Genomic DNA, 45,431 nt, shown 5'->3' with positions numbered 1-45,431 from the left:
ATAAACTGCTGCGGCAGGCCTTTGCCGTGGCCACAACCAACCGGCCTTATTCGGCCGAATACGCTTGACTTCAGGCACAGTTCATTGCGAGGAGCGTGGCGACGAAGCAATCTCGATATGCGACTGAAATCAGACCGCGAATGAACGCCAATAAACGCAAATGATCGGGAGAGGAATCAATGTGGGAGCGGACTGCAGTCCGCGATTTACCCGGCAATGATACCGTCGTTACAAAGGGTACCCGGATCCAGATGACACACTACGTAAAGCAACCCAGTATCAACGAAGGACCCAGATATGCGAATCATGAATTCATTGAAAATTACACTGGTCAGTCTACTGCTTGTACTGCCGCTGGCGGGTCAGGCGCAGGAGCGGCTGCGCATGGCGACGACGACCAGCACCGAAAACTCGGGCCTGCTGGCCGAGCTGAACCCGGTCTTCGAGGCGCAGTACGATGCCGTCGTCGACGTGATCGCCGTCGGCACCGGCAAGGCATTAAAGCTGGGTGAAAACGGTGACGTCGACATCGTCTTCGTACATGCACCGCAGGCGGAGCAAAAATTCGTTGAGGCCGGCTACGGCGTCGACCGGACCGCGGTCATGCACAATGACTTTGTAATCATCGGCCCCGCTGAGGATCCGGCCGGCGTGAAACAGACCGATACGGCCGCAGAAGCACTGGCGACAATCCGTGAAACACGGGCAACATTTGTTTCGCGCGGCGATGATTCCGGCACCCACAAAAAGGAAATGCAGTTGTGGGACAAGGTCGGTATCGAACCGGCCGGCGACTGGTATCTGGCCATCGGCCAGGGCATGGGCGCCGTATTGCAGGTGGCAGAGGATCGTCAGGCCTACGCGCTGACGGACCGCGGCACCTATATCGCCTACAAGGACAAGATCGAGCTCGAGATTGCTTCGGAAGGCGACAAGGCGCTATACAACCCGTATCACATCATCGCTGTGAACCCGGTAAAGCATTCGCATGTGAAGTACGATCTGGCTACGGACTACATCGATTTCGTCACCAGCGAGGAAGGCCAGAGAATCATTAAAGACTACCGCATGCAGGGCCAGCAGCTCTTTTACCCGGATGCCATGCCGGGTATTTAGAGGCTATTCGGCCTTCCCGCATAAGCGGGAATCCAGTAAATAGGATATTACCCATACCAGTTTACTGGTATGGGTATACTTTAGTCTGAATGTATGCAGATACAGGGGCGTCGCCTGGAACTGAACCCCGCAGATCGCTCCATCCCCTGCCGAGGCACCTACAAATCGTGATAAATAATCCAGGAGATGATTAGTCCAACCAGCACGAATAAAAGGCTGTACATGATGAAATCGGTTATAAGCAACCGGTAAGCTGGCCGGGTATATATATTCATTGGCCCTGGAAGTTGCTCGCTCCTTGAGAGCCGGATAAAAGGCATAATATTTTCTGAAACGCCAGAAGGGCAACATAACCATGTTGGCCAGGCTTGGCGCTTCAACCGTCTGCCAGACATCAGGCTCCTTTTGCTTGAGTTCATCATAGAATGAAGTCAATTTCTTGTATAGCTATGGGAATAAATCGTGTCGGAAATGCAAAGAGTATCATTAGTATGACGAGCTGCTCGTGTACCTTGTCTGGATCTTAAAATGCACTCATGGCTTAGTCCCCAAAGATTGTCACTATGGCATGATGATTCGAGCATGAGTCAGTCGGCAGTAGTAATCAAGCTTACTGTATTCTAGCAGGGTTTTAGACTTTGCCTTACTTACTGGCGTACCCGGTCACCATGCCGGCGATCTCCGCGCCGACCGGTGTGGCCGTGCGCTTGGCGCAGAATAGCAATATGACCCGGATCGGCTTTGCCCGTGACAACAGCCACGTGATTTACAGCGATAGCCAACAATTGCTGGAGTAGAACGCAGTATGAAGATTGAACGCCTGATCGAAATGGCCAACGACATCGGCATCTACTTAATCAAGCTAGAGGCCAATCACGGCGAAGCCATGGAGGATGTTATGGCCACATGGCCAAGTTCTGGGAAAAGCGCATCTAGCGCCAGATCGTCCAGTATCTCAATGAGCAGGGCAGGGAGAATTACAGCTCATCGTGAAGGAGTCCGTGCAGAAGTTGAAAGTAGATATTGAGAGGGCTGCTTAGGAAAACAAATCTTAACCTTATTGTGTTGGTGATGTCGGTATTCTTTACAGCTCTAATACGTGTTTCATTAATCGGTTTATCGGCTTTTTCCGAGAAAATTGCCATATTTCGTCGACGTATCCACTTTGATGATGTCGGTGATTTTTACAATTTTAGTATATAGAGACAGGAAGGATTGGTGATTGACGAGGAATTTTCTATCCAACTGCATGTTTTTATTAAGTTAATATTGCCTGGCATATAATATGCTTTGATTTAGGGTCGTGACGCTGCTCATCCTCTGCTCACAGTCCGAAGCACAATGGAAGCGTTGATACGATCTTGTAAATCAACACAATCAGGAGATAGTGTATGAATATCATTAAATCGAAACGGCTATATCTAGGCGCGGCTGCAGTCGCTTCTACCGTTATGGCCTGGTCGCCTGTCTCGGCGATGCCTACCGTTCAGTATCTGGGCGCAGATTGTCAGGCAGCAAGTTGTGTCGACATGGCTGCCGGCGGCTATAACGTCAGTGGCGGTGGTGTGGTCGATCCGGCGACGTCAGTAGCCGGCCAATATAAGACACCAGGCGAAGATACTGGTAATTCTGGCAACGTACTTTCCTATAACGTGACCAGTTCATTGAACAGTCCAGCTGGTGCTACTACACCTATAACTGTTACAGATCTGGCTGGTTCCTTTGACGTATACTGGGGCTCTATCGACGACTTTAACTTCATTGATTTCTATAACGCTGATAGCGGCTCTCTTTTTACATACAGTGGAACTGATGCATTTAACGCCACGGGTAGTCCAGGATCAGCTGCAAATTTCGATACTGATGGTTATTTCAGATTTTCGAGCAATGACTCGTTCAGTTTTGATAGGGTTGTGCTGAGTAGCGAAAATGGCGTGGCTTTCGAGGCTGCTACGGCCTCTGTTCCAGAGCCTACTTCTCTCGCGCTGCTCGGCCTTGGGCTGGTCGGTCTGGGCATGTCGCGTCGTCGTAAGTCGGCTGCGTAATGTCTTAATTGCTATGTACTAAAAGCCTGCCTTTGGGCAGGCTTTTTTATTTCGCGTATTAAATGTTGCTAATATAATTATCCTTTGTTGTTTCTCTTCGCTCTCTAGACGCTATATGGCGGAGTGAGGCCCTATAGCTTTAGTAGTAACTATTTTGTTGCCTTCTATTATGTAATATTTGTTCTAATCGTATCTCCCAACGTGGATTCAATTTTCAAGCGCCTCTCATTATGGCCGCAGTGAAAGGCTTAGATGCTACTGCGGCTCGCCTCTTATTCCGAGCTGATGAGTTACACTTAGAATTTAATTCCACGCTTTTTTATAATCTTCACATAAGGCAACATCTTTGTATTCTTCAGTGCGATTTTTTCTGAAAATGCTACAACGTTAATCAGGATGTTAGTGTTAATGATCCGGATAAATTATCAGTTCGCAAATTTCAACCCTATATCTGATAACTCCGGATAATAACTTGATGACGCAGTGCCGGTGCGCGATAGTACAGTCGAGAGGTTTTTTTCCGGTTGCGTTTGTTCTAGGTGTCCTCCGCTATGCATTCCTTGCGAATCTCGGTTTCTGGATTAAAGTTGGCATGGTGGATGATTTGCTTCTGCCATTTCGGTTTTGTTGTCACTCATGAATATAAGCAATAAAAAAGGCCGGCCATATTTCCATGGCCGGCCTTGCAGTCACTTTAGCGTGATTGCTTCCCGCTTCGTTTCACTCGCGGTCGCAATGACGCCAGTCCTTTAGCCAAGCCGAATAGTAACCGCCTTTTCCTCGGTGTAGTTGTCGAGGACGGCTTCGCCCATCTCGCGGCCCCAGCCGGACTGCTTGTAGCCGCCGAACGGCAGGGCCGAGTTGAAGATGTTGTAGCAGTTGATCCAGACGGAACCGGACTGCAGGCGCGAGGCCAGCTTGTGGGCCTTGCTCACGTCGCTGGTCCATATGCCGGCGGCGAGGCCGTAGATGGAGTTGTTGGCCTGTCTGACCAGATCGTCGTCCAGGTCCTTAAACGGCATTGCTGCCACGACCGGACCGAAGATTTCCTCTTCAACGACGCGCATGCCGGGTTTGGCGTCGGCCAGGATGGTGGGCTCGATGAAATAGCCCTGACTGTCCTTCGGCCTGGTGCCGGCAGACAGGGTCCTGGCGCCTTCCTGGTCGCCGATGTCGAGGTATTCGCTGACGCGCTGGTACTGATCCTTCGATACCACCGGTCCCATCTGCGTGTTCGGGTCGAGACCCGGACCGAGCTTGATGTTTTTGGCATGCTCGGCCACACCCTCGATAACCTTGTCGTAGATCTTTTCCTGAACGAACAAACGCGAGCCCGCGGCGCAGCACTGGCCGTGGTTGAAGAAGATGGCATTGGCGGCGCCGGCGATGGCGCTATCGAGGTCGGCGTCGGCGAGGACAATGTTCGGCGACTTGCCGCCCAGTTCCAGCGACACCTTCTTCAGGTCATTGGCCGAGGCCTGGACGATCTTGCGACCGACCTCGGTCGAGCCGGTGAAGGCCACCTTGTCGATGCCGCCATGATTGGCCAGATGGGCGCCGGCGGTATGGCCGTAGCCGGTGATGATGTTAACGACACCGTCCGGTATACCGGCTTCCTGCAGGATCTCGCCCAGCTTGATGGCCGATAACGGAGTCTCCTCGGCAACCTTGAGCACCACCGTGCAGCCCATGGTCAGGGCCGGGGCCAGCTTCCAGGTTGCCATCAGCAACGGGAAGTTCCAGGGAATGATCTGGCCGACCACGCCAACCGGTTCCTTGCGCGTGTAGACGTGATACTGCGCGTCCGGATCGTAAAGTACGTTCAGCGGAATGGTGTAGCCATGACGCTTGGTGCACCAGCCGGACATGTAATGGAACATGTCGGCGGCCAATGGTACGTCGGCGGCCCGCGCGATGGTGATCGGTTTGCCGTTGTCGAGCGATTCCAGCTCGGCCAGTATGTCGAGGTTTTCCAGAATTAAATCGCCGACCTTGTGCAACAGCTTGCCGCGATCGGCCGGTGACATGTTCGGCCAGGGGCCGGATTCGAATGCCTTACGGGCCGCCTTGACGGCCTTGTCGACGTCGGGGCTGTCACCTTCGGCAGCCTTGCCAATTACATCGGTGGTTGCCGGATCAATGACGTCGAAGGTCTTGCCAGACTCGGCCTTGACCCACTTGCCATCGATCAGCATTTGCTTGGGTGATTTCAGAAACTCATTAGCAGCCTGACTCAAAGAGGGGATGCTTTCTGCCACTGCGCTCATACAGATATCCTCCGAAAAATGGTTTAACTTCGCAGTTTGTAGGTGTCACGACTATCTTCGTGAACAATGCCTTCGGGCAGAGGCATCGACGGCGCTAGCCGTCCGGCAGGTGCTGATAGTCAGCTGTAGATTTTATGGTCCTGCCATAACCCGGCGCCGCTGATAGGGCGGCGCCGAGCCGGTTGTTGCGGATCCGGTGCAACGAACTGTTGGTCATCAACGGTTGCTGCGTATCCTTTGCCGGCTCAGGGCCGGGTACTGTCGGTGGGGCAGCATCCAGCCGTAGGTATTCTGTTGTGCCGGTTGTCCACTGATTTCGGCATGCCACGCTCAGTAGACAACCCAATATGTAGAATGTTGCGAGTTCAGGGTGCCAGCTCGCAATCAGCTCTGCAGGATGATTGATCGCTGGCGGTGCCGTGTAAACAGGCATGCAAAAACATAATCACGACTTACACACGACAATACGGGGAATGGCGCCAGGTTTCAAACCGGCCCGGCCGGTTGCTTGCTAGAATGGGGCCATGATCGGAAATCGGAGCGATAAGAGCGGACTGGCGGCACTGCCGCGCCGGCTGCTGGTGGGGCTGGTGTACGGTTATCGCTACCTGGTGTCGCCGATCCTCGGGCCACGTTGCCGCTATCTGCCGACCTGCTCGGAATACGCCGCCGAGGCACTGGAAAAGCATGGTGTGTTCCGCGGCGGCTGGCTGACGCTGAAGCGGGTCGGTCGCTGCCATCCGCTGACCTGGCTCGGTGGCGGCAGCGGTTACGACCCGGTGCCGCCGAAAAAGGATACGGAGTAACCGGCGACGTCAGTGCCTGACCCACTGGGCGTCGGACAGCAGACACATGCCACCGGACATTTTCAGAAGCGGCCGGATGGCCGCCACGGCTTTTTCCGCGGTTTCCTCCGAGCAGGCCACCAGGATATAGGCGTTGGTGAATATATCCGCCAGGGCGTCGCTTTCGCGCAGCCCTCTTTCACCCTTGCCGCGTACCTGGTCGAGCACGGTGTAGCCCTCGATGCCGCAGTTTTCCAGCTCCTTCAGCAGACGGTTCAGGTAGCTCCGGTCGATAACGATTTCGAGACGTTTGACGGAATACATGGGCAATCACCAAAGTGTTTTCACGAGCATATGATACAGCGGTATGCCGAACGTGATGTTGAACGGGAACGTGATGGCCAGTGACATCGGCACGTAAAGGCTCGGGTTGGCGTCGGGAATCGCCAGCCGCATGGCGGCTGGCACCGCAATATAGGAGGCGCTGGCCGCCAGCACCATCAGCATCAGCGCGTCGCCCTCGGACAGGCCGATCAGCGCGGCGAGGACCACGGCCAGCAAGGCGTTGAACAGCGGCAGCAGTATCGAGAAGCCGCCGAGAAACCAGCCGCCGCGCAGCAGGTCCGACAGCCGCCGTGCCGCAACCAGGCCCATGTCGAGCAGGAACAGGCAGAGCACGCCGGTAAACAGTTCGACGGTGAACGGTTTCAGTGCGGTCATGCCCTTGTCGCCGGTGAGTGCGCCGATCACCATGCTGCCCAGGATCAGAAACACCGACCCGTTGAAGAACGCATCGCGGAACAGTTCGCCCCAGTCGGAAGTGTTGCCTTCATCACCGGTACTGTCGCGGTAGCGACGATACAGCATGACGCCGATGATGATCGCCGGTGACTCCATCAGTGCCATGGCGGCGACCAGATAGCCGCTGTAGTCGACGCCGACCTTGTCCAGGTAGGCGCTGGCCGTAATGAAGGTGACCGCGCTGATGGAGCCGTAGGTGGCGGCAATTGCGGCGGCATCCGCCACGCCGAGTCGCCGGCGCAGCAGCCAGTAGGCGTAAAAGGGCACGATCGCCGACAGCACGATGGCCGTCAGCAGCGTGACGATCACCTCAACACTCAGACCGCTCTGGTTGAGCGCATGTCCGCCCTTGAAACCGATGGCGAACAGCAGGTAGAGCGACAGCGCCTTGGTAATGGCGTTGGGGATTTCCAGATCCGAACGGCAGAGTACGGCGGCCATGCCGAGGAAAAAGAACAATACCGGTGGATTGAGCAGGTTTGAGAGAAACAGGTCCAGTTGCATGTGCGTTACGGGGGCAGTGTTGAGACGGTTTTATTTTTTTTCCAGTTTCGCGGCCTTGTCCAGTACCTTCTGTTCCAGGCCCTTACGATAATCCGTGATGCGCTGGCGCAGGTCGTCGTCGGACGTACCGAGGATCTGGGCAGCGAGCAGACCGGCGTTGGTGGCGTTGTCGATCGCCACGGTGGCGACCGGGATACCGGCCGGCATCTGCACAATAGACAGCAGCGAGTCCTGACCGCTCAGCGCGGTGACGTTCACCGGTACGCCGATGACCGGCAGCGGCGTCATCGATGCGGCCATTCCCGGCAAGTGGGCGGCGCCACCGGCGCCGGCGATGATCACACGCAGACCGCGCTGTTCAGCGCTGCCGGCGTAGTCGTATAAGCGCTTGGGCGTACGGTGTGCCGAAACGATCGTCAGTTCATAAGGCACGCCGAGTTCATCAAGTATGTCGGCGGCTTTCTGCATGACCGGCAGGTCCGAATCGCTGCCCATGATGATGCCGACGCGTGGTGTGGTATCGCCTGTCATAACGCGCGTTCCCCGCGGATTTTCAGAAGTTCACGAACCTGCTCAGCCTTGGCACTGGCCGCCTCGATTGTGTCATCAATCACGGTCACATGCCCCATTTTCCGCAGCGGTCGCGATTCGGCCTTGCCGTAGATGTGCACGGCAACGCCGTCGATGGCCAGGGCGTCGTCAAGGCCCTCGACAATGGTGCGGCCGCTGCTGCCGGCGGCGCCGAGCAGATTGATCATCACCGCCGGTTTCAGCTGTTCGGTGGAACCCAGCGGCAGGCCGGTGATGGCGCGGATCTGCTGCTCGAACTGATCGGTGACGCAGGCCTCGATCGTATAGTGGCCGGAGTTGTGCGTGCGCGGTGCGATCTCGTTGACCAGCAGGCGACCGTCTTTGGCGAGAAACAGCTCGACGCCGAAGACGCCGACACCGTCGATCGCCTCGATGGTTTTTACGGCGAGATCCTGGGCTGCCTGCGCCTGTTCCGGCGTGATCCGTGCCGGCGCGACAAGCTTGTCGAGAATGTTGGCCTCGAGATCGAACACCATCTCGACCACCGGGTAGACCCGGGTCGCGCCGTCGAGGCCGCGTGCCACCATGACCGCCAGTTCCAGTTCGCAGTCGATGTATTCTTCCAGCAGGCTGGGTACCGGCAGGATGCGCTCCGGCTCGCTGTCATCGTGAAAGATTTCCACGCCGCGGCCGTCGTAGCCGCCGCGCTGCGCCTTTTGTACCAGCGGGTAGCCGAACTCGGCCAGTGCCGCCGGCGTCGGCTCTTCCAGCTCGACGAATTTGCCGGTGGCGATGCCCTGGTCGGCGAGCAGTTGCTTCTGGCTCAGCTTGTTCTGGATGGTGGCGAGCAGGTGCGGCGACGGCAGGATGCTGAAGCCCTCGTCGAGCAGTTCTTCCAGCGCGTGCGAGTCGATCGTCTCGATGTCGAAAGTGGTGACGTTCGACAGCTCGGCCAGCTCGCGCAGCTTGGCCGGATCGAAGAAGTCGCCGACGATCTGGTGGCCGGCGACCTGCCCGGCGGGTGAGTTCGGGGTCGGGTCGAGGACGATGGCGGCGAAGCCGAGCTGGGTCGCCTTGCGCACCATCATGCGGCCGAGCTGGCCGCCGCCGATAATACCGATGCGGGCCAGCGGGAACGGCAGCGCCCGGTCTGACAGGTTATGGCTCATTGCGGGTCGGGTCTCTGGAAAAACGGGCAATTATAGCCGAGTTGGACGCTGGCTGCCGAGCCCGGCGTTGGTCGATCCGGGGCCCGCGGGCTAGAAGCGCAGGCCGGTCGTGACCATGAGGCCGGCGGTGCCGAACAGGACCACGTCGGATTCGACCGGGCCGATGCGCGCGCCGAGGCTCGGCAGGATCACCGGTGCCGTGCCGGTACTGTTGAAAGGGATATCGTCCTGGTGCTCGCCGTCGTAACCGTGCAGGAAGCCGCCGGTCAGCTTGGCGCGCAGTTCGAAATGCTCATGCGGCTGCCAGAGCGGAAACTCGCGGCCGACGAAGACGTACCAGCTGGGCTGGTCGTAGGAGTTCTTGAACCAGGCGCCGCCCACCAGCCAGCGTTCCGGGTTGTGAAACTCGACATTGATCAGGTTCTGATCGTTGTTGTGGTCGGGATCCGGGTCGAAGTGCTTGGTGTACAGGCTGGTCTGTACGACGACGTGATCCAGCTCCAGCGGCGTGAAGGCACTGCTGCTGGTCGGCAACAGCATGGTTGCCAGTATTACAAGCAAGATAATACTCGACCCGCGGGCGTTACCCGTGCGCAAAATGCGATTCATGAAAAATCCGGCTGTGGAAATGGCTTGACTGAAACGCCTGTACCAAAACGGGGGCGTATCAGATGGGGAGGTATTTGCTGATTTGCACTTTTTTAGGAGTGCATATTGTCACACAGGTTCAGTGTTGATTGAAGCGCATTCACGCTCGTCGAGCAGTAGTGTCAACAAATTCACAATATTTTCCTGCTCGTAATAGGTTTCGGCAGCGGTCGCGACCGCCGGTCGCCGGACAACACCACCGTAGCCGATGAAGTCGATGCCCGTGCCGGCGACTTCGAGATCGGTGACACCATCGCCGACGAAAACGGCGCGTTCATCGGCACCCAGCAGCTGCCGGCAGAGCACGGCCTTGCCGTTCTGCTGGCACAGCGGTGAATCCCGATCGAAACCGGCGTAGCTGCCGTCGCTGTTGAGCAGCAGGCTGACACCGTGGATGTGGCTGACGGGGATACCGAGTGGTGCGGCCAGCAGCATGAGCGCCTGCAGCAGGCCGCCGCTTACGATGTGCACCTGCTTGCCGGCCTGTTGCAGGGTGCGAACCAGTTGTTCGGCGCCGGCGGTGAGTTGCTGTCGGTACTGCCCGGCCAGCCACTCGACCGCGTCCCGGTCCGGCTGCAGCAACTCGAGGCGCTGCCTGTAGGCGTCGGCAAAGTTGACGTCACCGTTCATCGCCGCGCGCGTGATCGGTATCAACTCAGCGCCCTGGCCGCTGCGTTCGGCCAGCGTGTCGAAGCCCTCGATACGGCAGAGCGTGCTGTCGCAGTCGAAGAACACCCGCTCGTACGGCGCGCCTAGCATTTACGCGCTGGAGACGAGGGCTTCCGGTTCATTGTCTTCATAGGCTGATACCGGCGGGCAGGTGCAGATGAGTTCACGATCGCCGTGCATGTTATCGATGCGCATCACCGTCGGCCAGTACTTGTTGTCGTGCTGGCTAGCGAGCGGGAAGAACGCGGTCTCGCGCGAATAGCTGAACGGCCAGTCGTCTTCCAGCAGCAGTTCGTGCGTATGCGGCGCGTTCTTCAGGACATTGTTGTCGCGGTCGGCGTCGCCGCGCTCGACTGCGGCAATCTCGGCGCGGATCCGGATCATGGCCGTGCAGAAGCGATCGATTTCCGCCTGGCTCTCGCTTTCGGTCGGTTCGATCATCATCGTGCCCGCCACCGGGAAGGAGATCGTCGGCGCGTGGAAGCCATAGTCGATCAGACGCTTGGCAACGTCCTCGACGGTGATGCCGGTGCTGTCCTTGAGCGGCCGCAGGTCGATGATGCACTCATGCGCAACAAGACCGTTGAGCCCCGTGTACAGCACCGGGTAGTGCGACTCGAGCTGGCGGGCGATGTAGTTGGCGTTGAGGATCGCGATCTGGCTGGCGCGGGTCAGGCCGTCACCGCCCATGAGCGCGATGTAGGTCCAGGTGATCGGCAGGATGCCGGCCGAACCCCAGGGTGCGGCCGCCACCGTGCCGACGGTCTGCGCCGTGCCCGCTGCCGGGTTGACGCCCGGGACGACCGGGTGGTCCGGTAACCAGGACGCCAGGTGCGGCGCCACGCCGATCGGTCCGGCGCCGGGCCCGCCGCCGCCGTGCGGAATGCAAAACGTCTTGTGCAGGTTCAGGTGGCAGACGTCGACGCCGATCGCTGCCGGCCGGCAGATGCCGACCATGGCGTTCATGTTGGCGCCGTCGAGATAGACCTGGCCGCCGTGGGCATGGATGATTTCGCAGATCTCGACGATCGATTCCTCGAACACGCCGTGCGTCGACGGGTAGGTCACCATCAATGCGGCGAGGTCGTCGGCGTGCTGTTCAGCCTTGGCCTTCAGGTTGGCGACGTCGATGTTGCCGCGCTCGTCGCAGGCGACCACGACGACCTGCATGCCGGCCATCTGCGCGCTGGCCGGGTTGGTGCCGTGCGCTGACGCCGGGATCAGGCAGATATTGCGCTGCTGCTGGCCGCGCGCCTCGTGGTAGCGGGCGATGGTCAGCAGGCCGGCGTACTCGCCCTGGGCGCCGGAGTTCGGCTGGAACGAGAACGCAGCAAAGCCGGTGATCTCGCACAGTGCATCTTCCAGTTCCTCGATCAGCTGCTGGTAGCCCTGCGCCTGGTCCAGCGGCACGAACGGGTGAATACCGCTGAACAGCTGGTAGGTCACTGGCAGCATCTCGATCGTGGCGTTCAGTTTCATGGTGCAGGAACCGAGCGGGATCATCGATCGGTCCAGCGCGATGTCGCGGCTCGCCAGCCAGCGCAGGTAGCGCAGCATCTCGGTTTCCGAGTGGTAGCGGTTGAACACCGGGTGCGTGAGGATGGCATCACTGCGCCGCTGTGTCTGTGCGAGGCAGTCGGCGATCGCCGTATCCATGGCCATGATGTCGAAATCGAGGCCGCGCTGGCGCGGTGCGAAGATCGACCACAGCTGATCGAGATAGCTGCGGCGCGAGGTTTCGTCGAAGGCGACACTCACATGATCGGCATCGTGGACGCGCAGGTTGAAACCGGCGGCGCGCGCTTTCGCCGCCAGCCGCCGGGCGACACCGGGCGTGTGGATCGTCACGGTATCGAAGAACGTGTCGCTGACGATGCGGTAGCCGAGCTGCTCGATGCCGCGGGCGAACAGCAGCGCCATGCGGTGCACGCGCTCGGCGATGATGCCCAGACCCTTGGGCCCGTGGTAGACGGCGTACATGCTGGCGATGACCGCCAGCAGGACCTGCGAGGTGCAGATGTTGCTGGTCGCTTTCTCGCGGCGGATGTGCTGCTCGCGCGTCTGCAGCGCCATGCGCAGCGCCGGTCGGCCGCGGGCGTCGCGCGACACGCCGATGATGCGGCCGGGGATCTGCCGCTTGTAGGTGTCATGGGTGGCGAAGAAGGCGGCGTGCGGACCGCCGTAGGCCAGCGGTACGCCGAAGCGCTGGGTGCTGCCGACGGCGATGTCGGCGCCGAGATCGCCCGGGCTTTTCAGCAGTACCAGTGCCAGCGGATCGCAGGCCGCCGTCACCAGCGCGCCGGCCGCATGGGCGCGTTCGCTAACGGCGGCCAGGTCGATGATGCGTCCGGACGAGCCGGGATACTGCACCAGTACGCCGAAGCAGTCCTGCAGGTCGGCGGCGTCCGGTGATTCGGCAAGATCATGGGTTACGATATCGATGCCCAGCGGCCGCGCGCGGGTCTGCAGCACCGCCAGCGTCTGCGGGTGGCAGTCGCTGTCGACAAGGAAGCGGCTACCCGCCTTGGCGTTGACGCGCCGGCTCAGCATCATCGCCTCAGCGGCGGCGGTGGCCTCGTCCAGCAATGAAGCGTTGGCTACGGCCAAACCGGTGAGATCGATGATCATCTGCTGGAAGTTAAGCAGCGCCTGCAGCCGGCCCTGGCTGATCTCGGCCTGGTAGGGCGTGTAGGCGGTGTACCAGCCGGGATTCTCCAGCACGTTGCGCTTGATCACGTTCGGCATGATGGTGTCGTGGTAGCCCATGCCGATCATGCTGGTGAGCGCACGGTTGCCCGAGCGCATGCGCCGCAGGTAGTCCTCGATGACGCGCTCGCTGCGCGCCGTCTTCAGGTCCAGCGGCCGTTTCAGCCGAATGTGATCGGGTACGGCCGCATCGATCAGTGCATCGACCGAGTCGTAACCGAGTGTCGCCAGCATGGCGTCAATCTGTTCGCGATTCGGGCCGATGTGCCGGCGAATGAAATCGCCGGGCATCTCCAGTTCGCTCAGTGACAGTGTTTGCGGTTGTTCCGTCATGGTCGTGGTGGTGTTAACCTTGGTTACTGATGAAGTCTTGGTAGGCGGCTTCATCCATGAGTTGATCGAGTTCTTCCGCGCGATTCGGCTTGAGCCGCAGGAACCAGCCGTCACCCAGCGGATCCTGGTTGATGAGCTCGGGGCTGTCGGCGAGGTTCTCGTTGATCGCGATCACCGTGCCGCTGATCGGCATCTTGATATCGCTGGCGGCTTTTACCGATTCGACCACGGCGGCCTCTTCGCCGGCGCCGACCTCGCGGCCGATTTCGGGCAGTTCAGCGAAAACCACGTCACCGAGCTCGCCCTGGGCAAAATCGGTGATGCCGATGACGGCTTCGCCGTTGTCTTCAATGCGAACCCATTCGTGGTCGCGGCTGAATTTCATTTGAGTCATCGTTCCGCTCCTGCGGTGGCTTGTCATGAATGGCTGTGTTGATAGCGATGCGGTATGAACGGTGGCCGCGTCAGCGCGATGGCCACGCGCCGGCCGCGTATCTCGGCGAACACCGGCGTGTTGCTATCGAGTGCCTGTGTTTCGATGAAACCCAGGCCGATGGGCCGTTCCAGCGTCGGGCTGTGGCCGCCGCTGCTGACGTGGCCGATGACCGTGCCGTGTTCATCGACCAGCGGCGTACCGGCGCGTACCGGCGCGCGGCCTTCGGGCAGCAGGCCGCGCCGGCGGCGTGCCGGTCCCTGCTTGAGTTCGCGCAGGATGCGTTCGCTGCCGGGAAAACCACCGGCGCGGGCACCGTCGGCGCGGCGGGTTTGGGCAATCGTCCAGCCGAGGCCGGCCTCGACCGGAGAAATGGTCGGGCCCAGTTCCTGGCCGTGCAGGCTGAGGCCGGCTTCCAGGCGCAGGCTGTCGCGCGCACCGAGACCGGCCGGCTGCACCGTGCTGTCGGCCAGCAGGCGTCGCGCCAGCTTGTCGGCGGCGGCGATCGGCACGCTGATCTCGAAGCCGTCCTCGCCGGTATAGCCGGCACGGGTGACCAGGCAATCGATATGGGCCAGTGGCAGGTGGGCGGCCTGCATGAAGACGAGTTCATCGACGCCGGGATTGAGATCACGCAGTACCTGTGCGGCGGTCGGTCCCTGCAGAGCCAGCAGGGCGAAGTGTTCGTCCACGCTGATCCGGCACTGCTCGCCGATGCGTTCGTCCAGCCACTGTTCATCCGTGGCGCGGTTGGCGGCGTTGGCGATGAGTTCGAAGTCGCTGCCGGCGCGGCGGATGATGACGTCGTCGATGACACCGCCGGCGTCATTGGTCAGCACGCTATAGCGCAGGCGATCGGGCGCGAGCGCGTCCAGATCGGCCGGGCAGACCGATTCCAGCGCGAGCATGGCGTCCGTACCCTGAATGCGGAAGCGGCCCATGTGCGAGACGTCGAACAGTGACGCCTGGCTGCGCGTATGATGGTGTTCAGTGAGAATGCCGGCCGGATAGTTCAGCGGCATGGTAAAGCCGGCAAAAGACACCAGCCTGGCACCCAGCTCGACGTGCAGATCGTAAAGCGCCGTGCGGGCGGGCTGTGACTGTGTCTTCGCGGCTGACTGGTTTGCTTGCATGGTCTTCACCCTCTGCAGCGACAGCGCGATCGAATTTTTACATGACTTATATTAATCGTGATTACGATCGGACGCCAGAGTACGAGGCTGAAAATTATGACTGGCAAGTATGAAACATGTTCACACTCGCCGGTTTGCCGCAGCGTTCAGTAAGCGGGACGGCGGTAGCCGCTGGCAACGCCGTGTTTCGACAGGACGAACTGCCACAGCTGCAGTTCGCGTGTTCGGAACGCCGCGGCGCAGCTGCTCAGGTAATACTTCCACATGCGGTAAAAGCGTTCGCCGTACTGTTCGCTGAACTGCGGCCAGGCGGCGTGGAAGTTGCGATACCAGGCCATCAGCGTGCGGTCGTAGTCGGGGCCGAAGTTGTGCAGATCCTCGAGTACGAAGCGCCGTTCGATGGCGCGGGTGATAAAGCGCAGTGCCGGGATCTGGCCGTTGGGGAAAATGTAGCGCGCGATCCACGGATCGGTTTTCAGGGTCGGCGTGTATTTACCGATCGTGTGCAGCAGGAACAGGCCGTCGTCGCTCAGGCAGCGGCGGGCGACGTCCATGTATTCGCCGTAATTCTTGTAGCCGACGTGTTCGAACATGCCCAGCGAAACGATATGGTCGAAGGTATCGTTGCAGTCGCGGTAATCCTGCAGCCGGATTTCCACCGGCAGGCCGCGGCACTCGGCGCGCGCCAGTTCCGCCTGCTCTTTCGAGATCGTCAGGCCGGTGACGTGGACGTCGTAATGTTCGGCGGCATAGCGGGCAAAACTGCCCCAGCCGCAGCCGATGTCGAGCACGCGCTGGCCGGGCTTGAGGTCCAGCTTGCGGCAGACGAGTTCGAGCTTGTGTTCCTGGGCCTCGTCGAGCGTGTGGGCGTACGGCCAGTAACCGCAGGTGTAGACCATGCGCTGGTCGAGCATGGCACGGAAGAAATCGTTACCGATGTCGTAATGTGCCTCGCCGACCTGGAAGGCGCGCGACGCTGCCTGCAGGTTGAACAGCAGCGCCCGCAGCTTGACCATCATGGCGCTCAGGGTGGGGTAGTGATTGTCGGCGTTGATGGACAGCAGGCGGTAGAGGCATTCATCCAGGCGCTCGGCATCCCACCAGCCATCCATATAGGCCTCGCCGAAGGCAAGACTGCCGCCCAGCAGCGAACGGCGAAAAAAACGCCGGTCGTAAACCTGAATGTCGCCGGGCTGATCGCCGTTAATGGTGATGCCCGCTTTGCGCGCCAGCGCCTGCACGGGTCGGGTCCAGAGGCCGGCGCCGACGGTTGTCCGCGACGCGTCGCGGGCAGTTTCCAATTTACTTGTACTTTCAGACATCTATGAATTAGACCGAATCTAGGGCTTATTCTCAAGTGTTTGTTGCCGGCTACGGGCCCGCTGACGGGCGTGAAAACGACTGGCTGAAGCCGGCTGTATAGTCTAGCTTTAAAGTGGGTGGCAGTTTAAGCCACCCGCGACAGTTTCTCGAAACGCCGGACTTCCTGGCAACCGTGTGGAGGAACCCATGTTCGATTACGATCAAGAAGTTGTGAAGTATTTGTTACAGGACAGTATCGAATTCCAGCGTCTTTACGACCGCCATCACCGGCTCAAGCAGCAGGTCGAGGAGGCGCACCGTGGTGATATGACGATAGACGATTTTGCCCTGGAAAGGCTGAAGAAAGAGAAACTGCAACTGAAAGACAGAATGGCCGATCTGATCGCGAATTATCGGCGCAATAATGTGTCCGCTTCAGCCTGAGGTGACGAATCCCCGCATAATAATAGAGACATTAGGATCCTTGGCGATTTATTGACGTCGCGACGTTGCACGCGCGATCGTCAGCAGAGCAGCCCCGTTCAGGCGCGTCCCGAGCGGGGTTTTTTTATGGCTTGGTGCGTCGATTCAGCTTTCCCGGGCAGCGGCTTTGCTATATAAAGCATTGCCGTTCTTTCAGTCGCGGAGATTAAGAAAGCACATGTCCAGTCTGCCGCAATTTGCCGCAGCCGGTCCGGCCGCGGCTATGTCGGATAGCATTGCCACGGCGCTGGTGGGGCCGGGTTATGTCAGCGTCGATGCGGCACTGCCGGCGGCCTTGACCGATGCCTTGTTCGTGCATTTCAAGTCACTGGCCGATGCCGAACTGCGGCGTGCCGGTATCGGCCAGCTGCGCGATCATCGGGTCAATGGTTTTGTGCGCAGCGATTCCATCGCCTGGCTGAACGGCGATCACGCGGCGACGCGCGACTATCTTGACTGGATGGAGCAGCTGCGACTGGCATTGAACCGGCGCCTGTTTCTCGGCCTGTTCGATTTTGAATGTCACTACGCGCGCTATTCAGAAGGCACGTTTTACCGCAAGCACTACGATGCTTTTCGCGGGCGCAGCAATCGCGTTGTCAGCAGCGTGTTCTATCTGAATCCGGCCTGGGCACCGGCTGACGGTGGCGAGCTGCTGATCTACGATGCGGCTGATCAATTGCTCGAGCGAGTCGTGCCGCAGTACGGGCGTATGGTGCTGTTTCTCAGCGAGCGCTTCCCGCACGAGGTGTTACCGGTGCATAAACCGCGCTACAGCATCGCCGGCTGGTTTCGCATCAACAACAGCATCAACAATCGCATCGATCCGCCGCGCTGACGGGTTAGCGTTTCGGCGTCTTTGCGCCGTCGTCGGCATGCGGCAGTATGCCCGCTTCACCGGTCATTTCATTGGCCGGACTGCCGCCGGTCATTTGCAGGGCGACGATGATCTGGCGTCCCTCGCGACGCAATTTCGGCAGCGCCAGGGCAAAGCCCACGGCGCCGATCACGCAGACCGCGCCGCCGATGCGCACGGTTAGCGGCGCGCCGATGCGTTCGGCCAGCATACCGGCCAGCAACGCCCCCAGCGGCGCCATGCCCATGAACATCATCGAGTACACTGCCATGACGCGGCCGCGCAGGTGGTCCGGCACCATGCTCTGGATCAGCGTGTTCGAGGCCGACATCTCGATCATCATGGCGAAGCCGGTCACGACCATGATGCCTACCGACAGCCAGAAGTGGCTGGATAGCGAAAACAGCACCAGGCCGAGACCGAAACCACCGGCCGCGCAGGCGACCCAGCGGCCGAGGCCGTAAATGCCGCTGCGTGCCGCCAGCGTCAGGGCGCCAATCAGCGCGCCGAGCCCCGATGCCCCCATGAGCAGGCCGAGCGCGTCGGCACCGCCATGCAGGATGCGATCGGCGAAGATCGGCATCAGCACGGCGTAGGGCATGCCCATGAGACTGACCAGGCCGAGCAACAGCAGCAGGCCGCGCACCGGCCGCGTCTGCCAGGCATAGCGAAAGCCCTCGATGATGCTTTGCAGCTTCGACATCGACTGCGGCGCCGGCCGCTGGATCGACACGCGGATCATGAGCAGGCCGGCAAGCACGGCGACAAAGCTGATCGCGTTGATGGCAAATACCCAGCCCTCACCGACGGCGACGACCAGTACACCGGCCAGCGCCGGGCCGATCAGGCGCGCGCCGTTGACTATCGACGAGTTCAGCGAGATGGCGTTGAACAGGTCCTGCTTGCCGACCAGGTCAACCAGAAACGACTGCCGCGTGGGAATATCGAAGGCATTGACCAGACCGAGCAGGCTGGCGAGCACGAATACGTGCCAGACCTGCACCATGCCACTCAGCGTCAGCACGGCCAGGGTCGCCGCCAGCAGCATGGCCAGTGCCTGGGCAAAGATGAGAATGCGGTGGCGGTTGTGCTGATCGGCAAACGCGCCGCCGATGGGTGCCAGCAGAAACACGGGAATCTGGCTGGCGAAGCCGATCAGTCCCAGCAATGCCGCGGAGTCGGTCAGCCGGTAGATCAGCCACGACTGCGCCACCGTCTGCATCCAGGTACCGACCAGCGAGATCAGCTGGCCGGCCGCATAGAGCCGGTAATTCCGGTGCTTCAGGGCGCGGAACATCAACGCCAGCCGCCGGCCGGTCGCGTCGACAGGCGCGCTCACGAGGCGTGCCGGTTGTTCGGCCGGCGTTGCTGCAGACGGTAGTCCGGTGGCTTCATTCAGACGTTGTCGTCACCCGACTGCACGCATTCCATCCACTCCTCGATGCTGATCGTGCCGCCGCTTTTTTCCACCGCCGCCTGTTCGTCGGGCTTGAGTACATCCTGTACGGCGTCGGTTCGTTTCCACTCGGCGATCGGTGTTTCGCAGGCGGACTGCGGTACGTAACGTGAATCCTGTACCTTCTGGTAGCGGTGAATGTAGCGCGGGCAGTTCTGCCACAGTTCACTGATAGTGACGCGCACGATCAGCTCGGCTTCGTGCCAGTGATCGATCAGCGGGTCATCCTTGCTGACTGTGGCCGTGCCCTGCACGCGGATGCGGTGCGGCTTTTCAAAATCGATAAACAGCATGCCGACCTGGTCATTGGCGGCGATGTTGCCCATGGAAAAGTACATGCCGTTGCCGTCGTAGCTCGGAAAGGCGAGCGTGTGAACGTCGACGACCTTCACGAAGCCCGGCGCGCCGCCCTTGTAGGAGACGGTTGGCCGGCCTTTCTGGTCCACCGTCGACAGGAAGAACATATCGCGCTGTTCGATGAACACCCGGACGTCGTCACTGACTTCGGTCACGACCGCCAGTTCCTCGATGCGGTCGGCCATGTTGCGGGTGTCGAAACTGTCCTGGAAGGCGCGGTGTTGATCGCCGTAGAGTCTGCTCATGCTCGGATTCCGGTAATTAAGAAGTGCAGGGCAAGATTAGGGAGAACGCCATGGCCGGTCAACCGGCTGGCATGCACGTGTCCCTGCTGGCAGTCTTACAGGCCAACCTTGTGCGGAGACTAGCGATGACAATATCCAGGGATACACGGCTGGTGTGCGGCATTATCCTGCTGACGATCCCCACGATCATGTACGGCGGCTGGACGTTGCTCGGCATACTGACCGAGGGCAGCGTCGGCGCGGCGCCGGCATCACTGACACTCAATGACACCCAGCGGGCGTTGTGGCGCGCCGGTCACGCGCACGCCGGGGTCTGGGTCATTCTGGCGCTGCTGATCCAGATCCTGCTCGATCCGGCGCAACTGCAGCCGCGCATGAAATGGTTGGCACGGGTCACTGCGCCGCTGGGCGCGGTTGCCATGCCGGCCGGCCTGTTTGGCCTGGCTTTTTCACCGGCGTTCGCCGGCCTCATCTATCTCGGCGTGGCCAGTCTGATGGTGTCGGCGCTGCTCACCGGTCTCGGCCTGCTGCGCAGCTGTTACGCGGCTGCAGACACCACAGCCTGATGTGGCGTTTAAAAGGCGAGACGCACACCAATGATCAACAGCATGGCCGCCAGTGCCGGGCGCACGATCTTTTCCGGCAAGCGCGTTGCCAGGTGGCTGCCGAGATAGATGCCCGGCAGTGAGCCAAGCAGCAGGCTGAGCAGCATGCTGTAGTCGACCGTGCCGATGGCGGCGTGACCGATACCGGCGACGGCGGTCAGGGGCACCGCGTGGGCCAGGTCGGTGCCGATGATCCGAATCGACGTCATGCGCGGGTAGAGAAAGAACAGCGCCGCGGTGCCGATGGCACCGGCGCCGACTGACGACAGCGTCACCAGCACACCGAGCAGCACGCCGGTCAGAATCGTGATGTGCGGCAGGTAGCGCTGGTGCAGCTGGCGCAGCAGATCGAAGCGGTCGTCGTCTTCGGCGAAGCGGTGTACGCGTTCCTTGAACAGCATGGCCAGCGCAGTAAGGATCAGGGCCACGCTCAGGGTGGTCGTTATCAGGCTACCGTAATGGATGCCGCGTGCTTCCAGCCACTTGAGCACGAACACCATGGCGATGGATGTCGGTACGCTGCCGGCGGTAAGCAGGCCGACAATGCGCCAGTCCACCGTGCCCTTGCTGTTGTGCACGAAGATGCCGCCAGCCTTGGTGATGGCGGCATAAAGCAGATCGGTGCCGACAGCCACGGCCGGCTGGACGCCGAAGCCGAGCACCAGGATCGGCGTCATCAGTGAGCCGCCACCGATGCCGGTCATGCCGACGATAAAGCCGACGGCAAAGCCGGCGAGGCTGTAAGCCAGTTCCAGATCCATTCCTTACGCGTACTCGCTAGACAAAAAAACGCCCGGCCTGAACCGGGCGCTTGTAATGTAATGACAGGCATCTATACTGAAAAGGAATTATAAGGTATATGTTTATGCTAATTCCGTATATAAAACCGCTGCCATGAAACTCCAGCAGCTACGCTACATCTGGGAAGTCGCCCGCCACGATCTGAACGTCTCGGCCACCGCCGAGAAGCTGTTTACCTCGCAGCCGGGCATCAGCAAGCAGATTCGCATGCTCGAGGACGAACTCGGCGTGCAGATCTTCCAGCGCAGCGGCAAGCACCTGACGGAAGTCACCCCGGCGGGCGAAGCCATTATCGACAAGTGCAGCGAGATTCTTGCCGGCGTCGACAGCATCAAGCAGATCGCACTGGAACACAGCGATCAGAAGGCCGGCAGCCTGTCGATTGCCACCACCCACACCCAGGCGCGCTATGTGCTGCCGCCGGTGATCAAGGATTTCATGGAGCGTTATCCGGCGGTGTCCCTGCATATGCATCAGGGCACACCAATGCAGATCTCCGAACTGGCCTCGAAAGGTACGGTCGACTTCGCCATTGCTACCGAGGCGCTGGAGCTGTTCGATAACCTGGTGATGATGCCGTGTTACCGCTGGAACCGCAGTGTCATCGTGCCACAGGGGCATCCGTTGCTGGCGGTCAAACCGTTGACCCTTCAGGCACTGGCCGAGTATCCGATCGTTACCTATGTGTTTGGCTTCACCGGCCGCTCGCAACTCGACGCCGCTTTCAGTTCCGCCGGTCTCAAGCCGCAGGTCACCTTTACCGCCGCCGACGCCGACGTCATCAAGACTTATGTGAAACTGGAGCTGGGGGTGGGTATTGTCGCCAGCATGGCCTACGATCCGGATCGGGACACGGGCCTGGAAGCGATTCCGGCGGACCACCTGTTCGAGGCCAGTACCACCAAGATCGGTTTTCGCCGCGGCACCTTTTTGCGCAGCTACATGTACGACTTCATCGAATCATTCGCGCCGCACCTGAAGCGTTCGCTGGTGGAAACCGCCCAGCGCAGCCGCTCAAAGGAAGAGGTGGATCGCCTGTTTGCCGACTTGGTGTTGCCGACGCACTAGCGCAGCGCTTGGCGCGCTGCGCGTATCTCGTCGCTCGTGAAGCTTATCTCGTGGGTGAGATCAGGTTTGACAGGTTAACCCTGACGGCAAGTCTCGTTGACGAACGAGATACGAGATACGCTCAAATATAATCCATGCTGTCGTTGCGCATGATTTCCGCGGCTTCGGAGCGGGCGTTGACCTCGGTCTGCAGGACTTCCTTCATGAAGCGCAGGAACACGGTGTAGACGCGTGGTTCGCGACCTTCTTCTTCAACGATGAAAAACGGTGCGCGCTCGATCTGGTAACGATTGGCCAGCTGCATACCTTCACTGTCCGGATCGCGTTCATCGGCCACCACCACGTGATCGATACGGTCCAGATAACCCTCGTCACGCAGCCGTGTCTCGACTTCCTCGCACTTGCGGCACGGCGAACCGTCGGCGAGGATCTTTTTCACCATCGTTATCTTGGTAACACCGGTCATTCTTTAACTCCAGCTCCTGATTGGTTACCGTTCAGGATCCGCTTTTGACATTGCTGGAATGCAGGCCGCATTCCTTCATTGTGGCCTCTTCCCACCACCAGCGGCCTTCACGCTCGTGCTGGTTGGGTAGTACCGGGCGCGTGCAGGGTTCGCAGCCGATGCTGATGAAACCCTTGTTGTGCAGTTCGTTGAACGGCACGTCGTTGCTGCGGATGTAATCCCAGACCTGGGCCGAACTCCAGTTCGACAGCGGGTTGAATTTCACCAGCGGGTTGTCGGCACTGCCAAACGCCCTGTCGTCCTGTACTACCGGCACCGCGGTCCGCGTGCCCGGGCTCTGGTCCTTGCGCTGGCCGGTTACCCAAGCGTCCAGGGTGGACAGCTTGCGCTTTAGCGGCATGACCTTGCGAATACCGCAGCACTCCTGGTGGCCGTCGCGGTAAAAGCTGAACAGGCCCTTTTCCCGTATCAGGGCCTCAGTCTCGGCTGCGTCCGGGAACATGATGTCGATGTTGATGTTGTAGTGCTGGCGCACCTGCTCGATGAAGCGATAGGTCTCAGCGTGCAGCCGGCCGGTATCAAGCGAGAACACCCGCACATCGGGGCGAATCTTCACCGCCATATCGATCAGCACGACATCCTCGGCGCCGCTGAAGGAAATGGCGATGTTGTCAAAGCTGTCCAGCGCGAGCTTGAGTATGTCCTGCGGTGAGCGCTGGTCATATTCCTCTGCCAATGCGGCAGCATCAAAGGGTTTGTTGGTCATTTTGGCAGTCTCAGCACGGAGTAGGGTATTGAAGGGGCGCAAGTTTAACAGAGCACCGTTATTCCAATAAATACTAACTTTTTATAGTTATATTTGAATAAGTTATAAAAAGACCGACGGGCGGGCTCAAACGGCGGTCTGCTCCAGGTAGGCGCCGTTGATATAGGTACCGTGGGAGGACATGTCGGTGAATCTCAGTGAGGTGCCGTCAACCGGCTCAATGATCAGGTGCTTGCGCGATACGTCACGCCAGGTGGGATCGAGCACGACCGTGCTCGTCGAGTCACGGCCGATGACCATGCGGCTGTTACCCAGCCGGTGACTCCGGCCCTTGTCGTCGGTGAATTCAAAGCCCTCGCCGCGATTGCTGAGTTTGCACTTGTGCCGCGACAGCATGATATCCATCTCCTGGCCGTCGGTGAGCTGGACGTTCATGGCCTCGCCTTTCGGCAGGCGTTCGTAATCGCCGTTATCCTCGGCGGCGTCAGCGGCGACCATCGTGCCTTCCAGAATGACGGTATCCTTCAGCAGTTCGCTTTCGACGTCCTTGTCATTGCCGTTGGTCTGGTAGCGCTTCTTTTCCGAGTACAGGTGCTTGATGATGTCCTGGCGGGCGGCCAGGTACTGCATGTACTTGACCAGCGCGACCCGGCGGTAGGCGTCGAATTCCTCACCCAACTCGTTGAGGCCATTGATGATTTCACGCCAGGCGTGATCCTGGGAAAAGATCAGCGGATCGAGCTCGCGCAACGAGCGGTTGATGCTTTTCGGATCCTCGATCGAGCGTGACAGGATGTCGACGAAACGCTTTTCGACTTCCTTGATGGTGCGCGCCTCGGCACGCAGTTCCTGCATGGAACACTGTACCAGGCGCTGGATCTTGTTGGACGGTACCGCCATGCGGCCGCCGAGGGCGAATTCGAAATCGGCAATACCGAGGAAATGGAACTGCTGTTCACCTACCTGCAGTTCCAGTGTCGGTAAGGGTCGTGAGAATATCTTATTCAGCATGCCTGCTCTGCCTGGCTACAGGAACAACTACCCATCAATAGGTCCGAGTCGATTGCCGCCGTCTCCCACCCTGACAGTTTGTCGTCCCCCAACGCGTCATCCATGACGGACTGGCGGCGGCGGGCGGTCGTCGCCAGCCGATGTTCAGTAAGCGACATTATCGGCTGGCGGCCGAATTGGCAAGCCTGACGCGGCAGTCACCGGTCGGTTTGCGCCGTTTCAGCCACTCGCGGCGCTCATTCTGTGAGCAAGTCGCCAGTTCGGCGACGCTGGCGAAAAAGCGATCGAGGTCGTGGTCGAGGGCCGCCTGCAGGCGCAGAAAGTCCGGTACCAGTTCGCGATAGGTCGCCACCGCCGCGAGACTGGCGTTGTTGATGTCCGCGGCGAACCAGGCATCGAAACGGCTTTGGTCGGGCCATTTAGCGGCGCTCAGACGCTTGTAGTCACGCCGCAGTCTGGCAATTTCCGCCTGCTTGCGGGCGCGCTTGGTCGCATCCGACCGATCACTGGTGTAGATGCGTTCCAGCCGCGTGCGGGTCGTCATGATCAGCTCGATAACGCGTTCTTCCTGTGCGCGCTGCTGTTCGTAGCGGTCCAGTTGGTCATGTCGCCCGCTGGCGCTCAGCCAGCGGCGGGTACCGGTAATGCCGATGCTGTCGGCGAACGCCTCGTTGAACTCGGTATCGCCCTTGATAAAAAGTTGCTGGTGCGCGAGTTCGTGAAAGATGACTTGCGCCAGCCGCGCGTCGCTTTCCTTCAGCATGGTATTGAGCACTGGGTCGTCGAACCAGCCGAGGGTGGAATACGCCGTCACGCCGCCGACGAACACGTCGTCGCCGTTATCGGACTGTGTCTGCGCGAAGCGGCGGGCCTCGGCCGCACTGTAGTAGCCGCGGTATTGCAGGCAGCCGACCAGCAGGAAACACCACTCACGCGGTTCGAGCGACAGTGGCGGCGTGGCGATCACGTTCCAGACGACGAAGTCGCGTTCGAGATCGGCATAGCTGCGATAGCTGGCGTTGTCCGGCAGGCCGAGTTCAGTGCTGGCGAAGCGGCGGATGGCCAGTGCGGTCTGCAGGCGTTCGCGCAGCGGCGCCGGCGTATCGGGGTCCGCGAGCAGGGTGGTGATCGGCTGGCGCCGCTGCATGACATCCAGGTGGCCGCTGATGGCCTGGCCATAATAGCTGATACTGCCACAACCGCTCAGCAGGGCGGCCATGAAGATCAAGCCGCTCAGCGGGCGCCAATGGTGATTTGATCGAGTGCGCTGGACAGACACGGTTATTCTCAAGACAATCGTTGCCATTCATTGGAGCATGCCGTCGCAATCGGAGCCAGCTATGTATACCACGCTGATCAGTGTGAATGACCTGCAACAGCAGTACACCAATCCGGACTGGGTGGTCGTCGACTGCCGTTTCGACCTGTCGGACCCGGAACAGGGCCGGCGCGATTACCTTGAGGCGCATATCCCGGGTGCGCAGTATGCCCATCTCGATCATGATCTCAGCGCCCAGGCGGGTTCCGGTGGTGGTCGTCATCCGTTGCCGGATGGCGAAGCGCTAACCGCGCTGTTTTCGCGTCTCGGTATCGACGCTGACTGCCAGGTCGTTGCCTATGACGCCGCCGGCGGCGGTTTTGCCGCACGCCTGTGGTGGCTGTTGCGTTACATGGGGCACACGGCGGTGGCCGTGCTCGACGGCGGCTGGCCGGCGTGGCTGGCCGCCGGTGGTGATACCCGCAGCGGCGAGGAAACGCGCAGCGCGCGCGATTTCCGCGGTGAACCGAACGACGCCCTGCGTATCCTGATCGACGCCGTCGGCAAGGTGCCGCTGTTGGTCGACTCGCGCGACCCGGCGCGCTATCGCGGCGAGTTCGAGCCGCTGGATCCGGCCGCCGGCCATATTCCCGGCGCCTACAACCGTTTCTGGAAACACAACCTGGGTGCGGGCGATCATTTCCGCCCGGCCGCCGAGCTGGCGCGGGAGTTCGCCGACCTGTTCAGCGGCCAGGAACCGGAAGCGGCGGTATTCTATTGCGGTTCCGGCGTAACCGCCTGTCACAATGTCCTCGCCGCCGTGCATGCCGGCCTGCCGCAGCCGCGACTGTATGCCGGCTCATGGAGTGAGTGGTGCGCCGATTCCGCGCGGCCGGTAGCGACCGGCAGCGACATTGACCGGGTCGACAGCGACGACGTCTGAATAGCCCGGTCTGGTTCCACCCTCTGTGGCAATCGGTAATAATGCCGGGCAGGTATATCGCCCCCAGGTAATGTCCGCCATGTCCCCGATCAGGCAGCTCTGCAGCAGGCGCTTTATCGTCGGCTATCGCCGGGCGCTGGTGTGCATGCTGGCCCTGCTCGCCGTACCGGCCTGGATTACTGCCGGCGCCGATACACAAGCGCCGCCGGCACGCGATGTCGTGCTGGTGCTGGACAACTCCGGCAGCATGCGGGACAACGATCCACAATCACTGGTGCCGGCAACGGTGCAGCAGTTTGTCGCTGAACTCGACGCCGACGACCGTGTGGCGTTGCTGGTATTCGATCAGGACGTCGAGCTGGTGCAGGATTTCGTGCGCATCGAGGCGGGCCGCGAGCAATTGCTGACGGCACTGCCGGCGATCGATTACAGCGGCCAGTACACCGACAGCCCGGCGGCGATCGAACGCGCTCTTTACATGCTGAAAAACCAGGGCCGGGCCGATGCCCGCCGTTTGATCGTGTTCATGACCGACGGCATCGTCGATACCGGCGATGTGGCGCGTGATGCCGCCAGCCGCGACTGGCTGCTGGATGATCTCGCGGCGGATGCGGCGCGCGCCGATATCCGCATCTTTGCCGTCGCCTTCACCAACGACGCCGATTTTCAGTTGATCCAGTCACTGGCCAGCAAGACCGAGGGTGACTATTTTCGCGCCCTGACGGCCGCCGATCTGGGCGCCGTCTTCAAGCGTATCAACGACAGTCTTGCCGCTGCGCCGGCTGCCGAGGCACAACCGGCACCTGCACCGGAACCGATGATCATCGAAGTGCCGGTCGAAGTACCGGCGCAGGCGCCGGACTACAGCGCCGAGGAACGTCAGCGCACGCTGATCCTGAGTATTGCCGCGACGGTACTGTGCCTGACCCTGTTCGCCATACTGGTCGTGCTGGTGCGGCGCAGTCGCGCTGATGTCAGGCCGGCGAGCGGTAATAACGCGCGTGCGCTTTTATATGACAGCCAGGGTCTGACCGGTCAGCCGGTGTATGAACTCGGTGCCCGGCCAACCATGCTCGGCCGGGTCGATGGCGGTGACGGTCTGGATTACATCGTCGTGCCGGAAACCACGGTGGGTCGTCGGCACGCGTTAATTGAATACAAGGATTACGCTTTCTGGATTGTCGACCAGAACAGCATCAATGGCACCTACGTCAATGACAGGCTGGTCACTTCCGAAATGCGGCTGAAACACGGCGATCGCATTCGTCTGCACAAGATCGAGTTCGAATTCGCCATGCCGGACATGGATGACTCGGGCATGACGGTAGTCTCGAATACGGTATATGAACGCAACGGCATGCAGACGCAGGCAAGCGCTGACGGCGCCGCGGCGTCACACTTCGACGGGGCTGATCTGTTCGATGTCAGCGGCGGTTCCGAAGTCAATAATGATGATTCAACGCCATCGGCCGGCCGCATTACCCTGACCGAGGGCGATTACAATGACGCCGCCGAGGTCACACTGCTGCGGCCGTCGACGGCCGACGCGGATGATGGCGCTGACGATGATGACGCGACCCTGGCGCCGGGCATGGACGGGACCGATGACGATACGAATGGTGAAACGGGCAATCGGGGTGATGCTTATCGCCGGCACTGAACAGGCATGGTCGGCGCCAGGCCGCGACGCCCGGCCATTGTCTCCGGCCGTTATCGGGGTTGCCGACGATGACTAACGCAACCCGCGCGCGTCTGCTGGGCGTGCTCGCCGATGGTCATTTTCATTCCGGCCAGACGCTGGCTGACGAGGCGGGTATCAGTCGCACCGCGGTCTGGAAGCATGTGCGCGGCCTGCGCCAGCGCGGTCTCGATGTTTTCGCCGTCAGCGGTCATGGTTACCGGCTGGCCGAACCGCTGGATCTGCTCGACAGCCAGGCCATCATCGCCGGGCTCGATGACCGCGCCAGCGGCCATGTCAGCAACGTGACGGTCAGCCACGAAATCGACTCGACCAACCGCTTCCTGCTCGATATAACCCCGGCCGACAGTGCCCATGGCCATGTCTGCCTGGCGGAATACCAGTCCGCCGGCCGCGGTCGTCATGGCCAGCAGTGGCACTCGCCGATTGCGGCCGGCCTGTATCTGTCGATTGGCTGGCGCGTCGATGGCATGGCCGAACCGCTGACCGGGCTGTCGCTGGCCGCCGGCGTGGCGGCAACGCGGGCGCTGGCCGCTTGTGGCGTGCACGGCGTGGAATTGAAGTGGCCGAACGACCTGATCAGTGCCGGGTACAAGCTGGGTGGCATCCTGCTGCAGGTGCGTGGCGAGATCACCGGCCCGTGTCTGTGGGTGCTGGGTATCGGCCTCAACGTGCGCCTGCCGGCGGCCGTGATCGAGGACATCGACCAGCCGGTGATCGACTTGGCCCATCTGGCGGGTTCGGCCGCGGCGCTGCCGTCGCGCAGTCGCTTGGCCGCGGCATTGATCAACGAACTGATCGCCTGCCTGCAGGATTACCCGCGCACCGGTTTCAAGCCCTATAGTGGTGACTGGCAGCGCCACGACGCCATGAGCGGACGCCGGGTGACGCTGACGACCGGCAATCGGCAAATTTCCGGGCAGATGGTTGGCGTCGATAGCAGCGGTGCACTGTTGCTGGCGATCGACGGTCAGGTCCAGCGTTTCGCCGCCGGCGAACTGAGTCTGCGAGCGGCGTCATGACCCTGCTGATCGACATCGGCAACAGCCGCATCAAGGCGGCGCAGCTGCTTGCCGGCCGTCTCGAGCCGCTGGTCACGACCCCTTACGATCGTGCCGGCATCGCTGACTGGTGCGCCGACAATCTCGCCGGCCTGAAGCCCCCGGCGGCGATCTGGGTGGCGAACGTCGCCGGACAGACGGTGGCCGCCGATCTGCAGCGCTGGTGCGAGGATCACTGGCAGGTCAGTCCGCGTTTTGTTGCCAGCGAACGAGCGGCAGGCGGGGTGCGTAACGGTTATATCGAAGTCAGCGAACTGGGCGTGGACCGCTGGCTCGGCCTGGTGGCGGCGCGTCAGCGCTACACTGAGGCGGTCTGTGTCATCGGCGCGGGCACGGCGCTGACCGTTGACGCAGTGGCTGCTGCCGGCGAACATCTGGGCGGAGTGATCCTGCCGGGCGCCGGACTGATGCAACAGGCGCTGCGCCAGGCGACGCACGCCGTGCAAGTCGATACCGTGTTGCCGCAGACGCTGGCGCTGGGCCGTTCGACCGATGCCGGTGTTGCGGCCGGCAGCGGCTACGCCATCGTCGGCCTCATTGAACACGTGGTTGGCCAGTTGCGGGTTGCCCATGGCGGCGACTGGACGCTGCTGATGACCGGCGGCGCGGCAGCGGCGATTGCGCCACTATGCCCGTTGTCGGTACGTGTTGAAACGCACCTGGTGCTGGAAGGGCTTGCCTGGTACGCCCGCGAGCGAGCGTGAACTTTATGCTGAAATGGATTTGCCTGTTACTGCTGGTCATCAACATCGGCTTTTTCGGCTGGACGCTGGACCAGCGTACCCGGGAAACGGCCGGCGCGCGTAGCAACGCGCTGGACATAGACGCTGACGTGCCACGCCTGACACTTATCGACGAACTGGATCAGGCGCCAGTGCGGCGATTGGAAACGCCGGCGACGACACCGACACCCGCTGCAGCAGAAACCGCAGAAACCGCAGAAACCGATGCCGCCGAGCCGGAGCTGGAAACCTCGCTGCCCGGTATCAGCGCCACGTTGCCGGAGTCCCTGATCGTGCCGATGCGGCTGGCCGCCGATGCCTGTTTCAGCTTCGGTCCGTTTGCCGAATCGCGGCGCGCCGAGCGTCTGCTGGACTGGCTGCATGAGCGCGACAGCCGTGCCGCGTTGCGCCGCGAAAGTGTCACCGATGACGCGGCGACGCGCGGCAAGCAGCTGTCCTGGGTCTATCTGGAGCCGCGCGACGATGCCGAGGCGACGCTGCGCGAACTGCGTGCCAGCGGTGTCAGCGATGTCCGCGTGATCGAAACCGGCGATCTGGAAAATGCGATCTCGCTGGGGCTGTTCTCGAGTCAGGCATCGGTCAACCGGCGCCTGCGCGAACTTCAGGATCGCGGTTACCGTCCGGTGGTGGTGCCGTATAGCGAGGATAGCGCCGTCGCCTGGGTTGATGCACGCATCAGCCGTTCCGAGACCATCGATGAACTGATCCGCGATTTTCCCACCGGTCTGAATTATCTACCGGTACAATGCGATAAAATTGCCCTGCCGGAAGCGAATCCATAAAATGCATCAATTGGGCGATCTGCCGGTTGCCAGCGCCCGGCGCACAGCGCGGATAATGCCTGTCAGGGCCCCGATAGTTAAACGGTATAACGATTGATTTGTAATCATTAGTTGGGGGTTCGATTCCCTCTCGGGGCACCATTTCATAGCCATAACAACAACAGCGTATAATCATGATTCCAGCGTCTTCCAGTTCCCGGTTTGTTGCGCGTTGCGGCTTGCTTGCCACCATCATGCTGCTCGGTTGCCTGGTATCGCCAGCCCTGCTGGCCACGACTACGGCGGAGGTGCAGTCGCTGATCCGCGAAGATCGGCTCGACGCGGCACTGGACGCGGTGCAAAAGGGCCTGGCCGAGGATGCCGATAACGTCGAGATGCGTTTTCTCAAGGGCCTGGTCCTGACGCGTCAGGACCGGCTGGATGAGGCCGCCAGGGTCTTTCAGTCACTGATCGACGATCATCCGAAGCTGCCGGAACCGTATAACAACCTGGCGGTGGTCTATGCCGCCCAGGGCGAATACGACAAGGCCCGCGAGACCCTGCTGCGGGCCATCAATACGCATCCGAGTTACGCCACCGCCTACGAGAATATTGGCGACATCTACGCCAAAATGGCCAGCGATGCCTACAACCAGGCGCTGGAACTCGATAACGGCAACAGTGCCGCGCGCGAGAAGCTGGCCCTGGTCAGCGATCTGTTCCCCACTGAAGGTGACCGCTCGGTATCCACCCCGGTCACTGACGAACGACCGGTAAAGACTGCAGAAAAAACGCAGCAGCAGACACGTGCGGATGAACCGGCGCCGGCCCGGCCAACCGTGGAGAAGCCGGGGCCGGTGATGAGCCAGCCGGAGCCGGACGCGGCTGCAGAGGCACCAGCTCCGGAGGAGCCGGCGGCCGAGGACGGTTCGCAGGAGGCCAGCAACGAGACGGTAGCGCTACAGGCGATCGAGCAGGCGGTGCGCGACTGGGCCGCGGCTTGGGCGGCGCAGGATGTGGCCGCCTACCTGGATGCCTATGCGGATGATTTCCGGCCACCGGATGACATGACGCGCGAGCAGTGGCGCGCGCAACGACGCGAGCGGCTCAGTTCACCCGCATTCATTGAGGTCGACATCGATGATTTGCGCGTCAGTATGCTGGATGACGAGCAGGCGAAGGCGCGTTTCCGGCAGACCTATCGCTCCGACACTTATGGTGACGAAGTCATGAAAACGCTGCTGTTGAAGCGGGTCGGCGAACGCTGGTTGATTGCCGAGGAGCACAGCGAGTAATGAGCCCGCGCCGAGTCACGCAATGGCTGGTCATGCTGTTCATGTGGCTGCTGACCAGCTCGGCCTATCCGGGTGATCTGCTGTCCAATACCATGGCGGCGAATAGCCTTGAGACCAGTACCGAGGCGGTACTCATCAAGGCGCTGAGCCAGATTCGCGCCAACCAGATCGATGCAGCCATCGATGACCTGGCCTACCTGGTCAAGATACGCCCAGACTTCAAACTGGCGCAGCTGATCTACGCGGATCTGTTGATGGCCCGGGCGCGGCCGATTACCGACTTTGGCCAGCCGGGCTTCGTCGCCGGCGAGCGTCTGGAAAACCTGCGCGCCGAGGCCCGGGCGCGCTGGCAGCACTTCGAGTTGCCACCCGCTAGCGGCAAGTTGCCGGCGTCGCTGGTGAAGATGAGCCCGAGCCAGTCGCACGTGCTGGTTGTCGATCTCAAGTCATCACGTTTGTATGTTTACGCCAATGATGCCGAACAGCCGCGCCTCGTCGACAGCTTCTATGTCAGCATTGGCAAGAACGGCTTCGGCAAACAGGTCGAGGGCGATATGAAGACCCCGGTCGGGGTGTATTTCGTCACCGGTTTCATCGCGCCGGATGAACTGCCAGACCTGTATGGCGACGGCGCGTTTCCGATCGACTACCCGAATCCCTGGGACCGGCGTCAGGGCCGTACCGGTTATGGCATCTGGTTGCACGGCACACCGAGCAATACCTACAGCCGGCCGCCGCGCGACAGCGACGGCTGCGTGATCCTGAGCAATCAGGATTTCCAGCGGCTGGATCCTTACCTGGACAACGGTAGCACGCCGGTGGTCCTGGCCGACGGCATCGACTGGCTGACCCCGGAAGAACTGCTTGCCCAGCGGCGCGAGTTCCGTGACCTGCTCGAGCAGTGGCGCCAGGACTGGGAAAGCCGCGATGCGCAGGCCTACCTGCGGCATTACTCGCGCGACTACCAGGGACTGGGCATGGATTACGATAGCTGGGTGGCGCACAAGAGCCGCGTCAACCCGAGCAAGCGTTATATCGATGTGGCACTGTCGGATACCAGCATCTACCGCTATCCCGGTGATGCCGATATTCTCGTGGTCACCTTCACCCAGGATTACGACAGCGACAATCTCCAGCGTGAGTTCCGCAAGCGCCAGTTCTGGCACAAGGATGGCGATGGCCGGTGGCGCATCATCTACGAGGGCAACCTGTCGTCCTGATTTAGCCGGTTGCGTGTTGCCGCGTTATTCCGGGTCCGGGCCGCTGTGACGCTTCGGTTTGATACCGCAGCCGAGTTCGTAGATGAAGTAACGTACCAGTTCCAGTAATTCGGCAAAGTTGTTGACCACTGCTTCCGGCCGGTGCGGGTGGCGCACTGTGTTCGGAAATATCTTGTCGATCCAGACCTGCTCCCACTGTGCACCGTTGTAGAAGATCGGCGTCACGCCGGCGCGATCCGCGGCGACCACGTCGGTGGTGCTGTCGCCGATGTACCAGCAGCCGTGGTCCGGTTCGACGCCGAGATTTTCCAGCGCTTTCAGGATCAGGTCCGGTGCCGGCTTGCGATGCTCGACATCGTCGCCACAGGCCATGGTGTCGAACAGACCATGCCAGCCTTCGGCATCCACCACGCTCAATTCGTGCAGCATGTATTCGCGTCTGCGGTTGGAGATGACGCCGAGCTGCATGTGCATGCCGCGCAGGCGTTCGAGTATCGGCCGCAGGCCCGGCTCGAATGGTTTGACGTTGCCGAAATGGTTGCGGTAGCACTGGTCGAAAATGCGGTGGGCGGTGGCCTTGGCTTCCTGGTCGGGACCGAACAGGACTTCGAAAATGTCGGTGCGCGAGATTTTGCGATCCGACTTGATCTTCGGGTGTAGCTGCGCGTTTTCGCGGATATACTTGACCAGCTTGGCGTCTTCGACCGTTTTTGAATCTTCCGGCTTGACAAGCCGCTCGACCAGACCGCGTTCCAGCAGTTCGGGGATCACGTCATCGACGGCGTGATACATCGCGTCCATGGTGTCGGCCAGGGTGGCGTGCCAGTCGAACAGCAGGACCCGCGGGCAGGCGTGCGGGCGCTGTACCAGGCTCATGTGATCCATACGTTCTAGTCGGTTACCATTTGAACGTTGGCGGCCGGCAAGTTGTCGCGCAGCCAGCGCACGAGATCGATCCAGATATCGTTGATTTCACCGTCCGAGGGCATGATGCCGGCGTAGGGCAGTTCGATCGTGACCAGCGGCTTGTCGAGATGGATGCCGGCGTAGCGGCCCAGTGATCCGGGATAGGTGCCCAGCAGTTCCAGGTACAGGCGGCCCAGGTGCTGCGGGCCATCACGCGGACCGTCGTAGTCGACGATACCGTAGGGCGCATGAACGGAGACGATGGCGTCCGGCTGGAAGCGCTCGATCTCCGCCGCCAGCCAGCGTGTTTCCGGTTCACTGAGCGGTCCGCTGCCGGGATAACGGCGCGGGTTACGGCCGGTCTTTTCGATCCAGTAGTCTTCCAGTGCCACCTGCCAGTCCTGCTGCATCGGAAAGTTGCGGTTCAGGTCGACGCCGTTGGCGTTCATGCGCTGCGATTCGTCGCGCAGCAGACCGTCCGGGTTGACCAGTGGCGCTATACGCCAGTGAAACAGCCCGGAGTGATGCTTGTTGAGGATGTTCATCCACTTGAACACGACGCTGACCGAGGAATACTCGTCGCCGTGAATGCCGCCGACCAGCAGAACCCGGCCCAGCGGCCGACGCTGTTCCAGGGGCGGATAGGTCTTGATCAGGATCGGCAGGCCATTGACCGAGACGCCGCCGGAGGCGGCCATGTTCTGGCGCTGGCATTCGCGCACGCTGACGCTGCCGAGCTTGTTGCCAATGCGCGTGCAGAGTTTCGCCGCACTCATGATGGCCAGCGGCGCTGCATCACCGTCACCGCGGGTCAGCGTGGTCGATTCGCTCGCGCTATCCGTATCGGTTGCAAGCACCGTGATTGGCAGAGCGACAAACAGCGCCAGCAGGAGAAAGGTCCTGGTCATCGACACGGAATCAATCGGCACAGAGATAGTGGCTTAGCAAACCCATGAACACGGCCGCCCCCAGCCAGTGGTTATTCAGGAACGCGGCGAAACAGCGATCCGGTTCGCGGTCCTTGATCAGGTATTGGTGATAGACGGCAAAACCCGCGGCGGCGGTGACGCCAACGTAGTACATGCCGCCCAGTTCGATTTTAATGCCAATGATAATGAGAACGGCGAGGAATAGACACTGGATAATGCCGATGATCAGGCGGTCCTCGTTACCGAACAGAATGGCCGTCGATTTGATACCAATGCGGATGTCATCGTCGCGGTCGACCATGGCGTACATGGTGTCGTAGGCGACGGTCCACAGCACGTTGGCGATCAACAGCAACCAGGTGACCGGTGGCAGTACCTCGGCCTGGGCGGCGAAGGCCATCGGGATGGCCCAGCCGAAGGCCAGCCCGAGGTGCACCTGGGGCAGATAGGTGTAGCGTTTCATGAACGGGTAGCTTGCCGCCAGCAGCGCGGCAACACCGGCCAGGGCGATGGTCAGCCAGTTCAGGGTTAACACCAGCGCCAGCGCGACGAGCATGAGCAGGGCTGCCAGCAGCAGTGACTCGCGCGCGCTTACCCGGCCGGCGGGAATCGGCCGCGCGGCGGTACGCCGGACGTGGCCGTCGAAATCGCGATCGGCGAAGTCGTTGACGACACAACCGGCCGAACGCATGAGTATCACGCCGAGCACGAACACGATCACGATCCACGGGTGCGGCCGGCCCTCGGCGGCTATCCAGAGCGCCCAGAGCGTAGGCCACAACAACAGCCAGATACCGATCGGCCGGTCCAGCCGGGTCAGGCTCGTATAGGCGCTCAGCTTGTCATGCATATTCTTCATCTACGAATCATCGTTGGCCGGCTGCCGGCAGAAAAACCTCGATGATGGCAAAGCGCACGCTGCCGGTTTCGTAAATCGTGCGCCGTGCCCATAGCGACTGCTGCATAGCGCCCAGCAGTTCGCTGATACGCTGCTGGATCGGACTGTTGCCGTCCAGGCAGGCGTAATCCCGACGCAGCTGACGGATCGGCAGACGTCCGGGCGCACCGAATAATAACGCCCCCAGTGGCCGCCGGCCGATGGTCAGGAAACGCCGGGCGGCGCCACGCAACGCCCGTGGTGGCAGCAGCGTGCGTGCATACAGTAACGGCTGTGTGCCACAGCCGATGCTGACCTCGCGCACCAGCGCGTAACGGCCTGCGGTCAGGTCCAGCAACAGCTGTTCACTGCGCCAGGGATGCTGCCATTGCTGGTTCAGCAGTTTCAGTTCCAGCGTGCCGCCGCACCGCCGCCGCAGTCGCCGGGTGAGCGAGCCGGATGCGAACAGCAGGCTGCGCAGGTCCGGGTCGTAGGGTTCGGGGCCAAGCTGTCGGCGCGCGCGCCAGTGGTTGTTCAGCAACTGCATTATGGTACCTGCGCCATCCTCTAGACCTGGCTGTAACCCTGGCTGGCATGCTGCCAGCGCGCGATCAAAGCATCAATTTTATCAGGGTTATGGCGGCTGAGCTGTTCGGCGGCGCCATGCAGCAGCGGAATCAGCTGTTGATCGCGGCCGAAGTCGGCGATGCGCAGGCTCGGCAGGCCGGTCTGGCGGGTGCCCATGAGTTCGCCCGGGCCACGCAGTGCCAGGTCGCGCTCGGCGATGACGAAGCCGTCCTCGCTGGTGCGCATGACTTCCAGCCGGGCGCGGGCCAGATCGCCCAGCGGCGCCCGGTACAGCAGCACGCAGTCGCTGCGCCTGCTGCCGCGACCGACCCGGCCGCGCAGCTGGTGCAGCTGGGCCAGGCCCATGCGCTCGGCATTCTCGATGATCATCAGGCTGGCATTCGGTACGTCGACGCCGACCTCGATCACGGTGGTCGCAACCAGCAGATCGATATCGCCGGCCTTGAAGGCATCCATGACGGCTGCCTTGTCGCCGGCTTTCAGGCGGCCGTGGATCAGGCCGACACGCACGCCCGGCAATTGTTCGGTCAGCAGTTCGCTGGTTTCGGTCGCCGCCTGGTAGTCGAACGTATCCGACTCCTCGATCAGGGGACACACCCAGTAGACCTGCCGGCCCTCGCGGCAGGCGGCGCTAATGCGCTCGATCAGATCGTCACGCCGGCTTTCGGCAAGCACGACGGTATTCACCGGCTGCCGGCCGGGCGGCAGTTCGTCGATGATCGACACGTCCAGATCCGCGTGCAGCGACATTGCCAGCGTGCGCGGGATCGGCGTGGCCGTCATGATCAGCTGGTGCGGACTCATGTCTTCGGCGACGCCCTTTTCCAGCAGGGCCAGGCGCTGATGCACGCCGAAGCGGTGTTGCTCGTCGATGATCACCAGTCCCAGGCGATGAAACGCCACGGTTTCCTGGAACAGCGCGTGGGTGCCGATGACGACGCTCGCCGCGCCAGTCTCGATGGCCTGTAACGCCTGGTCGCGGTCGGCGCGTTTCAGTCGGCCGGTCAGCAGTACCGGGGTGCAGTCGAGGGCCTCGAGCCAGCCGCAGAGATTGCGAAAGTGCTGCTCGGCGAGCAGTTCGGTCGGCGCCATGATAGCCACCTGCCAGCCGCTGTCGATCGCCAGCAGGGCGGCGGCGGCGGCAACCACGGTCTTGCCGGAGCCGACGTCGCCCTGCAGCAGCCGTAGCATGGGATAGGCATTGGCCAGGTCGGTCTCGATCTCGCCGATCACGCGCTGCTGTGCGCCGGTCGGCGTGAACGGCAGCTGCGCGAAGAAACGCGTTAGCAGATCGCTGTGCCGGGTCAGTGGCGGCGCCGGACGCTGCTGTTGCTGGTGGCGTTGCCGGCGCTGGCTCAGGTGGAAGGCCAGCAGTTCCTCGAAGGCCAGCCGTTGCTGGGCCGGGTGCGTGCCCGCTTCCAGCGCTGCCGTGTCGGCGTCCGCCGGCGGCTGGTGCACGGTCTGCAGCGCCTGCAGCAGGTCGGGATAGTCGAGCCGTTGCAGCAGTTCCGCCGGCAGGTAATCCGGCAGCAGTTCGGGCTTGCGCGTGACGCAGTCCAGCGCGGCACTGGCAATGCGCCGCAGCAGCGGCTGGTTGACGCCCTCGGTGGCCGGGTAGATCGGCGTCAGGGTGTCGGCCAGCGGCGGACTGTCGTCGCCTTCGAGGCGCTGGTACTCGGGGTGAATGATCTCGAGCATCTGCGGCCCGGCACGCACACTGCCAAAACAGCGCAGGCGGTTGCCGGCTTCCAGACCGGCCTGCTGCGACTTCGAGAAATGGAAAAAGCGCAGCAGGATGGCGCCGGTGTTGTCCGACAGCCTGACCAGCAGGCTGCGCCGGCGGCCGAACTTCACCTGGGCCAGTTCGATGGTGCCCTCGATCAATACCTCGGTACCGGCCTCGATACGACCGATTGGCGTCAGCCGGGTACGATCCGAATAACGATGCGGCAGGTGAAACAGCATGTCGCCAAGCCGCTCGATGCCGAGCCGCTTGAGCTTGTCCTCCACTCGCGGCCCGACACCCCGCAATTTGGACACCGGCGTCTTCAGCGACACCGTGCCGGTGGCCGGATCAGGCGTCGAGAACGAGAACCGCATCCATTTCCACTTGCGCACCCTTCGGCAGTTCGGCAACACCGATGGCGGCCCGCGCCGGGTAAGGGTCTTTCAGGTATTCGGCCATGATTTCATTGACCAGCGGAAAATGGCTCAGATCGGTCAGATAAACGGTGAACTTGGCCACCTGGTCGAGACTGCCGCCGACCGCAGCGGCAACCGCAGTGAGGTTGTCCAGCACGCGGCGTATCTGGGCGTCCATGTCGCCCTCGATCAGGGTCATGGTTTTGGGGTCGAGCGGAATCTGGCCGGACAGGTAGACGGTATCGCCGATCTGCACGGCCTGCGAATACGGACCGATGGCGGTGGGTGCGGCATCGGTGGAGATGATTTTTCTGGTCATAGCTGATGGCCCTGAAGCAATGGAAATCGAAGCATCATATTAAAAAACTGTCCGCGAATGCACGCCAATAAACGCGAATCTATTTGCATGAACCGGTCCGCAGTTTCACCCGCTCAAGCGAGTTCCTGCAGCAATGGATTCCGGCGCTCCCTGCGGTCGGCTGGAATGACGAAATTCTGGTACCGCGAAGCATCGAAGCCTCGTCATGCCGGAAACCGCACAGCATAAAAAACTTGTCATTCCGGAAACCGCGATTCGCCTTTGGCTCCGGCCTTGAGCCTGAGGGTTATCCGGAATCTGTCCGATTCTGTTCTGTGGACATGCAATGCCTTGCACGAAATCAGTGCCGACTGATGCGTGTGACGTGCTTGATGCCGCGCAGGCGGCGCATGACCTGGGCCAGGTGCTGGCGGTTTTTGACTTCAATCTCGAATTTCAGGGTAGTATAGCGGTCGCCGCGATCGGCCACCTCGACATTGATGATGTTCGCTTCCTGATCCGAGATCGTACTGGCCAGCGTGGCCAGGACACCGCGCTGGTTGGTTACATCAAGCCGTACGCTGGCGAGAAAGTCGCGCTTGATGTCCTTTTCCCATTCGACATTGATCCACTTATCCGGCTGGTTACGGTATTCGGCAATATTCCTGCACGAGCGATTATGCACGACGATACCGCGGCCGGCGCTGACAAAGCCCTGAATCGGATCGCCGGGGATCGGGTAGCAGCAGCGCGGGAAACTCACGACCATACCCTCGGTGCCCTTGATTGATAATGGCCCGGTATGTTTGCCATTGAGGGCATCGGATTCCTGCTCTTCCACGGCGACCAGTTCACGCGCGATCAGCAGCGGCATCAGATTACCGAGCCCGATTTCTTCCAGCAGCATGGTCTCGCTGTCGAGCTTGTGCTGTTTGAGGACTGCATCGAACTGTTCCGGGCTGATGTCGTCGACGGTCTTGCCGAGTGACTCGATCTCGCGGTTCAGCAGTCGCCGGCCCAGCGTGCTGGCCTCGGTGCGCTGCATGTTCTTCAGGTAATGGCGGATGTTCGAGCGTGCCTTGGCGGTAACGACGAAGTTCAGCCATGCCGGGTTCGGGCGCGCGCCGGGGGCAGTAATGATCTCGATGGTCTGGCCGGTCTGCAGCTGCGTGCTCAGCGGTGCCAGGCGCTTGTCGATGCGCACACCGACGCAGTGATTGCCGACGTCGGTGTGGATGTTGTAGGCCATGTCGACGGCGGTCGCGCCTTTTGGCAGTTCCATGATCTCGCCCTTGGGCGTGAACAGGTAAACCGCGTCGGGGAACAGGTCGACCTTGACGTTTTCCAGGAACTCTTCCGGGTCGCCGGCAGTGCGGTGCATTTCGAGAATGCCGCGCAGCCATTCGCGCGCCCGCTTGTGGGCATTGCTGGCATCGCGGCCGCCGCCGGACTTGTACAGCCAGTGTGCGGCGATGCCGGCCTCGGCGACGTCGTCCATGTCCTTGGTCCGGATCTGCACCTCGATATGTACGCCGTAGGGACCGAACAGCACGGTATGCAATGACTGATAGCCGTTCGACTTCGGGATCGCGATGTAGTCCTTGAATTTGCCCGGTACCGGTTTGTACAGGTTGTGCACGGTACCGAGTACGCGATAGCAGGTATCGACTGCCTCGACGATGATGCGAAACGCGTAAACGTCGTAGACTTCATTGAACGACAAATGCTTGCTGCGCATCTTCTGGTAGATGCCATAGAGATGTTTCTCGCGGCCGAATATCTGCGCCGGGATCTTTTCCTGGCGCAGGCGCCGGCGCAGGGCGGTGCGGATCTTGTCGACGATCTCCTTGCGGTTGCCACGCGCCTTGCGCACTTGCTCCGACAGTACGCGGTAGCGCATCGGGTACAGTGCCTGGAAGCCGAGCTCCTCCAGTTCCAGGCGCACCTTGTTCAGGCCCAGTCGCTGCGCAATCGGGGCGTAGATTTCGAGCGTTTCACGGGCAATGCGCCGGCGCTTGTCGGGGCGCAGCGAGCCCAGCGTGCGCATGTTGTGCAGGCGATCGGCAAGCTTGACCAGAATGACGCGGATGTCATTGGTCATCGCCATCATCATCTTGCGGAAATTGTGTGCCTGCGCCTCGGCGTGGCTGTCGAAATGGATCTGCGTCAGCTTGCTGACGCCGTCGACCAGTTCGGCGATTTCCTTGCCGAACTTGCGGCTGATCTCGTCCTTGGCGGTGGGGGTGTCTTCGATGACGTCATGCAGGATCGCCGCGACGATAGTCTGGTGATCCATGTGCATCTCGCCGAGGATGTGGGCAACGGCGAGCGGATGGTGGATATACGGTTCGCCACTCTTGCGCTGCTGGCCCTCATGGGCCTTGGCGCCGAACTGGTAGGCGCGCTGGATCTTCTCGACCTGTTCGGGCTTGAGGTAGGTGCTGATCAGATTCGATAGATCGGTGATCTGATACATGGCTAATCGATAACCGGCACAGCCGCCGGGGTCGGGTCGTAACCACGGCAGCCGCGGTGATTACGGGAACAGTGGAGAACGACAGCGCCGCGGTGCGTCACGGGTACGACGCTGTCGACAGATTCAGGCCGGCGGCAGCGCGTATTCCTCTTGCTCGTCGCTGTTGTCGTCGTCGATATTGGCATGAGAACCGATTTCATCGATGTTCTCCTCGGTGATCAAGCCCTCGGCAATCTCGCGCAGGGCAATGACGGTCGACTTGTCACCGTCCTCTTCCACCATCGGCGGCAGGCCCATGGACAGCTGGCGGGTACGCCGGGCGGCCAGTAGCACCAGCTCGTAGCGGTTGTCGAGTTTGTCCAGGCAGTCTTCTACGGTCAGTCTTGCCATGATTAAGCATCCTCTCTGATGGGGCGTTGGGCCCCTGTATGGCGAAATAAATCCAGATTTGACGTCAAGCCGGCGCCGGGTCGGTCCTGTCGGAAAGGCGCCTGCGCGGGCGCTGGCCGGACGGCCAGACTTGGCGGTTGTTGGTCAATACTGGGGATTTTACTGAATCTGGCGCGCCTGTGCTATCAGTCCCTGGATAAACTCGTCCAGGGCCGGGCGCCGGCACTCGCTGCGCAGGCGCGCTGCCGTGACGATGGTGCACAGATCGGCCACTGCCTGCTCGAGGTCGTCATTGATGATCAGGTAGTCGTATTCGTGGTAGTGCGACAGTTCGTCGACCGCCTCGGCCAGGCGCCGGGCAATGGTCTGTTCGTCCTCGCGGCCGCGGTCGTGCAGGCGCTGGACCAGGCTGTCGTAGCTGGGCGGGGCTATGAAAATGCTGATGGTGTCGCTGATGCGGCGGCGTACCTGCTGCGCGCCCTGCCAGTCGATCTCGAGAATGACGTCATGACCGTTGTTCAGCGCGCTTTCGACCGTGGCTTCGGCGGTACCGTAGTGGTGGTCGAATACCTGCGCGTGTTCGAGGAAGCGATCGGCCGCAACCATGCTCCGGAATTTTTCCGCGTCGACGAAGAAGTAGTCGACCCCATCGGTTTCGCGCGCCCGTTGCGGCCGGGTCGTGTGCGACACCGAGACATTAATATTGTCCAGGCTGGCGGTCAGCCGGCGCACCAGCGTGGTCTTGCCGGCGCCGGATGGCGCCGAGACGATGAACAGCAGGCCGCGGCGCTGCTGGGAGTTGAGTACGGCGGTGGTCATCGGCTATTCGATGTTCTGGATCTGCTCGCGCATCTGTTCGATCAGCACCTTCAGTTCAACCGAGGTGTTGCTGTAATCCATGTGCGCGGTCTTCGCGCCGAGGGTGTTGGCCTCGCGGTTGAGCTCCTGCATGAGAAAATCGAGCCGCCGGCCGACCTGGCCGCCCTTGCTCAATATATTGCGGATTTCCGCGATATGCGTGTCGAGCCGGTCGAGTTCCTCGCTGACGTCGAAGCGCTGGGCCAGCAGCAGCAGCTCCTGGTCGAGGCGGTCGCGCTCGATCTCGACACGCAGTTCCTCGGCTTTCTTGACCAGGCGTTCGCGCAGGCCGGCAATGATCTCCGGCAGCCGGCCGCGCAGTTCCGCCACCATGCCGGTGGCGGTGGCACAGCGCTCCTCTATCAGTGCGGCGAGTTTGGCGCCCTCGCGCTCGCGGGTGTCGACCACCTGGTCAAGGGTGGTTTCCAGCAGGGCCAGCAAGGGTTTGCCGAGTGCTTCCGGGTCCGGTGGCTGGCGCTGGATGACGCCCGGCCAGCGCAGCACGTCGATCGCGGTGACCGGTTCACTGGCCGGCAGCTTGCCGTTGATCGTGGCACAGGCCTGGATGAGCTTGTCGGCCAGGGCTGCGTTAATGCAGAGTTCACTGTCGGCGGTTTCCTCGGTTTCGAAACGCAGATAGCAGTCGATCTTGCCGCGGCCGAGGCGGGCGTTGATCCTTTCGCGCACCGCCGTCTCCAGCACGCGCAGATCCTCGGGCAGGCGCATGCTGACTTCCAGATAGCGATGATTGACGGAGCGGATTTCCCAGACGGCGCGTCCCCAGTCGCCCTGGTCCTCGGCACGCCCGAAAGCGGTCATGCTGGCAACCATAATCCTTGTTCCCTGTTGAAATTATTATTGAGGCCGCGTGACCGTACCGCGGCCGGATCGGCCCGGTCAGCGCCTTTCAAGTCGGGCATTCTGTGGTCTGACGGGCGAAATGTCCATTGAGCCGACGCCGGCAACGGCCATAGTCGTTATAATGCGCGTTTATCTAACCTGGAGAATTTCATGCGTCCAAGCGGAAGAGCGCCCAACGAGCTGCGGGCCGTCAAACTGACCCCCGAATTTACCTGTCATGCCGAGGGGTCGGTATTGATCGAGTTCGGCAACACCAAGGTGATCTGTAACGCCTCGCTCGACAGCGGCGTGCCGCCGTTTCTCAAAGGCAGCGGCCAGGGCTGGATCACGGCCGAATACGGCATGCTGCCGCGCTCGACCAACAAGCGCATGCGCCGCGAGGCGACACAGAACAAGCAGGGTGGTCGCACGGTCGAGATTCAACGCCTGATCGGCCGTTCCCTGCGCGCCGCGGTGGACCTGAAACAGCTCGGCGAAGTGACGATCGTCATCGACTGCGACGTTATCCAGGCTGACGGCGGCACGCGTACCGCCGCGATCACCGGCGGCTATGTCGCGCTGATGCAGGCAATCAACAATGCCCGCGCGCGCAAGATCATCAAGACCGTACCGGCAACCAGCGCCATCGCTTCTATCTCGGTCGGCATCTGTAACGGCGAACCGGTGCTGGATCTCGACTACGACGAGGATTCCACCGCCGAAACCGACATGAACGTGATCATGAACGACGCCGGCCATTTCATCGAGATCCAGGGCACCGCCGAGGGCCATCCGTTCAGCGACAGCGAGCTGGCCCGCATGCTGGAGCTGGCGCGTCACGGCATCGGCGAACTGTTCAGCAAGCAGCGCGAAGTGATCGGGCCGGGTTGAACATGACACGCGTGGTACTGGCGAGCGGCAATCCCGGCAAGCTGCGCGAGTTCGGCGAGTTACTGGCGGATGTCGGTCTGCAGGTGGTGCCGCAGTCGCAGCTCGGCATCGATACGGCGGCCGAAACCGGCCTGACATTTATTGAAAACGCCCTGCTCAAGGCGCGGCACGCCGCACGTGAAAGCGGACTGCCGGCACTGGCCGATGACTCGGGCATCAGTGTTGATGCCCTCGACGGCGCGCCGGGCATCTACTCGGCGCGTTACGCCGGCGCTGGCGCAGGTGATCAGGCCAACCTCGACAAGCTGATCGCGGCCCTCCGTGACGTGCCCGCGGACCAACGCACGGCCCACTACTACTGCGTCATCGTTTATCTACAGCACGCTGCGGACCCGACGCCACTGGTGGCGACCGGCCGCTGGCACGGTCACCTGATCACTGACCCGCGTGGTGGCAACGGCTTCGGCTACGATCCGATCTTCTACGTGACGGGCGAGGATTGCACGGCGGCGGAACTCGAGCCGGCACGCAAGAACCAGCTGAGCCATCGCGGCCAGGCGCTGCGCGCGTTGCTGGCCCAGTTGCGCGACGCTCATGGCTGAATTCGGGCAACCGCTGCCGCTGTCGCTGTACGTTCACATTCCCTGGTGCGTGCGCAAATGTCCGTACTGCGACTTCAACTCACACGAGCTGCGCGGCG

Annotated in this window: 48 protein-coding genes and 1 tRNA gene (1 of these 49 cut by a window edge); 20 read left to right on the top strand and 29 right to left on the bottom strand. The window is 61.3% G+C overall.

Annotation, left to right across the window (positions count from 1 at the left end):
- Positions 1 to 306 precede the first annotated feature (306 nt).
- On the top strand, positions 307 to 1,116 hold the full coding sequence (locus J2T55_RS08485) for a substrate-binding domain-containing protein (RefSeq protein ID WP_259055628.1): 810 nt from the start codon (positions 307 to 309) through the stop codon (positions 1,114 to 1,116).
- Between the two features lie 3 nt (positions 1,117 to 1,119).
- On the opposite strand, the gene J2T55_RS08480 is transcribed toward J2T55_RS08485, so the two are convergent.
- Complete coding sequence (locus J2T55_RS08480) at positions 1,120 to 1,551, bottom strand: hypothetical protein (protein WP_259055627.1); 432 nt, start codon at positions 1,549 to 1,551, stop codon at positions 1,120 to 1,122.
- A gap of 203 nt (positions 1,552 to 1,754) precedes the next feature.
- Here J2T55_RS08480 and J2T55_RS08475 point away from each other — a divergent pair, with 203 nt between their 5' ends.
- From J2T55_RS08475 to J2T55_RS08465, 3 genes are all read left to right on the top strand, one after another.
- Positions 1,755 to 1,913, top strand: a complete 159-nt coding sequence (locus J2T55_RS08475) for a formate dehydrogenase accessory sulfurtransferase FdhD (RefSeq protein WP_259055626.1) — start codon at positions 1,755 to 1,757, stop codon at positions 1,911 to 1,913.
- An 8-nt stretch (positions 1,914 to 1,921) separates the two neighbouring features.
- Positions 1,922 to 2,143, top strand: a complete 222-nt coding sequence (locus J2T55_RS08470) for a hypothetical protein (RefSeq protein WP_259055623.1) — start codon at positions 1,922 to 1,924, stop codon at positions 2,141 to 2,143.
- Between the two features lie 364 nt (positions 2,144 to 2,507).
- Positions 2,508 to 3,161, top strand: a complete 654-nt coding sequence (locus J2T55_RS08465; RefSeq protein ID WP_259055621.1) for an Npun_F0296 family exosortase-dependent surface protein — start codon at positions 2,508 to 2,510, stop codon at positions 3,159 to 3,161.
- A gap of 749 nt (positions 3,162 to 3,910) precedes the next feature.
- Here J2T55_RS08465 and J2T55_RS08460 read toward each other — a convergent pair.
- Positions 3,911 to 5,428, bottom strand: a complete 1,518-nt coding sequence (locus J2T55_RS08460; protein ID WP_259055619.1) for an aldehyde dehydrogenase family protein — start codon at positions 5,426 to 5,428, stop codon at positions 3,911 to 3,913.
- A gap of 524 nt (positions 5,429 to 5,952) precedes the next feature.
- Between J2T55_RS08460 and yidD the strand changes: the two genes are divergently transcribed.
- Entirely contained in the window at positions 5,953 to 6,234 is a 282-nt protein-coding gene (gene yidD, locus J2T55_RS08455; protein ID WP_259055618.1) for a membrane protein insertion efficiency factor YidD, read from the top strand.
- 9 nt (positions 6,235 to 6,243) lie between these two features.
- Here the strand turns inward: yidD and J2T55_RS08450 are convergent, their stop codons facing one another.
- From J2T55_RS08450 to cfa, 10 genes are all read right to left on the bottom strand, one after another.
- Positions 6,244 to 6,537, bottom strand: a complete 294-nt coding sequence (locus J2T55_RS08450) for a P-II family nitrogen regulator (protein WP_259055617.1) — start codon at positions 6,535 to 6,537, stop codon at positions 6,244 to 6,246.
- A 6-nt stretch (positions 6,538 to 6,543) separates the two neighbouring features.
- Complete coding sequence (locus J2T55_RS08445) at positions 6,544 to 7,518, bottom strand: sodium-dependent bicarbonate transport family permease (protein WP_259055615.1); 975 nt, start codon at positions 7,516 to 7,518, stop codon at positions 6,544 to 6,546.
- 30 nt (positions 7,519 to 7,548) lie between these two features.
- Positions 7,549 to 8,049, bottom strand: a complete 501-nt coding sequence (purE, locus tag J2T55_RS08440) for a 5-(carboxyamino)imidazole ribonucleotide mutase (protein WP_259055613.1) — start codon at positions 8,047 to 8,049, stop codon at positions 7,549 to 7,551.
- Positions 8,046 to 9,218 carry a 5-(carboxyamino)imidazole ribonucleotide synthase gene (locus J2T55_RS08435; RefSeq protein ID WP_259055611.1) on the bottom strand — a complete coding sequence of 391 codons (1,173 nt, stop codon included), beginning with the start codon at positions 9,216 to 9,218 and terminating at the stop codon, positions 8,046 to 8,048. The genes purE and J2T55_RS08435 overlap by 4 nt, the downstream gene beginning before the upstream one ends.
- A 90-nt stretch (positions 9,219 to 9,308) precedes the next feature.
- Entirely contained in the window at positions 9,309 to 9,758 is a 450-nt protein-coding gene (locus J2T55_RS08430) for a hypothetical protein (protein ID WP_407660069.1), read from the bottom strand.
- A gap of 177 nt (positions 9,759 to 9,935) precedes the next feature.
- On the bottom strand, positions 9,936 to 10,625 hold the full coding sequence (locus tag J2T55_RS08425; RefSeq protein WP_259055607.1) for an HAD-IB family phosphatase: 690 nt from the start codon (positions 10,623 to 10,625) through the stop codon (positions 9,936 to 9,938).
- Complete coding sequence (gcvP, locus tag J2T55_RS08420; protein WP_259055606.1) at positions 10,626 to 13,574, bottom strand: aminomethyl-transferring glycine dehydrogenase; 2,949 nt, start codon at positions 13,572 to 13,574, stop codon at positions 10,626 to 10,628.
- Between the two features lie 13 nt (positions 13,575 to 13,587).
- Positions 13,588 to 13,968 (bottom strand): glycine cleavage system protein GcvH, encoded by a 381-nt coding sequence (gene gcvH, locus J2T55_RS08415; RefSeq protein ID WP_259055604.1) that lies wholly within the window; start codon positions 13,966 to 13,968, stop codon positions 13,588 to 13,590.
- A gap of 23 nt (positions 13,969 to 13,991) precedes the next feature.
- Complete coding sequence (gene gcvT / locus J2T55_RS08410) at positions 13,992 to 15,140, bottom strand: glycine cleavage system aminomethyltransferase GcvT (protein WP_259055601.1); 1,149 nt, start codon at positions 15,138 to 15,140, stop codon at positions 13,992 to 13,994.
- Between the two features lie 146 nt (positions 15,141 to 15,286).
- A complete protein-coding gene (gene cfa / locus J2T55_RS08405; RefSeq protein ID WP_259055598.1) occupies positions 15,287 to 16,462 on the bottom strand; it encodes a cyclopropane fatty acyl phospholipid synthase in 1,176 nt (391 codons plus the stop codon).
- A 187-nt stretch (positions 16,463 to 16,649) separates the two neighbouring features.
- Here cfa and J2T55_RS08400 point away from each other — a divergent pair, with 187 nt between their 5' ends.
- Entirely contained in the window at positions 16,650 to 16,886 is a 237-nt protein-coding gene (locus J2T55_RS08400; RefSeq protein WP_259055596.1) for a YdcH family protein, read from the top strand.
- A 217-nt stretch (positions 16,887 to 17,103) separates the two neighbouring features.
- Positions 17,104 to 17,763, top strand: a complete 660-nt coding sequence (locus J2T55_RS08395; protein WP_259055594.1) for a 2OG-Fe(II) oxygenase — start codon at positions 17,104 to 17,106, stop codon at positions 17,761 to 17,763.
- 4 nt (positions 17,764 to 17,767) lie between these two features.
- On the opposite strand, the gene J2T55_RS08390 is transcribed toward J2T55_RS08395, so the two are convergent.
- On the bottom strand, positions 17,768 to 19,120 hold the full coding sequence (locus J2T55_RS08390) for an MFS transporter (protein ID WP_259055593.1): 1,353 nt from the start codon (positions 19,118 to 19,120) through the stop codon (positions 17,768 to 17,770).
- A 56-nt stretch (positions 19,121 to 19,176) separates the two neighbouring features.
- Positions 19,177 to 19,839 carry a pyridoxamine 5'-phosphate oxidase family protein gene (locus J2T55_RS08385; RefSeq protein WP_259055591.1) on the bottom strand — a complete coding sequence of 221 codons (663 nt, stop codon included), beginning with the start codon at positions 19,837 to 19,839 and terminating at the stop codon, positions 19,177 to 19,179.
- Between the two features lie 125 nt (positions 19,840 to 19,964).
- Here J2T55_RS08385 and J2T55_RS08380 point away from each other — a divergent pair, with 125 nt between their 5' ends.
- The gene (locus J2T55_RS08380) at positions 19,965 to 20,405 is read left to right on the top strand and encodes a hypothetical protein (RefSeq protein ID WP_259055590.1); all 441 of its coding nucleotides are present in this window, start codon (positions 19,965 to 19,967) and stop codon (positions 20,403 to 20,405) included.
- An 8-nt stretch (positions 20,406 to 20,413) separates the two neighbouring features.
- Here the strand turns inward: J2T55_RS08380 and J2T55_RS08375 are convergent, their stop codons facing one another.
- A complete protein-coding gene (locus J2T55_RS08375) occupies positions 20,414 to 21,205 on the bottom strand; it encodes a sulfite exporter TauE/SafE family protein (protein WP_310521982.1) in 792 nt (263 codons plus the stop codon).
- 133 nt (positions 21,206 to 21,338) lie between these two features.
- Here J2T55_RS08375 and cysB point away from each other — a divergent pair, with 133 nt between their 5' ends.
- The gene (cysB, locus tag J2T55_RS08370; RefSeq protein WP_259055589.1) at positions 21,339 to 22,313 is read left to right on the top strand and encodes an HTH-type transcriptional regulator CysB; all 975 of its coding nucleotides are present in this window, start codon (positions 21,339 to 21,341) and stop codon (positions 22,311 to 22,313) included.
- Positions 22,314 to 22,434: 121 nt separating this feature from the next.
- On the opposite strand, the gene J2T55_RS08365 is transcribed toward cysB, so the two are convergent.
- The 4 genes from J2T55_RS08365 to J2T55_RS08350 form a co-directional block, all read right to left on the bottom strand.
- Positions 22,435 to 22,779: a hypothetical protein gene (locus J2T55_RS08365; RefSeq protein ID WP_259055587.1), complete on the bottom strand. Its 345-nt coding sequence runs from the start codon at positions 22,777 to 22,779 to the stop codon at positions 22,435 to 22,437.
- A gap of 31 nt (positions 22,780 to 22,810) precedes the next feature.
- Positions 22,811 to 23,545: a phosphoadenylyl-sulfate reductase gene (locus J2T55_RS08360; RefSeq protein WP_259055586.1), complete on the bottom strand. Its 735-nt coding sequence runs from the start codon at positions 23,543 to 23,545 to the stop codon at positions 22,811 to 22,813.
- Between the two features lie 126 nt (positions 23,546 to 23,671).
- Positions 23,672 to 24,556, bottom strand: a complete 885-nt coding sequence (locus J2T55_RS08355) for an FHA domain-containing protein (protein WP_259055585.1) — start codon at positions 24,554 to 24,556, stop codon at positions 23,672 to 23,674.
- Positions 24,557 to 24,713: 157 nt separating this feature from the next.
- The gene (locus tag J2T55_RS08350; RefSeq protein ID WP_259055583.1) at positions 24,714 to 25,775 is read right to left on the bottom strand and encodes an aminopeptidase; all 1,062 of its coding nucleotides are present in this window, start codon (positions 25,773 to 25,775) and stop codon (positions 24,714 to 24,716) included.
- 121 nt (positions 25,776 to 25,896) lie between these two features.
- On the opposite strand from J2T55_RS08350, the gene J2T55_RS08345 reads away from it, so the two are divergent.
- The 8 genes from J2T55_RS08345 (at position 25,897) to J2T55_RS08310 (ending at position 33,536) form a co-directional block, all read left to right on the top strand.
- The gene (locus J2T55_RS08345; RefSeq protein ID WP_259055581.1) at positions 25,897 to 26,757 is read left to right on the top strand and encodes a sulfurtransferase; all 861 of its coding nucleotides are present in this window, start codon (positions 25,897 to 25,899) and stop codon (positions 26,755 to 26,757) included.
- 79 nt (positions 26,758 to 26,836) lie between these two features.
- Positions 26,837 to 28,417, top strand: a complete 1,581-nt coding sequence (locus J2T55_RS08340) for a VWA domain-containing protein (RefSeq protein ID WP_259055580.1) — start codon at positions 26,837 to 26,839, stop codon at positions 28,415 to 28,417.
- Positions 28,418 to 28,485: 68 nt separating this feature from the next.
- Entirely contained in the window at positions 28,486 to 29,478 is a 993-nt protein-coding gene (gene birA, locus J2T55_RS08335; RefSeq protein ID WP_259055578.1) for a bifunctional biotin--[acetyl-CoA-carboxylase] ligase/biotin operon repressor BirA, read from the top strand.
- Positions 29,475 to 30,221, top strand: coding sequence for a type III pantothenate kinase (locus J2T55_RS08330; protein WP_259055576.1), 747 nt, complete (start codon positions 29,475 to 29,477; stop codon positions 30,219 to 30,221). The genes birA and J2T55_RS08330 overlap by 4 nt, the downstream gene beginning before the upstream one ends.
- 5 nt (positions 30,222 to 30,226) lie before the next feature.
- Positions 30,227 to 31,042: an SPOR domain-containing protein gene (locus J2T55_RS08325; protein ID WP_259055574.1), complete on the top strand. Its 816-nt coding sequence runs from the start codon at positions 30,227 to 30,229 to the stop codon at positions 31,040 to 31,042.
- Between the two features lie 67 nt (positions 31,043 to 31,109).
- Positions 31,110 to 31,183, top strand: a tRNA-Thr gene (locus tag J2T55_RS08320).
- 32 nt (positions 31,184 to 31,215) lie between these two features.
- Positions 31,216 to 32,316 carry a tetratricopeptide repeat protein gene (locus tag J2T55_RS08315; RefSeq protein WP_259055572.1) on the top strand — a complete coding sequence of 367 codons (1,101 nt, stop codon included), beginning with the start codon at positions 31,216 to 31,218 and terminating at the stop codon, positions 32,314 to 32,316.
- Complete coding sequence (locus tag J2T55_RS08310; RefSeq protein WP_259055570.1) at positions 32,316 to 33,536, top strand: L,D-transpeptidase family protein; 1,221 nt, start codon at positions 32,316 to 32,318, stop codon at positions 33,534 to 33,536. The genes J2T55_RS08315 and J2T55_RS08310 overlap by 1 nt, the downstream gene beginning before the upstream one ends.
- Positions 33,537 to 33,560: 24 nt before the next feature.
- On the opposite strand, the gene J2T55_RS08305 is transcribed toward J2T55_RS08310, so the two are convergent.
- The 10 genes from J2T55_RS08305 to J2T55_RS08260 form a co-directional block, all read right to left on the bottom strand.
- Positions 33,561 to 34,412: an HAD family hydrolase gene (locus J2T55_RS08305; RefSeq protein WP_259055568.1), complete on the bottom strand. Its 852-nt coding sequence runs from the start codon at positions 34,410 to 34,412 to the stop codon at positions 33,561 to 33,563.
- Between the two features lie 14 nt (positions 34,413 to 34,426).
- A complete protein-coding gene (locus J2T55_RS08300) occupies positions 34,427 to 35,350 on the bottom strand; it encodes a M14 family murein peptide amidase A (RefSeq protein ID WP_259055631.1) in 924 nt (307 codons plus the stop codon).
- Positions 35,351 to 35,360: 10 nt separating this feature from the next.
- Entirely contained in the window at positions 35,361 to 36,230 is an 870-nt protein-coding gene (gene ubiA / locus J2T55_RS08295; protein WP_407660063.1) for a 4-hydroxybenzoate octaprenyltransferase, read from the bottom strand.
- 7 nt (positions 36,231 to 36,237) lie between these two features.
- Positions 36,238 to 36,795 carry a chorismate--pyruvate lyase family protein gene (locus J2T55_RS08290; RefSeq protein WP_259055566.1) on the bottom strand — a complete coding sequence of 186 codons (558 nt, stop codon included), beginning with the start codon at positions 36,793 to 36,795 and terminating at the stop codon, positions 36,238 to 36,240.
- A 20-nt stretch (positions 36,796 to 36,815) separates the two neighbouring features.
- Positions 36,816 to 38,936: an ATP-dependent DNA helicase RecG gene (recG, locus tag J2T55_RS08285; RefSeq protein ID WP_259055564.1), complete on the bottom strand. Its 2,121-nt coding sequence runs from the start codon at positions 38,934 to 38,936 to the stop codon at positions 36,816 to 36,818.
- Positions 38,911 to 39,297: a RidA family protein gene (locus J2T55_RS08280; protein ID WP_259055563.1), complete on the bottom strand. Its 387-nt coding sequence runs from the start codon at positions 39,295 to 39,297 to the stop codon at positions 38,911 to 38,913. Before J2T55_RS08280 ends, recG begins: the two co-directional genes overlap by 26 nt.
- Positions 39,298 to 39,637: 340 nt before the next feature.
- Positions 39,638 to 41,752: a bifunctional GTP diphosphokinase/guanosine-3',5'-bis pyrophosphate 3'-pyrophosphohydrolase gene (gene spoT, locus J2T55_RS08275; protein ID WP_259055561.1), complete on the bottom strand. Its 2,115-nt coding sequence runs from the start codon at positions 41,750 to 41,752 to the stop codon at positions 39,638 to 39,640.
- Positions 41,753 to 41,875: 123 nt separating this feature from the next.
- Positions 41,876 to 42,142: a DNA-directed RNA polymerase subunit omega gene (gene rpoZ, locus J2T55_RS08270; protein WP_259055559.1), complete on the bottom strand. Its 267-nt coding sequence runs from the start codon at positions 42,140 to 42,142 to the stop codon at positions 41,876 to 41,878.
- Between the two features lie 159 nt (positions 42,143 to 42,301).
- Complete coding sequence (gene gmk / locus J2T55_RS08265) at positions 42,302 to 42,961, bottom strand: guanylate kinase (protein WP_259055555.1); 660 nt, start codon at positions 42,959 to 42,961, stop codon at positions 42,302 to 42,304.
- 3 nt (positions 42,962 to 42,964) lie between these two features.
- The gene (locus tag J2T55_RS08260; protein ID WP_259055553.1) at positions 42,965 to 43,831 is read right to left on the bottom strand and encodes a YicC/YloC family endoribonuclease; all 867 of its coding nucleotides are present in this window, start codon (positions 43,829 to 43,831) and stop codon (positions 42,965 to 42,967) included.
- 180 nt (positions 43,832 to 44,011) lie between these two features.
- Here J2T55_RS08260 and rph point away from each other — a divergent pair, with 180 nt between their 5' ends.
- The 3 genes in view from rph to hemW are tightly spaced (at most 2 nt apart) and all read left to right on the top strand, a layout consistent with a single transcriptional unit that may run on beyond the window.
- Complete coding sequence (rph, locus tag J2T55_RS08255) at positions 44,012 to 44,731, top strand: ribonuclease PH (protein ID WP_259055552.1); 720 nt, start codon at positions 44,012 to 44,014, stop codon at positions 44,729 to 44,731.
- A gap of 2 nt (positions 44,732 to 44,733) precedes the next feature.
- A complete protein-coding gene (rdgB, locus tag J2T55_RS08250; protein ID WP_259055551.1) occupies positions 44,734 to 45,333 on the top strand; it encodes an RdgB/HAM1 family non-canonical purine NTP pyrophosphatase in 600 nt (199 codons plus the stop codon).
- Positions 45,326 to 45,431: the beginning of a radical SAM family heme chaperone HemW gene (hemW, locus tag J2T55_RS08245; RefSeq protein WP_259055549.1), read on the top strand. The gene runs 1,079 nt beyond the window's last position; only the first 106 of its 1,185 coding nucleotides appear in the window; the start codon lies at positions 45,326 to 45,328; its stop codon lies off the right edge, out of view. Before rdgB ends, hemW begins: the two co-directional genes overlap by 8 nt.

This window comes from Methylohalomonas lacus (assembly GCF_024808875.1).
Classification (GTDB): Bacteria; Pseudomonadota; Gammaproteobacteria; order Methylohalomonadales; family Methylohalomonadaceae; genus Methylohalomonas; species Methylohalomonas lacus.
The sequence above is the reverse complement of the archived record's forward strand: the minus strand, read 5'-3'. Positions and strand labels throughout refer to the sequence as shown.

Excerpts from the sequence above, each read along its gene's own strand:
- J2T55_RS08485 (WP_259055628.1), top strand. The coding sequence starts at position 307 with ATGAATTCATTGAAAATTACACTGGTCAGTCTACTGCTTGTACTGCCG.
- J2T55_RS08470 (WP_259055623.1), top strand. The coding sequence starts at position 1,922 with ATGAAGATTGAACGCCTGATCGAAATGGCCAACGACATCGGCATCTAC.
- J2T55_RS08465 (WP_259055621.1), top strand. The coding sequence starts at position 2,508 with ATGAATATCATTAAATCGAAACGGCTATATCTAGGCGCGGCTGCAGTC.
- J2T55_RS08460 (WP_259055619.1), bottom strand. The coding sequence starts at position 5,428 with ATGAGCGCAGTGGCAGAAAGCATCCCCTCTTTGAGTCAGGCTGCTAAT.
- yidD (WP_259055618.1), top strand. The coding sequence starts at position 5,953 with ATGATCGGAAATCGGAGCGATAAGAGCGGACTGGCGGCACTGCCGCGC.
- J2T55_RS08450 (WP_259055617.1), bottom strand. The coding sequence starts at position 6,537 with ATGTATTCCGTCAAACGTCTCGAAATCGTTATCGACCGGAGCTACCTG.
- J2T55_RS08445 (WP_259055615.1), bottom strand. The coding sequence starts at position 7,518 with ATGCAACTGGACCTGTTTCTCTCAAACCTGCTCAATCCACCGGTATTG.
- purE (WP_259055613.1), bottom strand. The coding sequence starts at position 8,049 with ATGACAGGCGATACCACACCACGCGTCGGCATCATCATGGGCAGCGAT.
- J2T55_RS08435 (WP_259055611.1), bottom strand. The coding sequence starts at position 9,218 with ATGAGCCATAACCTGTCAGACCGGGCGCTGCCGTTCCCGCTGGCCCGC.
- J2T55_RS08430 (WP_407660069.1), bottom strand. The coding sequence starts at position 9,758 with ATGCTGTTGCCGACCAGCAGCAGTGCCTTCACGCCGCTGGAGCTGGAT.
- J2T55_RS08425 (WP_259055607.1), bottom strand. The coding sequence starts at position 10,625 with ATGCTAGGCGCGCCGTACGAGCGGGTGTTCTTCGACTGCGACAGCACG.
- gcvP (WP_259055606.1), bottom strand. The coding sequence starts at position 13,574 with ATGACGGAACAACCGCAAACACTGTCACTGAGCGAACTGGAGATGCCC.
- gcvH (WP_259055604.1), bottom strand. The coding sequence starts at position 13,968 with ATGACTCAAATGAAATTCAGCCGCGACCACGAATGGGTTCGCATTGAA.
- gcvT (WP_259055601.1), bottom strand. The coding sequence starts at position 15,140 with ATGCAAGCAAACCAGTCAGCCGCGAAGACACAGTCACAGCCCGCCCGC.
- cfa (WP_259055598.1), bottom strand. The coding sequence starts at position 16,462 with ATGTCTGAAAGTACAAGTAAATTGGAAACTGCCCGCGACGCGTCGCGG.
- J2T55_RS08400 (WP_259055596.1), top strand. The coding sequence starts at position 16,650 with ATGTTCGATTACGATCAAGAAGTTGTGAAGTATTTGTTACAGGACAGT.
- J2T55_RS08395 (WP_259055594.1), top strand. The coding sequence starts at position 17,104 with ATGTCCAGTCTGCCGCAATTTGCCGCAGCCGGTCCGGCCGCGGCTATG.
- J2T55_RS08385 (WP_259055591.1), bottom strand. The coding sequence starts at position 19,839 with ATGAGCAGACTCTACGGCGATCAACACCGCGCCTTCCAGGACAGTTTC.
- J2T55_RS08380 (WP_259055590.1), top strand. The coding sequence starts at position 19,965 with ATGACAATATCCAGGGATACACGGCTGGTGTGCGGCATTATCCTGCTG.
- J2T55_RS08375 (WP_310521982.1), bottom strand. The coding sequence starts at position 21,205 with ATGGATCTGGAACTGGCTTACAGCCTCGCCGGCTTTGCCGTCGGCTTT.
- cysB (WP_259055589.1), top strand. The coding sequence starts at position 21,339 with ATGAAACTCCAGCAGCTACGCTACATCTGGGAAGTCGCCCGCCACGAT.
- J2T55_RS08365 (WP_259055587.1), bottom strand. The coding sequence starts at position 22,779 with ATGACCGGTGTTACCAAGATAACGATGGTGAAAAAGATCCTCGCCGAC.
- J2T55_RS08360 (WP_259055586.1), bottom strand. The coding sequence starts at position 23,545 with ATGACCAACAAACCCTTTGATGCTGCCGCATTGGCAGAGGAATATGAC.
- J2T55_RS08355 (WP_259055585.1), bottom strand. The coding sequence starts at position 24,556 with ATGCTGAATAAGATATTCTCACGACCCTTACCGACACTGGAACTGCAG.
- J2T55_RS08350 (WP_259055583.1), bottom strand. The coding sequence starts at position 25,775 with ATGGCCGCCCTGCTGAGCGGTTGTGGCAGTATCAGCTATTATGGCCAG.
- J2T55_RS08345 (WP_259055581.1), top strand. The coding sequence starts at position 25,897 with ATGTATACCACGCTGATCAGTGTGAATGACCTGCAACAGCAGTACACC.
- J2T55_RS08340 (WP_259055580.1), top strand. The coding sequence starts at position 26,837 with ATGTCCCCGATCAGGCAGCTCTGCAGCAGGCGCTTTATCGTCGGCTAT.
- birA (WP_259055578.1), top strand. The coding sequence starts at position 28,486 with ATGACTAACGCAACCCGCGCGCGTCTGCTGGGCGTGCTCGCCGATGGT.
- J2T55_RS08330 (WP_259055576.1), top strand. The coding sequence starts at position 29,475 with ATGACCCTGCTGATCGACATCGGCAACAGCCGCATCAAGGCGGCGCAG.
- J2T55_RS08325 (WP_259055574.1), top strand. The coding sequence starts at position 30,227 with ATGCTGAAATGGATTTGCCTGTTACTGCTGGTCATCAACATCGGCTTT.
- J2T55_RS08315 (WP_259055572.1), top strand. The coding sequence starts at position 31,216 with ATGATTCCAGCGTCTTCCAGTTCCCGGTTTGTTGCGCGTTGCGGCTTG.
- J2T55_RS08310 (WP_259055570.1), top strand. The coding sequence starts at position 32,316 with ATGAGCCCGCGCCGAGTCACGCAATGGCTGGTCATGCTGTTCATGTGG.
- J2T55_RS08305 (WP_259055568.1), bottom strand. The coding sequence starts at position 34,412 with ATGAGCCTGGTACAGCGCCCGCACGCCTGCCCGCGGGTCCTGCTGTTC.
- J2T55_RS08300 (WP_259055631.1), bottom strand. The coding sequence starts at position 35,350 with ATGACCAGGACCTTTCTCCTGCTGGCGCTGTTTGTCGCTCTGCCAATC.
- ubiA (WP_407660063.1), bottom strand. The coding sequence starts at position 36,230 with ATGAAGAATATGCATGACAAGCTGAGCGCCTATACGAGCCTGACCCGG.
- J2T55_RS08290 (WP_259055566.1), bottom strand. The coding sequence starts at position 36,795 with ATGCAGTTGCTGAACAACCACTGGCGCGCGCGCCGACAGCTTGGCCCC.
- recG (WP_259055564.1), bottom strand. The coding sequence starts at position 38,936 with ATGCGGTTCTCGTTCTCGACGCCTGATCCGGCCACCGGCACGGTGTCG.
- J2T55_RS08280 (WP_259055563.1), bottom strand. The coding sequence starts at position 39,297 with ATGACCAGAAAAATCATCTCCACCGATGCCGCACCCACCGCCATCGGT.
- spoT (WP_259055561.1), bottom strand. The coding sequence starts at position 41,752 with ATGTATCAGATCACCGATCTATCGAATCTGATCAGCACCTACCTCAAG.
- rpoZ (WP_259055559.1), bottom strand. The coding sequence starts at position 42,142 with ATGGCAAGACTGACCGTAGAAGACTGCCTGGACAAACTCGACAACCGC.
- gmk (WP_259055555.1), bottom strand. The coding sequence starts at position 42,961 with ATGACCACCGCCGTACTCAACTCCCAGCAGCGCCGCGGCCTGCTGTTC.
- J2T55_RS08260 (WP_259055553.1), bottom strand. The coding sequence starts at position 43,831 with ATGGTTGCCAGCATGACCGCTTTCGGGCGTGCCGAGGACCAGGGCGAC.
- rph (WP_259055552.1), top strand. The coding sequence starts at position 44,012 with ATGCGTCCAAGCGGAAGAGCGCCCAACGAGCTGCGGGCCGTCAAACTG.
- rdgB (WP_259055551.1), top strand. The coding sequence starts at position 44,734 with ATGACACGCGTGGTACTGGCGAGCGGCAATCCCGGCAAGCTGCGCGAG.